Source organism: Priestia sp. SIMBA_032 (assembly GCF_046535215.1).
GTDB lineage: Bacteria > Bacillota > Bacilli > Bacillales > Bacillaceae_H > Priestia > Priestia aryabhattai.
This window is the reverse complement of record NZ_JAWRXD010000023.1, coordinates 1-56,429: the sequence shown is the minus strand read 5'-3', so window position 1 is coordinate 56,429 and position 56,429 is coordinate 1. Positions and strand designations below refer to the sequence as shown.

Annotated in this window: 49 protein-coding genes and 4 tRNA genes; 40 read left to right on the top strand and 13 right to left on the bottom strand. The window is 37.6% G+C overall.

The features are described 5' to 3' along the window. Positions 1–321 precede the first annotated feature (321 nt). From gyrA to dnaA, 6 genes are all read right to left on the bottom strand, one after another. The gene (gene gyrA / locus SB717_RS29275; RefSeq protein ID WP_074681909.1) at positions 322–2,832 is read right to left on the bottom strand and encodes a DNA gyrase subunit A; all 2,511 of its coding nucleotides are present in this window, start codon (positions 2,830–2,832) and stop codon (positions 322–324) included. Positions 2,833–2,958: 126 nt separating this feature from the next. Further along, the gene (gene gyrB / locus SB717_RS29270) at positions 2,959–4,875 is read right to left on the bottom strand and encodes a DNA topoisomerase (ATP-hydrolyzing) subunit B (RefSeq protein ID WP_410906083.1); all 1,917 of its coding nucleotides are present in this window, start codon (positions 4,873–4,875) and stop codon (positions 2,959–2,961) included. Between the two features lie 240 nt (positions 4,876–5,115). Then, entirely contained in the window at positions 5,116–6,234 is a 1,119-nt protein-coding gene (gene recF, locus SB717_RS29265; RefSeq protein ID WP_013054823.1) for a DNA replication/repair protein RecF, read from the bottom strand. A 14-nt stretch (positions 6,235–6,248) separates the two neighbouring features. Continuing rightward, on the bottom strand, positions 6,249–6,464 hold the full coding sequence (gene yaaA / locus SB717_RS29260; protein WP_074681907.1) for a S4 domain-containing protein YaaA: 216 nt from the start codon (positions 6,462–6,464) through the stop codon (positions 6,249–6,251). 100 nt (positions 6,465–6,564) lie between these two features. Beyond that, positions 6,565–7,701: a DNA polymerase III subunit beta gene (dnaN, locus tag SB717_RS29255; RefSeq protein WP_074681906.1), complete on the bottom strand. Its 1,137-nt coding sequence runs from the start codon at positions 7,699–7,701 to the stop codon at positions 6,565–6,567. A gap of 186 nt (positions 7,702–7,887) precedes the next feature. After that, positions 7,888–9,231: a chromosomal replication initiator protein DnaA gene (dnaA, locus tag SB717_RS29250; protein WP_028411911.1), complete on the bottom strand. Its 1,344-nt coding sequence runs from the start codon at positions 9,229–9,231 to the stop codon at positions 7,888–7,890. Between the two features lie 754 nt (positions 9,232–9,985). Between dnaA and rpmH the strand changes: the two genes are divergently transcribed. The 10 genes from rpmH to SB717_RS29200 all read left to right on the top strand — a co-directional run bounded on the left by rpmH (position 9,986) and on the right by SB717_RS29200 (position 19,197). After that, complete coding sequence (gene rpmH, locus SB717_RS29245) at positions 9,986–10,120, top strand: 50S ribosomal protein L34 (protein WP_013059930.1); 135 nt, start codon at positions 9,986–9,988, stop codon at positions 10,118–10,120. A gap of 110 nt (positions 10,121–10,230) precedes the next feature. Continuing rightward, positions 10,231–10,584, top strand: a complete 354-nt coding sequence (rnpA, locus tag SB717_RS29240; protein ID WP_013059929.1) for a ribonuclease P protein component — start codon at positions 10,231–10,233, stop codon at positions 10,582–10,584. Between the two features lie 115 nt (positions 10,585–10,699). Continuing rightward, on the top strand, positions 10,700–11,464 hold the full coding sequence (gene spoIIIJ, locus SB717_RS29235; RefSeq protein ID WP_074681905.1) for a YidC family membrane integrase SpoIIIJ: 765 nt from the start codon (positions 10,700–10,702) through the stop codon (positions 11,462–11,464). Beyond that, positions 11,461–12,090: an RNA-binding cell elongation regulator Jag/EloR gene (gene jag, locus SB717_RS29230; RefSeq protein WP_074681904.1), complete on the top strand. Its 630-nt coding sequence runs from the start codon at positions 11,461–11,463 to the stop codon at positions 12,088–12,090. The genes spoIIIJ and jag overlap by 4 nt, the downstream gene beginning before the upstream one ends. A 307-nt stretch (positions 12,091–12,397) precedes the next feature. Then, a complete protein-coding gene (mnmE, locus tag SB717_RS29225; protein WP_029319516.1) occupies positions 12,398–13,786 on the top strand; it encodes a tRNA uridine-5-carboxymethylaminomethyl(34) synthesis GTPase MnmE in 1,389 nt (462 codons plus the stop codon). A gap of 22 nt (positions 13,787–13,808) precedes the next feature. Then, complete coding sequence (mnmG, locus tag SB717_RS29220) at positions 13,809–15,698, top strand: tRNA uridine-5-carboxymethylaminomethyl(34) synthesis enzyme MnmG (protein WP_013059925.1); 1,890 nt, start codon at positions 13,809–13,811, stop codon at positions 15,696–15,698. Between the two features lie 30 nt (positions 15,699–15,728). Then, on the top strand, positions 15,729–16,445 hold the full coding sequence (gene rsmG / locus SB717_RS29215) for a 16S rRNA (guanine(527)-N(7))-methyltransferase RsmG (protein ID WP_074681902.1): 717 nt from the start codon (positions 15,729–15,731) through the stop codon (positions 16,443–16,445). A gap of 135 nt (positions 16,446–16,580) precedes the next feature. Next, positions 16,581–17,456, top strand: a complete 876-nt coding sequence (gene noc / locus SB717_RS29210; RefSeq protein ID WP_071270107.1) for a nucleoid occlusion protein — start codon at positions 16,581–16,583, stop codon at positions 17,454–17,456. Positions 17,457–17,573: 117 nt separating this feature from the next. Beyond that, positions 17,574–18,356 carry a ParA family protein gene (locus tag SB717_RS29205; protein ID WP_028409764.1) on the top strand — a complete coding sequence of 261 codons (783 nt, stop codon included), beginning with the start codon at positions 17,574–17,576 and terminating at the stop codon, positions 18,354–18,356. Further along, on the top strand, positions 18,328–19,197 hold the full coding sequence (locus tag SB717_RS29200; protein WP_013059921.1) for a ParB/RepB/Spo0J family partition protein: 870 nt from the start codon (positions 18,328–18,330) through the stop codon (positions 19,195–19,197). Before SB717_RS29205 ends, SB717_RS29200 begins: the two co-directional genes overlap by 29 nt. Positions 19,198–19,229: 32 nt before the next feature. Here the strand turns inward: SB717_RS29200 and yyaC are convergent, their stop codons facing one another. Next, entirely contained in the window at positions 19,230–19,850 is a 621-nt protein-coding gene (gene yyaC, locus SB717_RS29195; RefSeq protein WP_410906079.1) for a spore protease YyaC, read from the bottom strand. Positions 19,851–19,936: 86 nt separating this feature from the next. On the opposite strand from yyaC, the gene SB717_RS29190 reads away from it, so the two are divergent. The 24 genes from SB717_RS29190 (at position 19,937) to rlmH (ending at position 39,645) form a co-directional block, all read left to right on the top strand. Further along, the gene (locus SB717_RS29190) at positions 19,937–20,950 is read left to right on the top strand and encodes a YkvI family membrane protein (RefSeq protein WP_410906077.1); all 1,014 of its coding nucleotides are present in this window, start codon (positions 19,937–19,939) and stop codon (positions 20,948–20,950) included. A 67-nt stretch (positions 20,951–21,017) separates the two neighbouring features. Beyond that, entirely contained in the window at positions 21,018–21,911 is an 894-nt protein-coding gene (locus tag SB717_RS29185) for a mechanosensitive ion channel family protein (protein WP_074681899.1), read from the top strand. A gap of 14 nt (positions 21,912–21,925) precedes the next feature. Further along, positions 21,926–22,123, top strand: a complete 198-nt coding sequence (locus SB717_RS29180) for a DUF951 domain-containing protein (protein WP_013059917.1) — start codon at positions 21,926–21,928, stop codon at positions 22,121–22,123. Positions 22,124–22,293: 170 nt separating this feature from the next. Further along, the gene (ychF, locus tag SB717_RS29175) at positions 22,294–23,394 is read left to right on the top strand and encodes a redox-regulated ATPase YchF (RefSeq protein ID WP_013059916.1); all 1,101 of its coding nucleotides are present in this window, start codon (positions 22,294–22,296) and stop codon (positions 23,392–23,394) included. Between the two features lie 189 nt (positions 23,395–23,583). Further along, positions 23,584–23,871 carry a 30S ribosomal protein S6 gene (gene rpsF, locus SB717_RS29170; protein WP_013059915.1) on the top strand — a complete coding sequence of 96 codons (288 nt, stop codon included), beginning with the start codon at positions 23,584–23,586 and terminating at the stop codon, positions 23,869–23,871. Positions 23,872–23,919: 48 nt separating this feature from the next. Next, complete coding sequence (ssb, locus tag SB717_RS29165) at positions 23,920–24,420, top strand: single-stranded DNA-binding protein (RefSeq protein WP_074681898.1); 501 nt, start codon at positions 23,920–23,922, stop codon at positions 24,418–24,420. 66 nt (positions 24,421–24,486) lie between these two features. Then, positions 24,487–24,726: a 30S ribosomal protein S18 gene (gene rpsR / locus SB717_RS29160; protein WP_013059913.1), complete on the top strand. Its 240-nt coding sequence runs from the start codon at positions 24,487–24,489 to the stop codon at positions 24,724–24,726. A 138-nt stretch (positions 24,727–24,864) separates the two neighbouring features. After that, entirely contained in the window at positions 24,865–25,812 is a 948-nt protein-coding gene (locus SB717_RS29155) for a YybS family protein (RefSeq protein WP_410906074.1), read from the top strand. 36 nt (positions 25,813–25,848) lie between these two features. Next, positions 25,849–27,822 (top strand): DHH family phosphoesterase, encoded by a 1,974-nt coding sequence (locus tag SB717_RS29150; RefSeq protein WP_013085556.1) that lies wholly within the window; start codon positions 25,849–25,851, stop codon positions 27,820–27,822. Then, positions 27,819–28,268, top strand: a complete 450-nt coding sequence (gene rplI, locus SB717_RS29145; protein WP_013059910.1) for a 50S ribosomal protein L9 — start codon at positions 27,819–27,821, stop codon at positions 28,266–28,268. The genes SB717_RS29150 and rplI overlap by 4 nt, the downstream gene beginning before the upstream one ends. Before the next feature lie 115 nt (positions 28,269–28,383). Continuing rightward, positions 28,384–29,748, top strand: a complete 1,365-nt coding sequence (dnaB, locus tag SB717_RS29140) for a replicative DNA helicase (RefSeq protein ID WP_013059909.1) — start codon at positions 28,384–28,386, stop codon at positions 29,746–29,748. A gap of 187 nt (positions 29,749–29,935) precedes the next feature. After that, positions 29,936–31,222 (top strand): adenylosuccinate synthase, encoded by a 1,287-nt coding sequence (locus SB717_RS29135; RefSeq protein ID WP_013085553.1) that lies wholly within the window; start codon positions 29,936–29,938, stop codon positions 31,220–31,222. Between the two features lie 169 nt (positions 31,223–31,391). After that, positions 31,392–31,464 (top strand) — tRNA-Lys (locus tag SB717_RS29130). 15 nt (positions 31,465–31,479) lie between these two features. Beyond that, positions 31,480–31,551 (top strand) — tRNA-Glu (locus SB717_RS29125). Positions 31,552–31,586: 35 nt separating this feature from the next. Continuing rightward, positions 31,587–31,662, top strand: a tRNA-Asp gene (locus tag SB717_RS29120). Between the two features lie 4 nt (positions 31,663–31,666). Next, positions 31,667–31,739, top strand: a tRNA-Phe gene (locus SB717_RS29115). Positions 31,740–32,001: 262 nt separating this feature from the next. Then, on the top strand, positions 32,002–32,709 hold the full coding sequence (gene yycF / locus SB717_RS29110) for a response regulator YycF (protein WP_013085552.1): 708 nt from the start codon (positions 32,002–32,004) through the stop codon (positions 32,707–32,709). Positions 32,710–32,715: 6 nt separating this feature from the next. Then, positions 32,716–34,623 carry a cell wall metabolism sensor histidine kinase WalK gene (gene walK, locus SB717_RS29105; protein ID WP_014457685.1) on the top strand — a complete coding sequence of 636 codons (1,908 nt, stop codon included), beginning with the start codon at positions 32,716–32,718 and terminating at the stop codon, positions 34,621–34,623. Next, positions 34,614–35,981, top strand: a complete 1,368-nt coding sequence (locus tag SB717_RS29100; protein WP_028411920.1) for a YycH family regulatory protein — start codon at positions 34,614–34,616, stop codon at positions 35,979–35,981. Before walK ends, SB717_RS29100 begins: the two co-directional genes overlap by 10 nt. Beyond that, the gene (locus SB717_RS29095; RefSeq protein WP_098621163.1) at positions 35,968–36,747 is read left to right on the top strand and encodes a two-component system regulatory protein YycI; all 780 of its coding nucleotides are present in this window, start codon (positions 35,968–35,970) and stop codon (positions 36,745–36,747) included. Before SB717_RS29100 ends, SB717_RS29095 begins: the two co-directional genes overlap by 14 nt. An 18-nt stretch (positions 36,748–36,765) precedes the next feature. Continuing rightward, entirely contained in the window at positions 36,766–37,560 is a 795-nt protein-coding gene (locus SB717_RS29090; protein WP_013059903.1) for an MBL fold metallo-hydrolase, read from the top strand. Positions 37,561–37,617: 57 nt separating this feature from the next. Further along, entirely contained in the window at positions 37,618–38,850 is a 1,233-nt protein-coding gene (locus SB717_RS29085) for a S1C family serine protease (protein ID WP_410906070.1), read from the top strand. A gap of 73 nt (positions 38,851–38,923) precedes the next feature. Then, positions 38,924–39,082 carry a CxxH/CxxC protein gene (locus tag SB717_RS29080; protein ID WP_013059901.1) on the top strand — a complete coding sequence of 53 codons (159 nt, stop codon included), beginning with the start codon at positions 38,924–38,926 and terminating at the stop codon, positions 39,080–39,082. Positions 39,083–39,165: 83 nt separating this feature from the next. After that, a complete protein-coding gene (gene rlmH, locus SB717_RS29075) occupies positions 39,166–39,645 on the top strand; it encodes a 23S rRNA (pseudouridine(1915)-N(3))-methyltransferase RlmH (RefSeq protein WP_074681894.1) in 480 nt (159 codons plus the stop codon). Between the two features lie 137 nt (positions 39,646–39,782). On the opposite strand, the gene SB717_RS29070 is transcribed toward rlmH, so the two are convergent. After that, complete coding sequence (locus SB717_RS29070) at positions 39,783–40,781, bottom strand: tRNA dihydrouridine synthase (protein WP_028411924.1); 999 nt, start codon at positions 40,779–40,781, stop codon at positions 39,783–39,785. A 393-nt stretch (positions 40,782–41,174) separates the two neighbouring features. Next, positions 41,175–43,073, bottom strand: a complete 1,899-nt coding sequence (locus SB717_RS29065; RefSeq protein WP_410906068.1) for a PhoX family protein — start codon at positions 43,071–43,073, stop codon at positions 41,175–41,177. Between the two features lie 381 nt (positions 43,074–43,454). Between SB717_RS29065 and SB717_RS29060 the strand changes: the two genes are divergently transcribed. Continuing rightward, positions 43,455–44,297 (top strand): PepSY domain-containing protein, encoded by an 843-nt coding sequence (locus tag SB717_RS29060; protein ID WP_410906066.1) that lies wholly within the window; start codon positions 43,455–43,457, stop codon positions 44,295–44,297. A 40-nt stretch (positions 44,298–44,337) separates the two neighbouring features. Here SB717_RS29060 and SB717_RS29055 read toward each other — a convergent pair whose 3' ends face one another. Beyond that, complete coding sequence (locus SB717_RS29055) at positions 44,338–45,783, bottom strand: sensor histidine kinase (RefSeq protein ID WP_410906064.1); 1,446 nt, start codon at positions 45,781–45,783, stop codon at positions 44,338–44,340. Next, positions 45,780–46,463: a response regulator transcription factor gene (locus tag SB717_RS29050; protein WP_045293923.1), complete on the bottom strand. Its 684-nt coding sequence runs from the start codon at positions 46,461–46,463 to the stop codon at positions 45,780–45,782. The genes SB717_RS29055 and SB717_RS29050 overlap by 4 nt, the downstream gene beginning before the upstream one ends. A gap of 233 nt (positions 46,464–46,696) precedes the next feature. On the opposite strand from SB717_RS29050, the gene SB717_RS29045 reads away from it, so the two are divergent. The 3 genes from SB717_RS29045 to SB717_RS29035 all read left to right on the top strand — a co-directional run bounded on the left by SB717_RS29045 (position 46,697) and on the right by SB717_RS29035 (position 50,832). Then, positions 46,697–47,734 (top strand): PepSY domain-containing protein, encoded by a 1,038-nt coding sequence (locus tag SB717_RS29045; RefSeq protein WP_074681890.1) that lies wholly within the window; start codon positions 46,697–46,699, stop codon positions 47,732–47,734. Positions 47,735–47,920: 186 nt separating this feature from the next. Then, positions 47,921–49,120 (top strand): class I SAM-dependent rRNA methyltransferase, encoded by a 1,200-nt coding sequence (locus SB717_RS29040; RefSeq protein WP_410906062.1) that lies wholly within the window; start codon positions 47,921–47,923, stop codon positions 49,118–49,120. A 278-nt stretch (positions 49,121–49,398) separates the two neighbouring features. Continuing rightward, positions 49,399–50,832, top strand: a complete 1,434-nt coding sequence (locus SB717_RS29035; protein ID WP_057244750.1) for an anion permease — start codon at positions 49,399–49,401, stop codon at positions 50,830–50,832. A 27-nt stretch (positions 50,833–50,859) separates the two neighbouring features. Here the strand turns inward: SB717_RS29035 and SB717_RS29030 are convergent, their stop codons facing one another. Next, positions 50,860–52,311 carry an alpha-amylase gene (locus SB717_RS29030; RefSeq protein WP_098621171.1) on the bottom strand — a complete coding sequence of 484 codons (1,452 nt, stop codon included), beginning with the start codon at positions 52,309–52,311 and terminating at the stop codon, positions 50,860–50,862. A 250-nt stretch (positions 52,312–52,561) separates the two neighbouring features. Between SB717_RS29030 and SB717_RS29025 the strand changes: the two genes are divergently transcribed. Next, positions 52,562–53,251, top strand: coding sequence for a response regulator transcription factor (locus SB717_RS29025; protein WP_025752427.1), 690 nt, complete (start codon positions 52,562–52,564; stop codon positions 53,249–53,251). Further along, on the top strand, positions 53,229–55,478 hold the full coding sequence (locus tag SB717_RS29020; protein WP_410906060.1) for a sensor histidine kinase: 2,250 nt from the start codon (positions 53,229–53,231) through the stop codon (positions 55,476–55,478). The genes SB717_RS29025 and SB717_RS29020 overlap by 23 nt, the downstream gene beginning before the upstream one ends. A gap of 92 nt (positions 55,479–55,570) precedes the next feature. Here SB717_RS29020 and SB717_RS29015 read toward each other — a convergent pair. Next, positions 55,571–56,429: IS3 family transposase (locus SB717_RS29015; protein ID WP_410906058.1), on the bottom strand; the 859-nt coding region annotated here is incomplete at its 5' end.

Below are 56,429 nucleotides of genomic sequence, written 5' to 3'. Positions count from 1 at the left end.
CATGTATTAGGCACGCCGCCAGCGTTCATCCTGAGCCAGGATCAAACTCTCCGAAGAAATGTTTGACTTGCTCAATTAAAAAATAAAAAATTAACGTTGACGTTTACTATTTCGTTCAGTTTTCAAAGAACTCTTGTCTTAAAGCGACTCCTATATAATAACACTTTATAAGAATCGTTGTCAACACTTTTATATAACTTTTTTAAAACTACTAAAAAACTCATATGTATTTTGCTGACTTTTTATATATTATCAAAATGAAAAGCCTATGGCAAGGTTTTTTTACATAAAAAAAAGCCCCTGCTTTTTCAGGGGCTTTTTTTATTCTTCCGTTTCTTCAGCTTCAATTATTATATCTGTCTCTTCATGTTCATCTAATTCATCTAATACTTCGTCTTCATCTTCTGAAGTTTGTACTTTTGCAACCGTTGAAACAAACTCTTCGTCTCCTAAACGAATCACTTTGACACCTTGTGTGTTACGGCCCATTTGTGAAATATCTGAAACAGAAACCCGGATAAGAACGCCGCTTACTGTGATAAGCATAATATCTTCTTCTTGAGATACGCATTTCAGTGCGACAACATCACCATTTTTATCAGTGATATTACATGTTCTTAAACCTTTACCGCCTCTTGTTTGTACACGATATTCCTCAATCGGCGTACGTTTTCCGTAACCATTTTTCGTAATAATCAAGATATCTGATTGTTCTTCGAGAATCTCCATACCGATTACTTCATCTTCTGAATCGAGAGTGATCCCTTTAACTCCAGTAGCTGTACGTCCCATTGAACGAACATCATTTTCATTAAAACGAATTAACATACCCTTCTTCGTTCCAATAACCATATCGCGCTTACCATCTGTCAATTTAACAGAAATCAACTCATCTTCTTCTCTTAAATTCAAGGCGATAAGTCCGCTATTTCGAATGTTCTCAAAAGAAGATAAAGGTGTACGCTTGGAAATTCCCTGTTTTGTAGTAAAGAATAGATACCAATCGTCTACAAATTCATCGACGCGAATGATGGCATTTACCCACTCACCTTTGTCTACTTCTAACAAGTTAATAATAGGTATTCCTTTAGCCGTTCTTCCGTACTCTGGAATTTCGTATCCTTTTGTCCGATAGACTTTGCCCTTATTTGTAAAGAAGAGAATTGTATCATGAGTAGATGTTGTTAGAAGATGTTCAACGAAATCATCTTCATTTGTATTCATTCCTTGAATACCTCTTCCGCCTCTTCGCTGACTCTTATACGTAGAAACAGGCAAACGTTTAATATAGCCGTTGTGCGTTAAGCTAATAACAATATCTTGGCGAGGAATCAGATCCTCGTCTTCGATAATTTCAGCTCCTCCGCTTACGATTTCTGTTCGACGGCCGTCATTGAATCTTTCTTTTACTTCTAATAGTTCTTCTCTAATAATTTCTAATACTTTTTCTTCATCTGCTAAAATAGCTTTTAATTCAGCAATTAGCGCTAATAAAGATTGATATTCCGCTTCAATCTTCTCTCGCTCTAATCCTGTTAAACGCTGTAGGCGCATATCCAAAATAGCTTGCGCTTGTTTTTCAGATAACGAAAACTGCGTCATTAATCCTTCACGTGCAATATCTGTTGTTTGAGAACCTCTAATTAAAGCAATAACAGCATCTAAATTATCAAGAGCAATCTTTAAGCCTTCTAAAATATGCGCACGCGCTTCGGCTTTTCGAAGTTCAAATTCAGTACGACGACGAATAACCACTACCTGATGGTCTAAGTAGTACTGTAGACATTGCTTTAAGTTCAATACTTTTGGCTGTCCATCTACTAATGCAAGGGTATTAATACCAAAACTTGTTTGAAGAGATGTCTGCTTATATAAGTTGTTTAATAAAACATTTGCATTTGCATCACGTCTTACTTCAATAACAATGCGCATACCCGAACGGTCAGACTCATCTCGTAAGTCCGTAATTCCATCAATCTTCTTATCACGAGCTAGCTCGGCAATTTTTTCAATTAGCTTTGCTTTATTTACTTGGTATGGAAGTTCATGAACAATAATAGTTTGTTTACCATTACTTTGTTCTTCAATTTCTACTTTTGCGCGAACAATAATAGAACCTTTTCCAGTTTCATAAGCTTTACGAATTCCGCTGCGGCCAAGAATTTGTCCTGCAGTTGGGAAATCCGGTCCTGGAATAATCTCCATTAACTCTGCAATTGTGATATCAGGGTCTTGACTTACAGCTAAAACGCCGTCAATGACTTCCCCTAACTGATGCGGAGGAATATTTGTCGCCATACCTACCGCAATTCCGGCTGAACCGTTTACAAGTAAATTTGGAAATCTAGCAGGTAATACAATTGGTTCACGTTCAGAACCATCATAGTTATCTTGGTAATCAATTGTATCTTTATTGATGTCACGTAAAAGTTCCATCGAAACTTTTGACATTCTTGCTTCTGTATAACGCATAGCTGCTGCTGCATCTCCATCAACAGATCCAAAGTTTCCATGACCGTCAATTAGCATATAACGATAGCTAAAATCTTGTGCCATACGAACCATTGTTTCATATACAGCTGAGTCACCGTGCGGGTGATACTTACCAATTACTTCTCCTACGATACGAGCTGATTTTTTATATGGCTTATCCGATCCCATACCTAAATCATTCATTGCATATAAAATACGACGGTGCACGGGCTTAAGTCCGTCTCTTACATCTGGCAAAGCACGCGATACAATTACGCTCATTGCATAATCTAAAAAGGATGCGCGCATTTCTTGACTAATATTTACTTCTCTTATTTGAGAGTTTGGTTTATCTGACATCGATAAGAACCTCCTTCGCGAAGTTCAGTATAGTAATTCATATATATGTAAACGCAGGATAGAACCTATCTCTATCCTGACGTTTATATACCCTTTATAAAAAATATAAAAGGTATTACCGTTCATTTAAATATCGAGATTTTTTACGTACTGAGCATTTTCTTCAATGAAATTACGGCGTGGTTCTACTTTGTCGCCCATTAAAATTTCAAATGTCTCATCAGCTTCAATTGCATCTTGCAAGTTCACCTGAAGAAGAGTACGGAATTCTGGATCCATTGTTGTTTCCCATAATTGTTCAGGATTCATCTCTCCTAAACCTTTGTAACGCTGAAGGTTTGGTTTTGCGCCTTCAGGGAAAGAAGCTAATACCTCTTCTAATTGACGATCGTTGTACGCGTACTCCACTTTTTTACCTTGTGAAACTTTGTAAAGAGGCGGCTGGGCGATGTACACATATCCGTGCTCAATAATCTGTCTCATATAGCGATAGAAGAACGTTAGAAGAAGCGTCCGAATATGCGCACCATCTACGTCTGCATCTGTCATAATCACAATTTTATGGTAGCGGGCTTTCGAAATATCAAAATCGTCACCAATACCCGTTCCTAGAGCGGTAATGATTGTACGAATTTCGTTATTAGATAAAATTTTATCTAAACGCGCTTTCTCTACGTTGATAATTTTACCTCGCAAAGGCAAAATAGCTTGGAAATGACGGCTTCTTCCCTGCTTAGCTGAACCTCCGGCAGAGTCACCCTCTACTACATAGAGTTCGCTAATAGAAGGATCTTTTGATGAACAATCTGCTAATTTACCCGGTAAGTTTGAAATTTCAAGCGCGCTTTTACGTCTTGTAAGCTCACGAGCTTTTTTAGCTGCCATTCTTGCTCTTGCAGCCATTAAACCTTTTTCAATTACCTTTTTCGCCACAATAGGGTTCTCTAGCAAGTAAGTTTCTAAGTGTTCTGCAAACACAGAGTCAGTAATTGTTCTTGCTTCACTATTTCCCAGCTTTGTTTTGGTTTGTCCTTCGAACTGCGGATCTGGGTGCTTAATAGAGATGATAGCTGTAATTCCTTCACGAACATCTTCACCCGTTAAATTGGCGTCACTGTCTTTAAATACGCTGTTTTTACGTGCATAGTCGTTAATTACACGCGTTAACGCTGTTTTAAATCCTGCTTCGTGCGTTCCACCTTCATATGTGTGAATGTTGTTTGCAAAAGAATATAAATTACTTGTATAGCTATCGTTATATTGAATAGCAATTTCTACAGAAATGTTATCTCGATTACCTTCAATATAGATCGGCTCTTCGTGAATCACTTCTTTCGAACGGTTTAAGTGTTCAACGTAAGACTTAATTCCGCCTTCATAGTGATATTCACGTCTTTTATCTTCTTCACGTCTGTCTTCAATCGTAATTTTAATGCCGCGATTTAAAAAAGCTAACTCACGCAGACGATTAGCTAACGTATCAAAATCGTATTCAAGCGTTTCTGTAAAAATTTCACCGTCTGGATGGAATTGAATAACAGTACCTGTTTTATCTGTTTCCCCGACTACTTTCAAGTCAGCAGCTGGTACACCTCGTTCATATTTTTGATAATGAACTTTACCATCACGATGTACGTGTACTTCCAAAGATGTAGAAAGTGCGTTAACAACTGAGGCACCTACACCGTGTAATCCACCAGATACTTTATAGCCGCCGCCGCCAAATTTACCTCCGGCATGAAGAACCGTTAAGATAACTTCAACGGCAGGTCTGCCCATTTTTTCTTGAATACCAACCGGAATTCCACGACCGTTATCTTTGACTGTAATACTATTATCCTTTTCGATAATAACATTAATTTCATCGCAATAGCCGGCCAGCGCTTCATCAATACTATTATCTACAATTTCCCATACAAGATGATGTAAACCCTTTGCGCTCGTCGATCCAATATACATCCCCGGACGTTTACGAACAGCTTCTAATCCTTCTAATACTTGTATCTGATCAGCTTCATATGCTTGTACTTCTTTTTGTTCCATCGTCAAATGTATCACCTACACTTTTTTTTAACAGCAAACTGCTGTATTTATCATTTTGTATTATGTTTTTCGAATATTATGTGGAAATAATACGGAGCCTTTAATGTATTTGCCATTTGTTTACTTATGCACAAAATTTTCATAATCGAGGGTACGAGTTGAAATATATAGACTTAAAACTATAATGATATCATATTTCAGTTAGATTGCCTTGCGAAAAGTTTTTAGACAGATCAATTGCTATTTGACCTTTTGAATTTGCCCAGCTTCTACATGATATGTAGCGGCTTTTTCTAAGGTCTCGTGATGAATTCCTTCAATGCTCGTTGTCGTTACAAACGTCTGAACTTTTCCTTGAATGGTATTTAGCAAGTGTGATTGACGAAAATCATCTAATTCAGACAATACGTCGTCTAAAAGCAAGATTGGATATTCACCTACTTCTTGATGAATTAACTCAATTTCAGCAAGCTTTAACGATAAAGCAGTCGTCCGCTGTTGCCCTTGTGAACCAAATGTTTGAACGTCTTTTTCATTAACGTAGAAAAGAAGATCATCACGGTGTGGACCTGCTAAGGTGACACCTCTATCAATTTCTCTACTTTTTATTTTATCAAACTTTTGATGATATGCTTCTAACATTTTCGACAAATCTGCATCTTCTGATACATCAATTGAATTCTTATACTCAATTTTTAATGTTTCTAAGTCTCGACTGATCCCTTTATGAATAGGCTCTGCCCACTGTTGGAGTAACTGTAAAAACTCAAAACGTTTTTTTAAGATTTTCGCCGCCATTTCACTTAACTGTAACGTAAGTACGTCTAAAAGTGAAAGATCCGTTTGTTTTTTTGTCTGCAGCTGCTTCAAATATTGATTTCTTTGCTGCAAAATCTTTTGATACCTGCTTAAATCATGCATGTAAACAGGCGAAACTTGACCAATTTCCATATCGATAAATTTGCGCCTTACTTGCGGACTCCCTTTAACTAGGTTCAAATCCTCCGGAGCAAACATGACAGTGTTAATTGATCCTATATATTGACTGAGTTTTTTCTGCTCAATGTGATTATATTTTGCTTTTTTCCCTTTTGTTGAGATGACTAAATCCAGTGTAACAGGCCCTCTATGCTTTTCTACAATGCCCGATAGCTTTGCATACTCACAGTCCCATTTAATTAATTCTTTATCGTTGGATGTACGATGAGATTTAGCCATAGATAATACGAAGATCGATTCCATCACGTTTGTTTTACCCTGCGCGTTTTCACCCAAAATGACGTTTACTTTATTTTCAAAGGGAATCGTTGTCTTCGTATAGTTTCGGTAATTTGTTAAAGTAATTTCTTTAATATACAAACGTTTCACCAACTTTAAGTAATAACAACAAATGATCCTGCAGCCGGTATATCCACTTCGTCATTTGCATATAATTTACGTCCGCGGCGCTCTTCTAGCTCCCCGTTCACATATACTTCGTGCTCACTTAAAAACCATTTTACCATTCCACCTGTTTGAATGACGTCTGCTAGTTTTAAAAACTGGCCAAGCGTAATGTATTCAGTTGAAATTTTAATTTCTGTTTTCATGCGACTCTCTCACTTTCTAATGATGTATCTCTATTTTACTAAATAATTCTTCTTGAGAAAAGAAAGCTACTAGTACGGCATGCTAGTAGCTTTCTGAGATTTAATATGTTCGTACTGGTAAAATCAGCTGCAGCATTGAATCATCCTCTAATGTTCGAATGACAAATGGACGCATCGCACCAGTGAAGTTAATTTTGATATCTGTTCCTTCGAGCGCTTTTAATGCGTCTAACATGTATTTTGCGCTAAAAGAAATTTTTAATTCTTCTCCTGAGATAGACTGACTTTGTACCTCTTCAATTACTTTTCCAATTTCAGGAGAGTTAGAAGAAATTTCAACAATCCCTTCATCCAGCGTAGATAGTTTTACTACGTTGTTTCTTCCTTCGCGAGCTAATAAAGAAGCGCGGTCAATCGATTGTAAGAATTCTTTTACGTTCAATATAACATCCGTTTTACTATCAGCTGGGATCAATCTTGATGTGTCAGGATAATTTCCGTCCAATAATCTTGAGAAAAATAGTAAGTGTTTTGTTTTGAACAATACTTGATTTTCCGTGATAACGATGTCTACTAATTCATGAGAATCATCAAGGATCTTACTGAATTCACTTAAACTTTTACCTGGAATAACCACATTATACGTTGCTTCATTTCCAGTTTCAATGGTCGCTTTTCGCAAAGCTAGACGATGACTGTCAGTGGCAATACACGTTAATTCTTTGCCATCGACTTTCCAGTTTACACCTGTCAAGATAGGTCGTGTTTCTGAGGTGGACACTGCAAAGACAGTTTGTCGAATCATGTTTTTTAATAAGTCTGTCGGTAATCTAAACATGTTGTTTTCTTCGATCTGTGGCAAATGAGGGTACTCTTCTGCATCTAAACCATTTAAGTTAAATTCAGCTTTTCCTGAACGAATGATTGTTAAAAAGTGACTTTGGACGTCTAACTCTACAATGTCTTTAGGAAGCTTTTTGACGATTTCACTAAAGAAACGAGCTGGGAGAACAACGCTTCCTGGTTTTTGAATATCAACAATCTCTTTTCCTTCTTCTTCGCTTGGAATAAACGATTCAATAGAGATATCGGAATCACTTCCGGTTAAGGTAACACCTTCTTCAGTCGCTACAATTTTAATCCCAGTTAAAATTGGAATTGTTGTTCTAGAAGATACAGCTTTCATAACGTCTTGGACGCTTTGAACTAGATAGTCTTTCTGTATGATAAATTTCATAATAATTAATCCTCCTTAAAAGTAGGTTTAAAAGCTTATAATTTATTATATTTTAAGATAGTAGTAGTAATAGGGGCTGTGGAAATGTGGATAACCCCTTAAAACGTGAGAACACAGCCTATCCACATGTGGACAGACTGTGTACAATCCTAACTCACTTATACACAAAATACAAGTAAAAAAAGCCTATATTTTTAGTGATTCACTTATTTCTTTAATTTGTTTTTGCAGGTCAGTATCTGTTTGAACAAGTTTTGAGATTTTTTCATGGGCATGAATGACAGTAGTATGGTCTCGCCCGCCAAACTCTTCTCCAATTTTAGGTAGCGAAAAATCCGTTAGTTCGCGAGAAAGGTACATGGCAATTTGTCTAGGAAACGCTACTGACTTTGTACGTTTCTTCGCTTTGAAATCATCTAATTTTATATTGAATTCTTGTCCAACAATCTGTTGGATGTCTTGAATCGTAATAACCCTAGGTTTTGAACTAGGAATGATATCTTTTAATGCTTCTGCTGCTAAATCAGCGTTTATATCTTTATTAATTAGTGAAGAATAAGCTACTACACGAATAAGTGCTCCTTCTAATTCTCTAATATTTGAATCAATTTGATTGGCAATATAAAGCATAACTTCATTTGGAATAACTAAGCCGTCCGCTTTTGCTTTTTTACGCAAAATAGCAATTCGTGTTTCCAAATCTGGTGGTGTGATGTCTGTAATAAGGCCCCATTCAAAGCGAGAGCGAAGTCGATCTTCAAGTGTAGGAATTTCTTTCGGCGGTCGATCACTTGAGATGACAATCTGCTTGCTTTCTTCGTGAAGCGTATTAAACGTATGGAAAAATTCTTCTTGTGTCTGCTCTTTACCGGCTAAGAATTGAATATCATCAATCAGTAAAACATCTACATTGCGGTATTTGTTGCGGAATTCTACTGCTTTATTGTCACGAATAGAGTTAATAAACTCATTTGTGAATTTTTCAGATGATAAGTACACGACTTTAGCGGCAGGATTATGATCTAACACATAGTGGCCTATTGCGTGCATTAAGTGTGTTTTACCTAATCCTACTCCCCCGTAAATAAAAAGCGGATTATACGCTTTAGCCGGCGCCTCTGCTACCGCTAAAGAAGCTGCATGCGCAAACCGATTTCCAGATCCGATTACAAATGTATCAAAGGTATACTTCGAATTTAGCATACTTTGAGGGAATTCTGCTCCTTCGTCTTTATTGACTTTCTTTTTAGGAGTTTGAATATCGAATTCTTCTTCGGCCTGGTTAGGAGGAATAATAAATTTCACATCTAACTCTTCCCCCGTAAGATCGTAAAGTGTTTCAGCAATTAAATTAGAATACCTAGATTCTAACCAGTCCCGTGCAAAATCATTAGGCGCAGTAATAATGAGCGTGTCTCCTTGTAAAGCATGAGCTTTTGTCGATTTGAGCCAGGTTTCAAAACTGGGTTTGCTTAATTTTTTTTCAATTTGATCTAAAGCTCTGTTCCATAAATCATGAATGTTTTCCAACGAGCAACCCCTCCTTTTTCTAGTTTTTGTGCGCTTTGTACAACACTTGTACAACTTGTACAAACCCTTATGCATAAAAAAATTATATTTATACAATTGCTATTATGTGGGTAAATATATATTATAGAAGAAAGTCGACTATTCGACAGATTCCACATGGTGTGGATAACTTTATACAGTGATAGTGGAAATGATGTCCACAAGTTGTCCACAGTTTGTGGATAAAAACCAACTGTGGAAAAGTAATTAAGAGTGAAAACAAAAATATAATATCAAAGAATCCGGCATGATGCAATGAATTTTCGAAACTTATCCACAATCACTACACCTTGTGGAGAAAAGTTTTCCACAACACAAGATAGTGTGCATGAGTTGTCGATAAGAAATGGAAAAGTAGAAAAATGTCGAAAAAACTTATCCACAAAGGTTTAAGAGAAGAATTTGAATAAAAAAGAGGCTTTTTATAACATTTATTGTTGTAGTTTTGTTTAGTAACGATGCGATCGGAGCTCGTAGAGAAAGAGAAAGAGATGAAAAGGAAAATTTTTTTCTTTAATAAATCAATGAATTTTATTGATTAGGTATAGACAATTGGGTTATAAAGATATTAGAATGAAGAAGATTGAGTAAAACAGATAATGAAACCAAGAGATTGAAAATTTTATTTTTTAAATAACATTGACATCTTCTTAGTCTTTTCATTATAATTGCAAGGACTGTCTTTTTCAGTTATTCCTCGAGGAGGTGTTTATAGATGAAAAGAACTTACCAACCAAACAAACGTAAGCACAGTAAAGTACACGGTTTCCGCGCTCGTATGAGCTCAGCGAATGGACGTAAAGTTTTAGCTCGTCGTCGTCGTAAAGGAAGAAAAGTATTATCAGCATAATAGACCACTGACGCCAGTGGTCTTTTTTCGCTTTATAAGGCTAAAATCACCTCTGTTCCTGTAGGGACTACATAAGAGCATGACCTGAAAAAGGGCAGGAGTTGTTAAAAATGAAAAAAAGATATCGTATAAAAAAGAATGATGAATTTCAAACAGTTTTTAAGAAGGGCAAGTCCGTAGCGAATCGCCAATTTGTCTTGTATGTTCTAGACAAACCGGATCAAGAACATTTCCGCGTAGGATTCTCTGTGGGCAAAAAGATTGGAAATGCCGTGACTCGTAATCGAGTTAAGCGCCTTGCTAAACAAATTATGTTTGAATTCACACCGTATTTAAAGCAAGACAAAGATTATATTGTAATTGCAAGGCAGCCTGCTGCAACAATGAGCTATGAAGAAATTAAAAGCAGTTTGCAGCATGTCTTTAAGCGTGGCAAATTACTTACACATAGACAAAACGATTAATAAACAATAGAAGAAAAGCCTTTAATAGCTGTTGTTTTTCTACCGCATCCTTATATAATGGATTTTGACGCACTTTCAGAATTGAAAGGTGAACATGTAGAAGGAGGAAAAACAGGTGAAGAAGAAGTTGTTTTTAGGGATAACGCTTATCTTTTTATTAACTGTTTTAGCGGGTTGTACGGAAATGAACCAACCTATTACAGATGATAGTAAAGGTTTTTGGAATGAGTATGTTGTGTATCCGCTATCATTAGTCATTACGTATCTAGCGGAGTTATTTAAAAGCTATGGAGTTGCGATCATTGTTGTCACAATCCTGATTCGCTTACTTATTCTACCGCTTATGATTAAACAGATGAGAAACACGAAAGCGATGCAGATGCTTCAGCCCGAAATGCAGAAGTTAAAGGAGAAGTACAGTTCAAAAGATGCCCAGACGCAGCAGCAATTGCAGAAAGAAACGATGGCATTATTCCAAACTTACGGAGTAAATCCTTTAGCTGGTTGCTTCCCAATTCTAATTCAAATGCCCATTCTTATTGGGATTTTCCACGCGATTACACGAACGTCGGAAATCGCAAACAACAGCTTTTTATGGTTTGATTTAGGTGCGCGTGATCCGCTATTTATCTTACCAATTGTCGCAGGAATCACAACGTTTATTCAGCAAAAGATGATGATGGCCGGAAATGCAAATCAAAATCCTCAAATGGCTATGATGCTTTGGATTATGCCGATCATGATTGTGGTTTTTGCAATCAATTTTCCAGCTGCCTTATCTCTTTATTGGGTAGTGGGAAACCTATTTATGATTATTCAAACCTACTTCATTAAAGGGCCAGACTTAAAACAAGCGAATATTGAAGGGGTTAAAAAATGAACGAAATCACAATTACGGCCCAGACGATTGAAGCTGCTGTTCAAGAAGCATTAGATGCTTTAGAAGTAGAGCGAAATCAAACAAATGTAGAAATAATTGAACCAGGCAAAAAAGGATTTTTAGGAATCTTTAAGGGAAAACCCGCAGTTGTAAAAGTTACAAAAATAGTTGACCCTGTAGAGGAAGCGGTTCATTTTATTACAAATGTTAGCCGTGAAATGGGGATTTCGATTCATACGAACGTCAAAAAAACCTCGAGAAACTGCATAATTGAGATTAGTAGCGATTCAGCGGGAATGTTGATTGGAAAACATGGACAAACCCTCAATGCGCTCCAGCTTCTCACACAATTGGTAGCTAATCGATACAGTCAGCAATTTTTAAATGTTGTATTAAATCCAGAAGGCTACCGAGAAAAACGAAAAGAAATGGTTGAAAAATTGGCATTAAAAATAGCTAATCAGGCGATCAAAACGAATCGATCTGTTCAACTAGAACCAATGCCTTCCCATGAAAGAAAAATGATTCACCAAGCGTTAGCTAAAAATTCTTTAGTTGAGACACAATCCGTTGGCAAAGAACCCAAAAGAAGTATTTTGGTTCAGCCAGTTGCCAAAAAGCACTAGCAAAATAAGCTAGTGCTTTTTTATGTGCTTATTTTTATCGATCCAGCGTTCAAAAAATCAGGATGCATACGTTGTTATTCACATGTGGATAAGTTAAAATAGTACATACTGCCTGTTTTTCTTGCTGTGCATAACAGAAGAACGTTAGAGATGTTCCAAATCGGTGAATTGTGGTATTCTATTTATTTGGTTCATACAAATCATGGGCCTTAAAATAGATGTTTTTGTTCGTGTAAAATTGTTAACGATGATAGTATATAACATCGTTTAAAATAAAAGGTTTATAAAATGAAATGAGGTGAAGTTGGTGTTAGATTTTGATACAATTGCGGCCATTTCTACACCAATGGGAGAAGGAGCTATTGCCATCGTCCGCCTGAGTGGTGAAGAAGCAATTACGATTGCAGATCGTATCTTTAAAAGCGTTTCGAATAAACGATTAACAGACGTAGCTTCTCATACCATTCACTACGGTCATATCGTAGATCCCAAAACAGAGCAAGTCGTTGAAGAAGTGATGCTTTCCATTATGAAAGGTCCCAAGACATTTACTAGAGAAGACATTATTGAAATTAACTGTCACGGAGGAATTGTATCCGTTAATCGTGTGCTGCAGTTAGTTATTGCAAATGGTGCCCGTTTAGCTGAGCCGGGTGAGTTTACAAAACGAGCATTTTTAAATGGTCGCGTAGACTTATCACAAGCAGAAGCTGTCATGGATTTAATTCGTGCCAAAACAGATAAAGCGATGAATATGGCGATTGGCCAAATGGAAGGGCGTTTGTCCAAGCTAGTACGTCATTTACGGCAGGAAATTCTCGAAACACTTGCCCACGTAGAAGTAAACATTGACTACCCAGAATATGACGATGTAGAGGAAATGACTCACCAAGTATTGATCGAAAAAGCTTCAAATGTACGCCAAGAAATTGATAAGCTTCTTCAAACCTCTCATCAAGGGAAAATTTTAAGAGAAGGATTGGCTACTGTTATTATTGGACGTCCTAATGTAGGGAAATCTTCTCTTCTAAATAGTTTAGTGCAAGATGCAAAGGCCATTGTCACAGATATTCCTGGAACGACGCGAGATGTAATCGAAGAGTACGTCAATGTGCGAGGAGTTCCTCTACGATTAGTTGATACAGCTGGAATTCGTGAAACAGAAGACATTGTAGAACGAATTGGTGTGGAACGCTCTCGTCAGTATTTGAAAGAAGCAGATTTAATTTTGCTTGTGTTGAATTTTAATGAAGAACTAACGGACGAAGATAAAAAGCTATTTGAAGCTGTAAAAGGCATGGACGTTATCGTGATTGTGAATAAAACAGATCTTGAGCAAAAAATTAATCTAGAGGAAGTGCAGCAATTTGCTGGTGATCATCCAGTAGTGACGACTTCGCTTCTTCAAGAACAAGGAGTAGATCAGCTTGAAGAAGCAATCGCAGCTCTTTTCTTTGGAGGAACAATTGAATCTCAAGATTTAACATATTTATCTAATACGAGACATATTGCGCTTTTAACGCAAGCAAGAGGAGCTATCGATGAGGCCATCACAGGCATTGAAAGTGGTGTTCCAATCGATATTGTCCAAATTGATTTAACAAGAACGTGGGAACTATTAGGTGAAATTATTGGTGATGCTGTTCACGAAAGCTTAATTGATCAGTTGTTCTCTCAATTCTGCTTAGGAAAATAGATTATTAAAGGAGGCTACTATTATGCAATATGAAGGTGGACAATATGATGTTATTGTCATTGGAGCAGGTCATGCAGGTTGTGAAGCGGCCCTTGCTTCTGCGCGTATGGGTGCTAAAACGTTAACGTTGACCATTAACTTAGACATGGTGGCGTTTATGCCCTGCAACCCTTCTGTAGGCGGTCCTGCAAAAGGTATTGTCGTACGTGAAATTGATGCTCTTGGCGGAGAAATGGGTAGAAATATCGATAAAACTCATATTCAAATGAGAATGTTAAACACAGGAAAAGGTCCAGCCGTTCGAGCACTTAGAGCTCAAGCAGATAAATTTGCTTATCAGCATGAAATGAAAAAAACGTTAGAAAATGAAGAAAATCTAACGCTTATGCAAGGTATGGTAGAACAGTTAATCGTAGAAGACGGTGTATGTACGGGCGTTGTCACTCAAACGGGAGCTGTGTATAAAGCTAAAACAGTTGTTATTACGACAGGGACATTCTTACGCGGGGAAATTATTTTAGGTGAATTAAAATATTCAAGCGGTCCTAATAATCAACAACCAGCTATTAAGCTTTCTGAACACTTAGAGGAGTTAGGACTGGATATGGTCCGTTTTAAAACAGGAACTCCACCTCGTGTTAATAGCTCAACTATTGATTACAGCAAAACGGAGATTCAGCCTGGGGATGATGTACCTCGTGCTTTCTCATACGAAACAACACAGTACATTACAGATCAACTGCCTTGCTGGTTAACATATACAAGTGAACAAACGCATCAAATTATTGACGACAACCTCCACTTATCTCCTATGTATTCTGGGATGATTAAAGGTACTGGACCGCGCTACTGTCCATCTATTGAAGATAAGGTTGTGCGCTTTAATGATAAACCGCGTCACCAAATTTTCTTAGAGCCAGAAGGACGAAATACGCAAGAAGTATATGTTCAAGGACTATCAACAAGCCTTCCTGAGCACGTACAGCGTCAAATGCTTGCGACAATTCCTGGTCTTGAAAAAGTCCAAATGATGCGTGCGGGCTATGCTATTGAATATGATGCAATTGTTCCGACTCAGTTATGGCCAACGCTTGAAACGAAGAAAATTAAAAATCTTTATACGGCTGGACAAATTAACGGAACATCTGGTTATGAGGAAGCTGCAGGCCAAGGTCTTCTTGCTGGAATTAACGCGGGAAGAAGAGCGCTGGAACAAGAAGAAGTCATCTTAGGACGTTCTGATGCTTACATCGGTGTATTGGTGGATGATTTAGTAACAAAAGGAACAAATGAACCGTATCGTCTGCTAACATCTCGTGCAGAATATCGTTTATTACTTCGTCACGATAACGCTGATTTACGTCTTACTGAAATTGGTCGTGAACTAGGATTAATCAGCGATGAGCGCTATGCTAAATTTGAACAAAAGAAAGCGGAAATCGAGCAAGAGAAAAAACGTCTTTTCTCCTTTATTATTAAGCCGAATGAAGCTGTTCAACAACTGATTAAAGAAGCTGGCGGCAGCGAATTAAAAGATGGCATTCGTGCGACAGATTTACTTCGCCGCCCTGAAATGACGTATACTCATATTCATCAATTAGCACCAGCTGATGAGACGGTAGATCCTGAAGTAGCTGAACAAGTAGAAATTCAGGTGAAATATGAAGGATATATTCAGAAATCACTTCAACAAGTTGAACGCTTGAAGAAGTTAGAAAACAAAAAGATTCCTGATTATATCGATTATGATGCAATTAACGGTCTAGCTACAGAAGCACGTCAAAAATTAAACCAAGTGCGTCCACTAACGGTAGCGCAAGCTTCACGTATTTCTGGAGTCAACCCAGCTGATATTTCAATCTTGCTTGTTTACATTGAACAAGGGCGCATCGCTAAAGTATCAAATGATTAAAACTCTTAGGCGCGAAGAAAGGGAAACTCAATGAATATTCAACAGTTTCAACAGCTATTAGAAGAAAAGGGAATTTCTCTTTCGTCTAAACAGCTGAATCAATTTGAAAAGTATTATCAAGTTTTAGTAGAATGGAACGAAAAAATGAATTTAACTGCTATCACTGATCACGGTGAAGTGTATGAAAAGCATTTTTACGATTCTATTTCAGCTGCTTTTTTTCAAGACTTTACAGAAATTGAATCCATGTGTGATGTAGGTGCAGGAGCAGGTTTTCCAAGTATTCCGATCAAAATTTGCTTCCCGCATTTGCATGTAACAATCGTTGATTCGTTACAAAAGCGTATTACGTTTTTAACGCATCTTGTAAATGAGCTTGGACTAGATAATGTCACACTATGTCATGATCGAGCTGAAACATTTGGTAAAAAAGAAACGATTCGCGAGTCATTCGATCTTGTAACAGCAAGAGCTGTGGCACGTATCTCGGTTCTTAATGAATTTTGCTTACCGCTTGTTAAAGAACAAGGACGCTTTTTAGCAATGAAAGGTGCTTCTGCCCCCGAGGAATTAAAAAATGGGGAAAAATCATTTCAAGTATTAGGTGGAAAAGTGAAGTCGATTGAACATTTCCAATTGCCTTTGGAGCAAAGTGAACGTTACATTATTTTAATAGATAAAATAAAGAAAACGCCTAAAAAATATCCTAGAAAACCTGGTACCCCAGTTAAGCTTCCATTAGAGTAGGCGGTAAATATATAGAGAAGAAAATGTTTCATATGAAACATTTTCTTCTCTATATTTTCTGTTTAGAAAGCAGGATATGATTAAAAAACATCGAATTAGTTTAAGGCGGGATTTTCCTGAAGGTGGTGTGGGACTATGAAATCTGCTTTTTCACGTTTTTTTAATTTAAAAGAAAAAGATGAGGATATTCATGTAGAGATTGAAACTGTCCAAGATGAAAATGTCGAAAAAGTTTTAAGAGATGAAGTAAAACAAATTAAAGTTTCAAGTATTATTCCAAATCGTTATCAGCCGCGTACGGTGTTTAATGAAGCAAAAATTGAAGAGCTAGCTCTTACTATTCATACACACGGTATTATTCAACCTATTGTGGTTCGACCGACTGAGGGCGAAGAATACGAATTAATTGCTGGAGAACGCCGGTGGAGAGCTGTACAAAGCTTAGGTTGGGATACGGTTCCTGCAATTGTGAAACATTTTAACGATACAGAAACGGCCTCTGTGGCTTTAATAGAAAACTTACAACGTGAAGAGCTAACGGCTGTCGAAGAAGCACTAGCCTACGCAAAGTTAATTGAGTTACATAATCTTACCCAAGAGGCATTAGCTCAACGTTTAGGAAAAGGCCAATCCACAATTGCAAACAAACTTCGTTTGTTAAAGCTTCCTGTTGAAATACAAGAAGCAATCAAACAAAAATTGATTACAGAGCGACATGCAAGAGCGCTCATTCCCCTCAAAAATCAAGAAAAACAACTTCAAGTATTAGCTGAGATTATTGAAAAACAATTAAATGTAAAACAAACGGAAGATCGAGTAGTTAAATTGTTAGAAACGCAGGTTAAAAAGCCAAAAGCAAAAAGAAAAGCGTTTAGTAAAGATACGCGTATCGCAATGAATACAATTCGTCAATCGTTGACAATGGTTAGTGACAGCGGTATTTCATTAAACACGGAGGAAGAAGAGTTTGATGAATATTTTCAGTTTACTATTAAGATTCCGAAAAAATAAAGAAATAGCCCTCATCTTTTTTTGATGAGGCTTTTTTATCAAAGTTTTTCGTCAGAAAATTCAATGAACAATTAAACTGTCTGGACAAATGGGATGGAAATGAAAGTAGGTGACAACATGGGGAAAATTGTGGCAGTTGCGAATCAAAAAGGCGGAGTTGGAAAAACAACAACCGCTGTTAATTTAGGAGCTTGTTTAGCTGAACAAGGAAAAAAGGTTCTACTTGTAGACGGAGATCCCCAGGGTAACGCTACGAGTGGAGTTGGCATAGATAAAGCAGATGTAGATGAATGTATCTATAATGTAATCGTGGAAGATATGGAAGCCAAAAACGTTGTTCGTTCAACGGCCGTCGAAAATTTATCAATTATTCCCGCGACCATTCAATTAGCTGGTGCAGAAATTGAATTAGTGTCGACTATTTCACGTGAAGTTCGACTTAAGAGAGCTTTGGAAACGGTGAAAGATCACTTTGATTATGTTATTATTGATTGTCCCCCTTCTCTTGGTTTACTGACATTAAATGCGTTAACGGCAGCTGATTCTGTTTTAATACCTGTACAGTGTGAATATTATGCGCTGGAAGGGTTAAGTCAATTGCTAAATACCGTTAGATTAGTCCAAAAACATTTGAATAATCAACTGCGTATCGAAGGTGTATTGCTGACTATGCTTGACGCACGAACAAACTTAGGACTGCAGGTAACAGCAGAAGTGAAGAAGTATTTTCAGGATCGCGTTTATCAAACGATTATTCCTCGAAATGTTCGTTTAAGCGAAGCACCTAGTCATGGTGAACCAATTATCTTATATGATGCAAGATCTAGAGGGGCCGCAGTTTATACGGAACTTGCAAAGGAAGTGATTTATAATGGCGAAAGGATTAGGGAAAGGAATTAATGCCTTATTTTCAGGCTTAGATGCACAGGCTGATGATTCAATTCAGGAAGTTGCTATTCACGAACTCAGACCCAACCCCTATCAACCACGTAAAACGTTTAATAAAGAAGCAATTAATGAGTTAAAGCAATCCATTTTACATCACGGCATCTTACAGCCTATTGTAGCTCGCAAAAGCATTAAAGGCTATGAAATCTTAGCGGGTGAAAGACGATTTAGAGCTGCTAAAGAAGCCGACCTTGCTACTGTTCCTGTCATTATAAAAGACTTTTCAGAAAAGCAAATGATGGAACTAGCTTTGTTAGAGAATTTACAGCGTGAAGATTTGACGCCAATTGAAGAAGCAACCGCTTATCAATTGCTTATGGATAAGCTCGATATGACACAGGAGCAACTTGCTACACGACTAGGAAAAAGCCGACCTCATATTGCTAACTATGTTCGTCTCTTGCAACTGCCTGAGGAAATTCAAACCCTCATTTCTACTAATGAATTGTCTATGGGCCATGGGCGTACGCTAGTCGGTTTGAAAAATAAAGCGCTTCTGCCTAAAGTTGTTGAAAAAATACGCAAGGAACAATTAAATGTCAGACAGTTAGAGGCTTATATTGCCCACTTAAATAAAGCCGTTCCACGTGAAACATCAAAAACTAAAAAAGATAAAGATTTATTTATAAAACAAAGTGAAACACAGCTTCGTGAACGTTTTGGTACCTCCGTTCACATTACACAAAGTAAGAAAAAAGGAAAAATTGAAATCGAATTTTTCTCTAAAGAAGATTTAAACCGTCTTCTTGAATTATTTAACGATCTTTCTCAGACTAACAAATCTTCTGTATAAAAAAGGTTGTCCTAGTTTTAGGACAACCTTTTTTATTGTTTATATTGTCTTACCGTTTGGTAAACCGAAGAATTATTAAACTCTTTTTTTCGTTCGTTGTGCGCAGTCTCAATACTTTTCGCAATTAAATCGGCAATGCACATAACGAGGTGAAGCCTCGTATTTTGCAAGACGAAAAACTCCATAAATCCGCTCACGTTGACAACCCCTGTTATATGAATATCTCCGACTGGCGGCAATTCTTTATTAACACCTGCTCCAGGCTTGACGGGGCCTATTCCAAGTGATGCAGATCCTACACTTTTCATACGGCCTAAGCAAGCATCAATTCCAATAATAAAAGGATTCGGGAAAAGCTTTTGAATATGCTTTAACGTTTCTTTCAAATTAACCGCATGAACAGGCTCTTCTAACGTTCCGAAAATATGAAAAGATGAAACCTTTTTTTCATTTAGTTTTGTTCCGACTAATGGACCCAGTGAGTCCCCAGTTGAACGGTCCGTTCCAATACATACAAAAACAATTGGTCTGTCTTTCTGTGCTGGAAGTAAAGATAGTAACTGTGTACTCAGCTTCTTTGTAGCAGATTCTTCATCATGAAATACGCGGGTTGAATGTTGTGTCTTCTCAAAGAAGGGAGATTTTAAATTCATAGGGTCCACTCCTTATACATAATAGTAACAGTATACGAAGATTTTGAAGATTCTATACATATATTTCGTGGATTGGGGGAAAATCGATGTGGAGAGCCGGGTGTAAATGGATATTCTTAATTATGGGAACGATGATAGGTGCTGGATATGCTTCTGGAAGAGAACTATGGCAGTTTTTTGGTGAAGAAAGCGGACTTGCTATTTTTCTATTTTCTATTATTTTTGCGATTTCTTGCAATGTGATTATGCAAATCAGCTATCGCTACCAAACCAATCAATTTTACCCAGTACTAATTGAATTAATAGGAAAGAAATGGGCTGCAGCCTATGATGTTTTAATCGTTTTTTATTTGTTTACGACAACAGTAATTATGATTGCGGGCGGTGGAGCGACATTGGAAATGTGGCATGTTCCTTACTGGTGGGGAATTGGCGCTCTTAGTGCGTTTATCGTCTTTGTTTTTTCGAGAGGATTAAATGGGCTTCTTTCTATCAATTCTTTCGTTATGCCAATCTTAATGATTGGACTAGCTGGCGTACTTCTTACATTTGTTTTACGTCATCCTGGGGTAACTGATTGGCATCTTCAGCATAATTGGCCTGCTGCTTTTACCTTTACGGCTTTAAATATTCTCCCTCTTGTCGCGGTATTATCTACAATTGGAAAGGAAATTAAAAGTAAAAAAGAGATTTATATTGCAAGTGTTGGCAGTGGTTTTTTATTAGGAGGGCTCTCCTTTATTTATAATGAATCGCTTATTCAAGTTTCAGGCCTTCTTTCTTCTTATGAAATTCCATTATTCGCTATTCTTAAAGACTTTCCTTATACGATGCTGTTTTTAATGAGCATTGTTTTGCTCATTGCAATTTATACAACAGCCGTATCGGGAATCTTAGGACTGACCGCTCGTTTTCATACGAAAAGGGTGCAATCTCTTTGGAAACTGGCAGCCTGCTGGCTACTTTTAATGATTCCTTTTACAAAGTTAGGTTTTTCTACTTTGATTGCCGTTTTATATCCAATGTATGGAATCGTCAATTTATTTTTAGTAACAGCCGTTCTATTGTATCCATTTCGAAATCGCTACAAAAGTTCGTAGAAAATTGCTACAATAGATTAAAACTTTCTCGTATGCAGATTATGTTACGATAGGAGCTACATGTAGTATGAATTCGTTGAAGTCAGTTTTTAAGAACGTGTTTGAGCCATTTTTTCAAGAAGAAACGTGGGCACATATTGGAGAGGGATTTATAAAAATTCTGTTGATTCTGCTTATTTCCATGTTTTTAATTCGGGTTGGAAAGAAAGCGTTAAATAAATTTGTAGAGGTTCGCACAAACAGCCCTCTGCGTATTTCTGAGCGACGAGAAGCTACGATGGTCCGTTTGCTTCAGAATATTTTTTCTTATGCTATTTATTTCGTTGCGGGAGTTATGATTTTAGAAACATTATCGGTAGATGTCCGTGGATTGCTAGCGGGTGCTGGAATCGTAGGGCTCGCGGTAGGGTTTGGTGCTCAAAACTTAGTGAAAGACATCATCACGGGGTTTTTTATTATCTTTGAAGATCAGTTCTCCGTTGGCGATTATGTTCGAGTAGGCACATTTGAGGGGACTGTGGAAGAAATTGGGTTACGCACAACGAAGATTAAGAGTTGGACAGGCGAAATTAATATTTTGCCCAATGGCAGTATTGTGGAGGTCACTAATTTTTCTTTACATAACAGCGTAGCTTTCGTTGATGTAAGCATTTCTTATGAAGAAAACATACAAAAAGCAGAACAAGTAATTTTAGACCTGTTAGAAGAATTGCCAAATCGCTATGAAGATATGGTTAAAACGCCTGAATTGCTGGGTGTTCAAAATATCCATGCAACTGAAGTCACAATGAGGATTACAAGCGAAGTAAAACCAATGAGACATTTCCATATTTCTCGTATGATTCGTAAAGAAGTGCGTACAAGGCTAAATGAACATGGCATTGAAGTTCCATTTCCTCGTATGGTTATGTATAATCGTACAGAAGAAGCACAGCATTCGTCGACGTTGAAAGGGACATAAGGAGGAGAGAACTGATGACGGAAAAAGAATTTGGTTTAAATGACGTTGTGGAAATGAAAAAACCTCATCCTTGCGGTACAAATGAATGGAAAATCATTCGAATGGGAATGGATATCCGTATTAAGTGTGAAGGCTGCGGCCATAGCGTAATGATTCCAAGACGTGATTTTGCACGTAAAATGAAAAAAATTCTTGTAAAGCATGAGGAATAACCTCATGCATTTTCTATGTTTATGCCTTATACTGTAAGGTGGGACAAAATGAAGCACCCTAACGCCATGCGGCTAAAGGTTCTTTATCAAACTTGTATTTCAAAAGTTGACTCACTATAATTGTGACAGGTTAACTTGTTTCGGATATATAAAGAGGAGTGAATAAATATATGGCTTTAACAGCTGGAATTGTTGGTCTTCCTAACGTTGGAAAATCAACATTATTTAATGCAATTACACAAGCGGGCGCAGAATCTGCGAACTACCCTTTCTGTACGATTGATCCTAACGTAGGTATTGTAGAAGTACCTGATCATCGTCTTCAAAAACTTACAGAGCTTGTAAAACCTAAAAAAACAATTCCAACAGCATTTGAGTTCACAGATATCGCTGGAATCGTAAAGGGTGCTAGCAAAGGTGAAGGACTGGGAAATAAATTCTTATCTCATATTCGAGAAGTAGATGCAATTTGTCACGTTGTGCGTTGTTTTGAAGATGAAAATATCACGCACGTTTCAGGAAAAGTAGATCCTATTTCCGATATTGAAACAATTAATTTAGAGTTGATTTTAGCAGATTTAGAAACGGTAGAGAAGCGTATTGGCCGTGTTCAAAAAATGGCTAAACAAAAAGATAAAGAAGCAATGTATGAATACGAAATTCTAGAGAAACTAAAGAATGCATTTGAAAGTGATCAGCCAGCTCGTGCTGTATCATTTACAGAAGAGCAAATGAAATTAGTAAAACAATTTCATTTGCTAACGATCAAACCTATTCTTTATGTAGCAAACGTTTCTGAAGATGAAGTAGCCGATGCATCTGCTAACGAATATGTAGCAAAAGTGCGCGAGTATGCGGCAAGTGAAGGTGCAGAAGTGATTGTTGTTTGCGCACGCATTGAATCTGAAATCGCTGAGCTTGAAGGAGAAGAAAAAGCAATGTTCCTTGAAGAACTAGGCATTGAACAGTCGGGTCTAGATCAGCTTGTACGTGCAGCGTATGATTTACTTGGATTAGCTACGTACTTTACAGCTGGTGAGCAAGAAGTACGCGCATGGACGTTTACACAAGGTATGAAAGCTCCTGAGTGTGCAGGTATTATTCATACAGATTTTGAACGTGGATTTATTCGTGCAGAAACGGTGTCATACGAGGATTTATTAGCTGCCAAAACAATGGGAGCAGCTCGTGAAGCTGGAAAAGTACGTTTAGAAGGAAAAGAATACATCGTAAAAGACGGAGACGTTATGCATTTCCGCTTTAACGTATAAGATTAAAAGCCGAAAGAAGATACCTTCTTTCGGCTTTTGTCGTTGGCGAAAATATTAGCATATATTTACGAAACAGCCCGCAATGCGTATTGCTTTGCCTATGGTAGTGTGCTATAATTTTAATTCGTGAGTAATATTTTATTGCTCCTTGCCCGTTTCGGGCCGTTAGACCAAAAGGAGGTGACAGTGATGAGAAAGTATGAAGTAATGTACATCATCCGTCCAAGCATTGATGACGAAGCAAAGAAAGCATTAGTTGAGCGCTTTAACGGCGTATTAACTGATAATGGTGCTGAAATCGCAAATGTTAAAGAATGGGGTAAACGTCGTTTAGCATACGAAATCAATGATTTCCGTGACGGTTACTACATGATTCTTGACGTGGCGGCTACTTCAGAAGCAGTTTCTGAATTTGATCGTCTTGCGAAAATCAACGAAGACATTATCCGTCATATCGTTGTTAAACAAGAAGCATAATTAAACGTTTAAATAAATTGGGTTTTATTTCCTTAAGGAGTGGTTCTGATGATGAATCGCGTAATTCTCGTAGGACGCTTAACCAAAGATCCTGAATTACGTTATACCCCGAGTGGAGCAGCGGTTGCAACATTCACTTTAGCGGTAAACCGCACATTTACAAATCAGCAAGGTGAACGTGAAGCTGACTTCATCAACTGTGTTGTATGGCGTCGTCAGGCTGAAAATGCAGCCAATTTCCTTAAAAAAGGAAGTTTAGCTGGTGTTGATGGTCGACTACAATCTCGCAGTTACGAAGGACAAGACGGTCGTCGCGTATACGTAACGGAAGTTGTAGCGGAAAGTGTGCAATTTTTAGAGCCGAAAAGTGGCGGTGGGGATACGCAACGCAGTAACTTTGCTAACACTGGAGGATCTGGACAAGGCTCTCCATTTGGAGATAATCAGAACCGTAACTCAGGTAATCAAGGTTATACTCGCGTTGATGATGATCCATTTGCAAATAATGGCGAGGCAATTGACATTTCAGATGACGATTTACCGTTCTAATTCGCAGTAGGTTATCCGGAGTATAAAATTTTATAGAAACTTTTAAGCGGAAGGAGGCGTATCAAAATGGCAGGTGGACGTAAAGGTGGACGCAACAGACGTCGTAAAGTTTGTTTCTTCACAGCAAACGGCATCACTCACATCGATTACAAAGATGTAGATATGCTTAAAAAATTCGTTTCAGAGCGTGGTAAAATTTTACCTCGTCGTGTAACTGGAACAAGCGCTAAATACCAACGTAAATTAACGATCGCTATCAAACGCGCTCGTCAAATGGCATTATTACCATATGTTTCTGGTGAATAATGAACGGTACAAAAAGAGGCAGTAAGGATTCCCTTACTGCCTCTTTTTACATTACATAGGTGCTCTTTTGTCAAATAGTTGCTTCTTATGAACTGAATCGATAAAATAAATAATAGTCTATATCAACGAGGTGAAGTTGTGAAAGGAATTCGATATATTACAGAAGGAGCAGCTCTTTTAGCGCTGTTTGTTGCGCTGATGTTAGCGTCCCTCTATGTACCTCTTTTGGGAGTGGTTTTGGCTTTCGTATTAGGTGTACCCTTTATCGTTTTTACTATGAGACATGGATTCGGAAAATCTGTCCTCTTTTTTATCGTAGCGGTCTTATTGACTGTTTTGTTTGGAACGTTAAAAGCATTACCTATTACCTTTATATTTGGAATAGGGGGAACAATGATAGGTGTGCTTTATGCTAAAAAGCAGTCAAGGTATATTACTTTATTAGGAGGTACCATTGCCTTCGCATTTGGATTTTTATTATGGTTTGTCTTAACAATCTCGTTATTACATATAAATCTATCGGCTGATCAATGGGCTACTACAGTGAATGAGTCTATCGATCGAAGTATAAAGTTATCGGAAAGCTTAGGTCAGAGTGTAAGTCAGCAGCAAATTGAAAAAACAAAAGACTCTATTTCCATGTTAAAATATATAATTCCAACATTTTTAGTAGTCGTAGGTGCAGTATTTTCACTAATTACTCAGGCTATAGCTGCACCTATATTAAAGCGGTTAGGTCATGAAGTGGAAAAATTCCCTCCTATTCGTACATTAAAATTACCTAAAAGTATTCTTTGGTATTATTTAATCGCATTGATACTGACTTTTCCGATGTTTAATTTTGAACAAGGATCTTTCATGTATATTGTAATTTTAAATATGCTTGCACTGTTGCAAATGCTAGTCGTGTTACAAGGGATCTCTTTTATTTTCTATTTCTCACATCAAAAAGGGTATGCGAAAGCAATTCCAATTGTTGTAACAATTTTAGCATTAATTATTCCAATTATCCTTCAAATTGTGCGCATCTTAGGTATAATTGATTTAGGATTTAATTTAAGAAAACAATTAGACACAAAAAAGTAGATGTTGTGGAACTTAAAAAAGTAGGAGCTGAAATGGATGCCTGTCTTTACAAAAAAGAATGTCATTCGCTATCCATTTTACTCATTGTATAGTATAGCCCTGATTTTAGTAGGTATCGTGACCTATCATAATTGGATCATAGGAATGATAGGCTTTATATTACTATTAGCCTGTCTTTTTCTATACATGAGAATGGAGCGAATGCTGTCCGATGAGTTTGAAACCTATATTTCAATGCTGTCTCATCGGCTGAAAAAAGTAGGCGAAGAGGCATTAATGGAAATGCCGATTGGGATTATGCTGTTTAATGATGAATATCAAATTGAATGGACCAATCCTTTTCTAGCATCTTGTCTCGGTGAAGACACACTAGTGGGAAGATCATTATACGATGTAGCAGAGAGTATTATTCCACTGATCAAACAAGAAGTGGAAACAGAAGTTGTCACGTTGCATGATCGGAAATTCAAAGTGGTGATTAAACGAGACGAGCGCTTACTGTACTTCTTTGATATTACAGAGCAAATAGAAATCGAAAAGTTGTATGAAGAAGAACGAACAAGTTTAGGCATTATCTTTTTAGATAATTATGATGAACTAACACAAGGAATGGATGATCAAGTTAAAAGTAACTTGAATAGCCAAGTAACTTCTATGTTAAATAGCTGGGCTCAAGAATACGGTATTTTTATTAAACGTACGTCTTCTGAGAAATTTATTGCGATTATGAATGAACAAATCTTAATTCATCTAGAGCGAAGTAAATTTTCTATCTTAGACCAAGTTCGAGAAGAGACGTCTAAACAAAATATACCGCTTACATTAAGCATTGGTATCGGAGCTGGTGCTGCTGATTTACCTGAGCTGGGTGCTTTAGCTCAATCTAGCTTGGATTTAGCCTTAGGTCGAGGCGGAGATCAAGTAGCCATTAAACAGCCGAATGGAAAAGTGAAATTCTTTGGGGGCAAGACAAACCCAATGGAAAAACGGACGCGCGTGCGTGCAAGAGTTATTTCTCACGCGCTAAAAGAGCTCATTACAGAGAGTGGAAAAGTGATTATCATGGGTCATAAATATCCGGATATGGATGCTGTAGGAGCTGCTATTGGGATATTAAAAGTAGCGCAAGTAAACCAGAAAGACGGTTTTATCGTATTAGATCCTGATCATATCGATACAGGTGTTCAGCGAATGCTAGAAGAGATTAAAAAGAAAGAAGGCCTGTGGGAGCGATTTATTACGCCTGAAGAAGCCTTGAATCTTGTGAGTGATGATACTCTTTTAGTAGTAGTAGATACGCATAAGCCATCGCTCGTTATTGAAGAAAGGTTATTAAATCGTATTGAAAATGTCGTGGTCATTGATCATCATAGACGAGGAGAAGACTTTATCGAAGATCCTCTTCTTGTCTATATGGAGCCATATGCTTCCTCCACAGCTGAACTCGTTACTGAGCTTCTTGAATACCAGCCAAAACGATTTAAAATTGATATGCTAGAAGCAACGGCACTTTTAGCCGGTATTATTGTCGATACAAAAAGCTTTACATTACGGACGGGATCTCGTACGTTTGATGCAGCGTCCTTTTTACGTTCTCAAGGCGCAGATACGGTTCTTGTTCAAAAGTTTTTAAAAGAAGATATCACGCAATATGTACAGCGAGCACGCTTTATTGAACATGCAGAGATTTATACAGCAGGTATTGCCATTTCACGAGCTGAACCAAACAAAATGTATGATCAAGTGTTAATTGCGCAGGCTGCAGATACGCTGCTTTCAATCAGCGGAGTGGTTGCTTCATTTGTTATTTCTAAGCGGCGGGATAATCTAATTGGTATTAGTGCTAGATCGCTTGGAGATATCAATGTACAAGTTATTATGGAAAGTCTCCAAGGCGGAGGCCACTTAACAAATGCTGCTACTCAGCTCCAAGACATTAGTTTGGATGAAGCTGAAGAACGGCTTAAACAAGCAATTGATGAGTACTTAGATGGAGGTAGAAGATCATGAAAGTAATTTTCTTAAAAGATGTAAAAGGAAAAGGCAAAAAAGGTGAAGTGAAAAATGTTTCAGACGGTTATGCACATAACTTCTTATTAAAAAATGGTTATGCTGTTGAAGCTACAGGCGGTAATGTGAAAGTATTAGAAGCACAAAAAAATAGAGAGCAAAAAGATGCAGCTGCAGAACTTCAAGCAAACAAAGAGTTAAAAGCAACTCTTGAAGAACTAACAGTTGAATTAACAGCAAAATCTGGTGAAGGTGGCCGTTTATTTGGTTCTATCACAAGCAAACAAATTGCTGAAGAATTAAAGAAAAAACACAAAATTAAAGTAGATAAGCGTAAAATTGAATTAAATGATGCCATTCGCGCATTAGGCTACACAAATGTACCGGTTAAATTACATCCAGAAGTAACGGCTACTGTAAAGGTACACGTGACTGAACAAAAATAAACGTACGACTGAAAAATAGGTAAATAATATAAAGGGTTGGCGCGGACTTGTATTTGTTCGCGCCAACATTTATGATGAAAGAAAATACGAAAGAATATAAGAGGGGCATAGAAATATGAGTGATCTTTTTGCTGATCGTCTTCCGCCTCAGAATATTGAAGCAGAGCAAGCGCTATTAGGGGCCATTTTCTTAGAGCCTTCTTCTTTAACCTTAGCATCTGAACTGCTGATACCTGAAGATTTTTACCGGGCATCGCACCAGAAAATCTTTACATGTATGCTGAAACTTTCTGACCAAGGTGAACCGGTTGATTTGGTAACGGTAACGTCTGAATTAGCTGACCAAAAAATCTTAGAAGAAGTTGGCGGCGTATCGTATTTAAGTGATTTAGCTAACTCTGTTCCAACGGCTGCAAACGTAGAGTATTACGGTAAAATCGTAGAAGAAAAGTCGATTTTACGCCGTCTAATTCGTACTGCAACGCATATTGCTTCAGAAGGATATGCAAGGGAAGACGAAGTAGAAGTTTTATTAAATGAAGCGGAAAAAAACATTTTAGAAGTAGCACAGCGTAAAAACAGCGGTGTGTTTCAAAATATCAAAGATGTACTTGTACAAACGTACGATGATATCGAAGTTCTTCACAATCGAAAAGGTGACATTACAGGTATCCCAACCGGGTTTAGTGATTTAGATAGAATGACAGCAGGGTTCCAGCGAAATGATTTAATCATTGTAGCGGCCCGTCCATCGGTAGGTAAAACGGCTTTTGCCTTAAATATTGCGCAAAACGTTGCAACGAAAACGGATGAGAACGTAGCAATCTTCAGTTTAGAGATGGGGGCTCAGCAGCTTGTTATGAGGATGCTGTGTGCCGAAGGAAATATTGATGCACAAAGGCTGCGTACAGGCTCGCTTACAGCCGATGACTGGGGAAAGCTCACGATGGCAATGGGATCTTTGTCCAATGCAGGGATTTATATTGATGATACACCGGGTATTCGAGTAGGTGAAATTCGTTCTAAGTGTCGTCGCTTGAAGCAAGAAGGCGGGCTTGGGATGATTTTAATTGACTACTTACAGCTCATTCAAGGAAATGGACGAAGCGGAGAAAACAGACAGCAGGAAGTATCTGAAATTTCGCGTGCGTTAAAAGCTTTAGCCCGTGAATTAGAAGTTCCTGTTATCGCCTTATCACAGCTTTCTCGTGGAGTAGAGCAGAGACAAGATAAGCGACCGATGATGTCTGATATCCGTGAATCCGGAAGTATTGAGCAGGATGCCGATATCGTAGCTTTCTTATATCGTGAAGACTATTATGAAAAAGATACAGAAAATCAAAATATTATCGAGATTATTATAGCCAAGCAGCGTAACGGTCCAGTTGGAACCGTACAGCTTGCCTTCGTAAAAGAGTACAATAAATTCGTTAATCTCGAGCGGCGCTTTGATGACGCAGGAGTGCCGCCTGGTGCATAAAACCTCTCAATATGAGAGGTTTTATTTTATTGTTATCGCATTCGTTCTGCAAAATACGATATATTTGTAATAACTTTTGTTAAATCGTTCGGATTTAATTGACTTTAGCGTGATAAATTGATACACTTATCCATGGTTAAATTATGTCGTAGTGAGCTGTTGCTTACTAAGCGGAGGTGCTTAAGATATGTCTTCAGTCGTTGTAGTAGGAACACAATGGGGAGATGAAGGAAAAGGGAAGATTACAGACTTCCTATCAGAAAATGCAGAAGTGATTGCACGTTACCAAGGTGGGAACAATGCAGGTCACACAATTAAGTTTAATGGTGAAACTTATAAGTTACATTTAATTCCTTCAGGTATTTTTTATAATGACAAAACATGTGTAATTGGAAACGGTATGGTTGTCGATCCAAAAGCGCTTGTTCAAGAATTAAAATACTTACATGATCGCGGTGTAACAACAGAAAACTTACGTATTAGTAACCGAGCTCATGTGATTCTTCCATATCATTTAAAATTAGATGAAGTTGAAGAAGAACGTAAAGGTGAAAATAAGATTGGTACAACGAAAAAAGGTATTGGACCAGCTTATATGGATAAAGCAGCACGTGTTGGTATTCGAATTGCCGATTTACTAGACCGTGAAGTATTTGAAGCAAAATTAACACAAAACTTAGCTGAAAAGAATCGCCTTCTTGAAAAAATGTATGAAGTAGAAGGCTTTACATTAGAAGAAATTTTAGATGAGTACTATGAGTATGGTCAACAAGTTGCAAAATATGTTGTTGATACATCAGTAGTATTAAATGATGCGTTAGACGAAGGTCGTCGTGTACTATTTGAAGGCGCTCAAGGTGTTATGTTAGATATCGATCAAGGAACATATCCATTTGTTACATCTTCAAACCCAGTAGCGGGTGGAGTAACAATTGGTTCTGGTGTAGGTCCATCTAAAATCAAACACGTTGTAGGCGTATCAAAAGCGTATACAACTCGTGTTGGTGACGGTCCTTTCCCAACGGAATTAACAAACGAAATCGGTGATCAAATTCGTGAAGTAGGACGTGAATATGGTACAACAACTGGTCGTCCTCGCCGTGTAGGTTGGTTCGACAGTGTAGTTGTACGTCATGCTCGTCGCGTTAGCGGAATCACAGATTTATCTTTAAACTCAATTGATGTATTAACGGGAATTGAGACATTAAAGATTTGTGTAGCTTACCGTTACAAAGGGGAAGTTATGGAAGAATTCCCTGCTAGCTTAAAAACACTTGCAGAATGCGAACCTGTATATGAAGAGCTTCCAGGTTGGACAGAAGATATTACGGGTGTGAAAACATTAGATGAGTTACCTGACAACGCTCGCCACTACTTAGAGCGCGTGTCTCAATTAACAGGTATTCCTTTATCTATTTTCTCTGTAGGTCCAGATCGTACACAAACAAATGTATTACGTGGTGTATATAGCTAAATAAAAAAGGTTAGCTCCTCGTGAGCTAACCTTTTTTATTGATAATTGGTGCTTTGTTAACAAGGTTTTAAAAAAAAAGCTCAATAATCAAAAGAAAGTTTTAAAAAAACTATTGCATTCATATGAAATATCATGTTATTATAATAAACGTCGCTAAGAGATATAACATGAGCCATTAGCTCAGTTGGTAGAGCATCTGACTTTTAATCAGAGGGTCGAAGGTTCGAGTCCTTCATGGCTCACTTTTGTTACAACGTGGCCCGTTGGTCAAGCGGTTAAGACACCGCCCTTTCACGGCGGTAACACGGGTTCGAATCCCGTACGGGTCATTTTTAATATTTTTAATACATAGCATATAGACTGAGGTCCCGTGGTGTAGCGGTTAACATGCCTGCCTGTCACGCAGGAGATCGCGGGTTCGATTCCCGTCGGGACCGCCATTTTGGCTCGGTAGCTCAGTTGGTAGAGCAAAGGACTGAAAATCCTTGTGTCGGCGGTTCGATTCCGTCCCGAGCCATCAAAAAGCATGACTTTATTTAAAGTCATGCTTTTTTCTTTTATTTACATTTAAAAGAAAACGTTATTTGCTTTGTATCTCTTTTGTGGTAATATATTACTTTTGTATTTAGAGATGGTTGAAAATCATATATCTTCATGTATAGTAGAGGATGAACTTGTGACGTTTCAAGGGTTATCAAGTATAATAAAACTACGGTATTCAAACAGTATGAATACTATCTTTTATATTTTGCTTCAACTAATAAAGGAGAACGATGATCATGGATAAACGTATTTTAGTCGTAGATGACGAAAAGCCGATTGCAGATATTTTAAAGTTTAATTTGCAAAAAGAAGGTTACGAAGTATTTTGTGCTTATGATGGCGTGGAAGCACTTGAAAAAGTGGAAGAAGTCCAGCCTGAAATGATTTTATTAGATATTATGCTTCCTCAGAAAGATGGAATGGAAGTTTGCCGAGAAGTGCGTAAAAAATATGATATGCCAATTATCATGTTAACAGCAAAAGACTCTGAAATTGACAAAGTTTTAGGTCTAGAATTAGGTGCAGATGATTATGTAACTAAGCCGTTCAGTACGCGTGAATTATTAGCACGTGTAAAAGCTAATTTACGTAGACATCAGCAGGTAGCTGTTCCAACAGAAGAAAGTGAAACGAATGAAATTACAATTGGAGCACTTGTTATTCACCCAGATGCTTATATCGTGTCTAAGCGCGGAGAAACGATTGAACTGACTCATCGTGAATTTGAGCTACTGCATTATTTAGCGAAGCACATTGGGCAAGTCATGACGCGTGAACACTTGCTTCAAACCGTATGGGGCTATGACTATTTTGGTGATGTGCGTACGGTAGATGTAACAGTTCGAAGATTACGTGAAAAAATTGAAGATAATCCAAGCCATCCAATGTGGATTGTAACAAGACGTGGAGTAGGCTATTATTTACGCAGCCCAGAGCAGGAGTAATTTTAGATGAAGAAAGTAAGGCTCCTGCAATCTATTCATTTAAAGTTTGTATTGATTTATGTGCTGCTCATTTTAATTGCGATGCAAATTATTGGGGTCTATTTTGCACGACAATTAGAAAAAGAATTAGTTAACAACTTTCGAACGTCTCTTCAAGAGCGGACAGACTTGCTGACGTATAATATTGGACAAGAAATGGTGAAAAATCGTGATGATGATTCACCCACTCTTGAAGAAGACTTAAAGACTATTTTACGAGATTTTGCTTCAAGACCCAACTTAGCTTCAAATGATATGAATGACATCTCAGAAGTAAGAGTCATTGACCAAAATAGAAGAATTATTGCTACATCGAACTCAAATCCTCAACAGATCATAGGCAAAAAGACTAATGATTTAGCGATTACAAATGCGTTGTTAGCAGGAACGAACTCTGATAATGTATTTGTTGATCAAAGCGGACAGCGAATCAGAGTTATGATACAGCCTATTCGTTTACAGGATAAAGTAGGTGCCAGTCAATCAAATTCAACTAATAAAAATGGAAAAGTTCAGTCTAGCGAAGAAATCTTAGGTGCTATTTACTTAACAGCTTCCATGGAGCCTGTTTACGATCAAATGAGTAATATCAATCAGATCTTTAAAGCAGGTACGGTGATTGCTCTTTTTATTACAGCTATTTTAGGCGTGTTTTTAGCTCAGACGATTACTCGTCCAATGTCTGAAATGAGAAAACAAGCACTTGAGATGGCCAAAGGGAATTTTACGAGAAAAGCTAAGGTATACGGGTATGATGAAATTGGTCAGCTAGCTCTCACATTCAACAACTTAACAAGAAAGCTTCAAGAAGCACAGGCAACAACAGAAGGGGAGCGCCGTAAGCTTAGTTCAGTATTAGCTCATATGACGGACGGAGTTATTGCGACGGATCGAAAGGGAAGAGTAATTTTAATTAATGATCCAGCCGCAGCTATGCTAAATGTTTCACGTGAAACGGTTTTGTCTGACCCAGTTGTTTCCCTATTAGATCTTGAAGAAACGCATACGTTTGAAAGCTTGCTCGCTAATCAAGAGTCATTAATTTTGGACTTTAGTACAAAATCGGATCCTTTTATTTTAAGAGCTACCATTTCCGCTATTCAAAAAGAGACCGGTTTTATTAACGGGATTATCATTGTCTTGCATGACATTACAGAGCAGGAGAAAATTGATCAAGATCGCCGAGAATTTGTAGCGAATGTTTCACATGAATTGCGTACGCCGTTAACAACGATGCGCAGTTATTTAGATGCGCTTGCAGACGGAGCTTGGCAAGATAAGGATTTAGCTCCAACATTTTTAAATGTAACGCAAACGGAAACAGAGCGAATGATTCGTCTCGTTAACGACTTGCTTCAATTATCTAAGCTAGATAGCCAAGACTACCGATTTAGTCGTGACCCAATCAATTTTGTGAAGTTCTATCATTACATTATTGATCGCTTTGAAATGACAATTGAACAAGGTATTTCATTCGTGCGCGACTTGCCGAATGAAGCAATCTATGTCGCTATCGATCAAGATAAAATTACACAAGTATTAGATAACATTATTTCCAATGCAATAAAATATTCACCTGAAGGCGGAACCATTACATTTTCAATTGCTCAGCATACGCATGAAATCGTTGTGAGCATTAAAGACCAAGGTATGGGAATTCCAAAATCAAATTTAGCTAAAATTTTCGAACGCTTCTATCGTGTAGACAAAGCACGAACGCGTAAATTAGGCGGAACAGGATTAGGGCTTGCTATTGCCAAGGAAATTATTGAAGCACATGATGGACGCATTTGGGCAGATAGTCAGGAAGGAAAAGGAACAACGATTTACTTTACTCTTCCGATTGAAAGTGAGAATGATGACGAATGGGAATGAGATATGAACATATCAAAACGGCCATCTTAGTTGTTCTCGTCGCTTCCAGTTTAATTATGACGTATCATATATGGACGTATCAGCCTTCTTATAAGGTCATTTCAAAAAATCAACATTTGCAGGAAGTTGAAGTGAGTTCAAAAAGTAAAATAGAAGATCATATTCTTCCAACAGAAGTTCTCTATCATCGAAACGATAATCACTACATGTCTCACGACGAAGATGATGTAAACAAATGGGTAAATGAAATGAAAAAGTGGAAATTTTCGAATGTGACGGACGTTTCGGATGCTATTTCTCCTGATGGATTTTTAAATTATGTCCATGGAAGTAATTCTATTGAAGTGCTGTATCCAGACGCGCTGCCGTTAAAAACATTCCAACAGCTTTTTTCATTTTCTCAAACGTCTTTGCCTAATCAAACATTTGACCGTGTACTCATTAAAATTAAGCGTACACCTTCCTTTTTCGTGAGCGTGTATCTTGTGAATTATGAGCAAAAAAAGATTTATTCGGTTACAGTCAAGAATTTGGCCAAAGATGATATCAAAGAATTAGAAGATAAAATGAAACGTACGTATGCCCCGAGCCTTGTATATAAAGAAAACAAAAATCGGTATATCTTCCTTCCGGAAAACAATATCACGATGAATAGTGAAGTCTACTATACGAGCATGAGGCATTTAGATATTGAGAAATATAAGGAAGCGCTTTTTAACAACCCAGACTATGCACGGAAAGAAACGTCTACAAACCGAGATGTCTACACCGAAGGTACAAAAGTGATTAATGTCAATACGAAGACAGATGTGATGGAATATGTGAATCTTGTAAATTCCACGACCGAGGTAATGGAAGATTATAATTTAATAAATCGCAGCTTTAGCTTTGTTAATGACCACGGCGGCTGGACGGAATCTAATTACAGGTTCAACAGCTGGAATCGTATTACAAAAGAAATTAGCTATCGTTATTATAAAGATAACTATCCCGTGTACAGCAATCAGGGAATGACTGAAATATATCAGAGATGGGGAAATGCGGAGATTTTAAATTACCGTCGCCCTCTTTATCGTTTTGTAAGAGTACAGGACTCGAGTGTAGAAAAGCTGCAGTCATCTCAAAAGGTGATTCAATTAATTGAAAAACACCAAAACTTTGACCCGAACCTGTTAAAAGATATTTCAATAGGCTATCAGCTAGAAGAAGTGTCACAGCAGCCAAAAACCGGTGAAAAGACGGTTGAGTTTAATTCTAACTCTGTCAAACTCGTTCCTTCTTGGTTTTATTATTATAATAGCAAATGGTATCGAATTGCACCGCCGACCGAAGGAGGCGATAACGATGGATTGGAATAGAACAAAAACCATCTTTATTTTCACTTTCTTGATTCTTAATATTTACTTAGGCTATCAGATTTTTAAAACTCATCAAGAAGATCAGTACTCTCTATTTGTAGAGTCGAGCGTTGAAGAACAATTAACGAGTGAAGGCATTGAATACAAACATTTACCTACAGATGTGAAGGAAGCTTCGTCGTTAAATGCTAAAAGCAAACTGTTCAAAGATGAAGATTTAAAAAAGCTTAAAGAACAAAAAGCAGCGCTGCTTGAGGAAAAAACAATTCGAAGCGTATTAGATAAACCTTTTTCAGTGCCTGAAAAAAATACAAAAGCAAAGCTAAATCAATTTCTAAAACGATATGTGCTCTCGGGTGAGGATTATGAGCTATGGAACGTTAATAAAGAGAAAAAAACAGTTACATTCTTTCAACAATATAAGAAGCACAAAATCTATGACAATGAAAACGGCATGATCATTGCTCATTTAAATGATAAAGGTGAAATTGTTTCATATGAACAAACGATGCTAGGTTCTGTGAAAACGTTAGATGATGAGCAGGATGTTTTGTCCCCTTTAAAAGCATTGGAAAATTTGTTTTTGAAGGATGAATTGAAAAAGAAAGACAAAGTGACAGACGTAGAGTTTGGATACTATACGTTTGATCTGCCGTTATTAAATTCTCAAGTTTTAGCACCAACTTGGCACATTGTTGTAAATGGAGATACAAGTTATTTTGTAAATGCCTTTGAAGGACAGATTATTAAAAAAGGAAATAAATAAGTATTTGGAGTGAGATAAATGAGCCTTCATTTCAGCGTGCTAGCGAGTGGGAGCACAGGAAATGCGATTTTAGTAAGTGATGGAGAACATTCCTTACTAGTTGATGCAGGGCTGAGCGGAAAGCAAATGGAAGCTCTCTTTCAACAAGTAAATCGCAATATCCCGGATTTATCAGGAATTTTAGTGACTCACGAACATAGTGACCATATTAAAGGATTAGGTGTTCTGGCACGTAAATATAAGCTCCCTATTTTCGCAAATGAAAAAACGTGGAACGCAATGGATGGCTTGATCGGCAACATTAATACGGAACAGAAGTTTCACTTTGAAATTGGCCAAACGAAATCGTTTGGTCAATTGGAAGTGGAGTCTTTTGGCGTTTCGCATGATGCCGCAGAGCCTATGTTTTATGTCTTTCATCAAGGGTCTAAAAAATTAACCCTTATTACGGATACCGGCTATGTAAGCGACCGCATGAAAGGTACGATTAAAAATAGCGATATGTACGTATTTGAAAGCAATCATGATGTCGAAATGCTGAGAATGGGGCGCTACCCTTGGAGCATTAAAAGACGAATTCTGAGCGACGTGGGACACGTATCAAATGAAGATGCGGCGCTTGCAATGGCAGATGTGATTGGAGATCAAACCAAACGCATTTACTTGGCGCATTTGAGTCAAGACAATAACATGAAGGAAATTGCCCGCATGTCGGTTGCACAAGTATTACAACAAAAAGACATCAATGTAGAGGACAATATTCTCCTATGTGATACTGATCCAAAAAGACCAACTGATATTGTTTATGTATAGTCTCTAGAAAGGAAGCGAAAAATAACTTCATTTAGTACGTGAATGCAGACATTCACGATGATAAATGAAGGGTTCGGTGATAGTGTGGAACATTATGATGAAGGCCAAGAGCCGAATAGTCGGCCGCCTGAACGCCGCAGAGGATATTTCGCTTCTGCTCTAATTGGAGCTATTATAGGTGCACTTATTGTACTGCTTCTTATGCCAGCCTTGGTGAGGAACGGGATTTTGCCATACGGATGGATGAATGCTGAAAATGGAGATGAACAAACAGGATCTACCATTCAAAAGTCAGTATCTCTTGACGTCACTACGGCCGTCACAAAAGCCGTTTCCGAAGCCAATGCAGCAGTTGTAGGAGTTGTAAACATCCAGAACTCTGAAAGCTTTTGGAATGATGAACGAACTGATGCCGGGACGGGCTCAGGCGTTATTTACAAAAAGCAAGGCAATAAAGCTTATATTGTGACAAACTATCATGTCATTAAAGGCGCTAACGAAATTGAAGTAAGCTTCAGTAACGGTACAAGAGTATCAGCTAAAATTCTTGGCAGCGATGATTTAATGGACTTAGCAGTTCTTGAAATTGATGCAGGTCACGTGACAAAAGTGGCTACCTTCGGAAATTCTGATAAGCTTAAAGCAGGTGAACCAGTGATTGCTATCGGAAACCCGCTAGGCCTTCAATTTTCTGGATCCGTTACACAAGGGGTTGTCTCAGGGGTTAACCGTGTCATTCCTCAAGATTTGAATGGCGATGGAAATCCTGATTGGCAATCAGAAGTCATTCAAACAGATGCAGCAATTAACCCTGGTAATAGCGGGGGTGCTCTTGTTAATATTGATGGTGAATTAATAGGCATTAATTCCATGAAAATTGCTCAAGAAGCAGTAGAAGGCATTGGTCTTGCGATCCCAATTAACATGGCTAGGCCCATTATTAATGACTTAGAACGATATGGCGAAGTCAGACGTCCGTATCTTGGAGTTAGTACACTATCATTAAGTGAGGTATCAGGGTATCATTTAAAAGAAACTCTTAAGTTACCGCATGATGTAGTGAACGGAGTCGCTGTTCTAAAAGTCGAGCCAGGTTCACCAGCTGCTAAAGCTGGGTTGAAAGAATATGATGTGATTGTTGAGCTAGATCACAGCAAAGTAAGGGATATTGCGACACTTCGCAAACACCTCTACATTGAAAAAGAAATTGGCGATAAAATGAATGTAACGTTCTATCGTGATGGCAAAAAGAAATCCACAGAAGTAAAATTAACGCGTCAAATGAAGTAAAAGAAAAGTTATCCACAGGGGATAAACTCCTGTGGTTTTTTAATGAAAAGAATAGAGAAAGGAAGATAAATACATGAAGATATATTGCTGTTTAGAACACACAGAACTAGCGCTGGATGTAATGGTAGATGAGATTGAGCTAGCACCAGTTTTTGAAAAAATAGAAAACTCAACTGACAAAAAAAGCTGCGAATATTGTGACAATGAAGCTGTATATGTAGTAGGGAACTAATATTCTTATACAAAATGTGGATATAACATGTGGATATGTGGATAATATCTGTGGATAAGAGATAAAGGAGAGGAGAACAGCCTGTGAATATCTCTATTATAACCATTGGGAAGTTAAAAGAAAAATACTTAAAACAAGGCATTGAAGAATATTTAAAGCGTTTATCAAGCTATGCAAAAGTAGAAATTATTGAGCTTGCAGATGAAAAAGCGCCCGAAAACTTAAGTGAATCTGAAATGGAACAGGTGAAACAAAAAGAAGGAGAGCGCATCTTAGCGAAAATCTCAGATGATACTTATGTGATCGCATTAGCTATCAACGGAAAACAGAAATCTTCCGAGGAACTCGCAAAAGAAATTGATTCATTAGCTACTTACGGAAAAAGTAAAGTAGCGTTTGTCATTGGTGGATCGCTTGGCTTAAGCAGCGAAGTAATGAAACGTTCAAACGCAGCTCTTTCTTTTTCAAAGATGACGTTTCCTCATCAGCTTATGCGCCTAGTATTAGTAGAACAGATTTACCGAGCTTTTCGTATTATTCGAAATGAACCTTATCATAAATAGAACGTGTGGATATTTTTTCATTAAAAGCAGAGGCAGAAGGAAATGTAAAACCTTCTGCCTCTGCTTTTATCATATGTGGATAAATAGCACACGTCTATAAAAAAGAACAATTGAGTTTGAGCAAACGAGATCTTACTTTAAGAAACAGAAAAACCTTCGTCTTCCTTCACTCCAGCTCTGTCTTTAAACTCATCAAGCAACGCACGCACTTCGTCAGTTGTTTCCGTGCTCATGAGTAGATTTCTTAATTCACTTGCACCGCGGAACCCACGAACGTAAATTTTGAAAAAGCGTCGAAGCGGTTTGAAAGGGCGTGGCTCTAGTTCTTCAGAATATTTGTCATGAAGGTCTAGCTGCAGGCGAAGAAGTTCTAATAGCTCTTCGCTTGTGTGCTCTTTCTTTTCTTTTTCAAACGCAAACGGATTATGGAAAATTCCGCGTCCAATCATGATTCCATCAACGCCGTACTTCTCCGCAAGCTCAAGACCTTTTTGGCGGTCAGGAATATCACCGTTAATTGTTAGTAGTGTATGAGGCGCAATTTCGTCACGAAGCTTCTTGATCTCCGGAATTAACTCCCAGTGCGCGTCAACATCGCTCATTTCTTTTTTCGTACGAAGGTGAATAGAAAGGTTCACGATATCCTGTTCTAGAATGTGCTTCAGCCATTCGTACCACTCGTCAACTTGCGTATAGCCAAGACGAGTCTTTACGCTTACTGGAAGCCCTCCAGCTTTGGCTGCCTGGATAATCTCAGCCGCAGTATCTGGACGACGGATCAGACCAGAACCTTTTCCGTTTCCTGCAACGTTCTGTACAGGGCAGCCCATATTAATATCAATGCCGCGAAAGCCCATTTCGGCCATGCCGATACTCATTTGACGGAAGTATTCAGGTTTATCTCCCCAAATATGCGCAACGATTGGCTGTTCATCATCTGTAAACGTCAAACGTCCTTTTACGCTATCTTTTCCTTTCGGATGGCAGTAGCTTTCCGTGTTCGTAAACTCTGTAAAAAATACGTCAGGTCGTGCTGCTTCAGTCACAACATGGCGAAAAACGACATCCGTCACAGCTTCCATCGGTGCCAAAATAAAAAACGGACGCGGCAACTCATGCCAAAAATTATCTTTCATCTTATATCTAAACCCTTTCTTTTAGGGAAAACATATTCCCAAAATTAAAAAGTGTAATTTCTTTTATAAGGTTGAATGCTAGTATAAACTTCAACCAATATATACTTTAATGGTATGGAACGAAAAGTGCAAGGGAACGAGACATTTTGTTTGGCTGGAAATACTTATTGAAACGAATTCTATATCTAGTATTAGTGGGGTATAAGCGAGCCTGAAGGGATATACCGGATACTTACCAATAAATATGCTAACGCGTTTGGGGCTAGGCACTTTCTTTAAGGATATTATAAAGTATTCACCATAATTATGGCCATGATAAACGGTTTTATCAATAACTTCTACTATATAAAAACCACGTCTGTCACTGCACAACAGACGTGGCTTCATTACGTATTAATGCTTTTTGTAAGGAGCGCCGTCCTTAGAAGGCAGTCCAGAAATGTATCCGACACCACCAGTTTCTTGAATGCCGATGCTTTCTTTCATTGCATTAGCTAACTCTTCTTTATCAACGGCGGTAATATTTTTGTCGCTGATGTTCTCGCCCGGGTGCTGATAGTTGCTTAGTACGTAGCGAGAGTTTTTAATGTTTTCTACTGCACGAAGTCCTGTTGCTTCTGCTCCCACTGGAACTGAAAGGATGCGTGATAGTTTTTTTGTTTTTACATTATAAGCCCATACAAAGTTGTTTGTGTGCAGTGAGCTGTCTTCTCCGATAAACAGTGTATTTAAGTCATTTGAATACGTAAGGTTATCAGGGTTGGCAATTTTATTTGGATCCGCTGTATTACCGTATGCATCTGCTTTTTCTAGGTCTTGTCCAATCAGTAGCCCTTCCATGCTTGCAGGAACGTAGCGGCTGTTAATCTTGCCTTTTGCTTGGTCTTTTTGATGCGATCCTAAATTCAGCTGATAGGTCACACCAGACTCTAATTTTGGAAGCTGGATATCATCTTGTACAGCGCCAGATTCTTTTAGCATGGCACTATTTTGATAAGAAATAGCCATATACGCTTTTTTGTCTTTTTTGTTAACCGTTAGTCCTTCCATCTTGTTGAATTCAGACGTGGCACCTAGAATCGCACCGTATCTGCGTGATTCTAAAAAGGCAGCTGCTTTTTCCATGCCAGGCTTTACTTTTAAATATTCAACTTTTTTACTTGCGGCGGTTTTGACTGCTTTAAATCCTTTTGTAGGCTGATCAGCTGTTTCAAAAATATCACTAAATTTTATGCCTTTTTCGATTATTGTTTTCACTTCATTGTCTGTTGCATGGCCAAGCTTAATCCACTGAAGGTCGCCTTTACCTCCATTTTTTGTGCTCGTTTGTTTAAACTTTGCAGCATATAGCGTTCCTGCTGAGAAGTCTTTTTCCTTATCTGCTACATACATAAACATTATAGTATTAAATCCATCGTCTCCAAAAAGAGCGGTTTTATTATCTGGAAGTACCTGCATCATTTCATGTGAAAAACGACCTGTGCTGTAATGTTTTACGACGGACGCATTGCCGCTTTCGTCTACTGAAATTTCTGGAATCCAGCCATAGTAGTAAGGATTTGCTTTTGACGTGTCACCGAAATAAAGTTTGGCGAAGTTCGTGACGTCTTTATAAGAGCTGGATGAAGGGTCTTCAAAAGCACGTGCATCGGGCTCGTATTCTTCTGAACCAAGGTGAGTACCCCAATCCGTTGTAGAGCCATTACACGGCGTCCACAAACCATTTACATTAGAAAAATCAATTTTTTTAGCATGGTTGACGGTTAGTTTTCCTGTTTTATCATCTTGATCAACTTGTGTAAGCGTCATGGAAGCAGGAAGACCGGAAATTTCTTTTCCAGCATTATTAACAGATTCATATTCATAATGTGAAATAATATAAGACTTACCGTTAATGGTGATAAAGCTGTTTGAATCTGGTGCATCTGATACGTATGGTGATGGCTGATCAGGGACGCTTTGGTCGATAATTGGATCGCCGTTTGCATCGATTGGTGTACCTGCTGCGATTAATTCCCCTTTATTATCGACAATTTTATCTTTTGAAAGAAAGAGCTGGTTATAGTTAAGCGGCGTTTCTTCCACACTTCCATCTTTATACGTTACTTTTACAGATGCCTCTGTATACGTTTTAACCATATTTTCAATTGTAGTAGGTGCTTTCATTGGCTGAAACTCGACGCTTTTGATTTGTTTTGGGTGTTGAACTGGATGATGCTCTGCTGCAAAAGCAGAAGCAGCGTTAGAAGCTAAGAGAGTGAGAGATAGTCCAAGAGATACTCGTTTTTTCATGGTTGATAACCTCCAAATCGTATTCATACACTTATTAAATCATTTGATTGTTGAGGAAATATAAAGAGAAGTATTGTATTTGTTGAGCTGTTGTTAAGAACGTTGAACATTTATATGACAAGTTTAACTAGAAGTTATTCAGCTATCTTTCAGAATTTGTTCAGGTAGCATTCAGCTGGGCTTCATAGTGAATTCATGTTCCGCTCTTACAATAAACACATAGCTAAAGAGGACAAGAAGCGCTTTGGCTCGTACAGCAACAGTGAAAGGTATTTTAGCAGAAAAAAACGTTACTCCAATGGCGCTATTTTGATAAATGACCGCTGCTAAAACCTTTAGCTTGAGCTGTAAATACATTGAAAATTACGCGGAGGTATAATCATGATTGGAAAAGTATTAGCAGGAAAAGCAGTAGTAGCAAAAGCCGTGGGAGGTGCCACAATTGGAACAGCTATCGCTCTTGGATCAATGACAAGTGCATTTGCTTCAGACGGCCAGCACATTACTTCAACAAAAGCGTCGGCTCATACCGAAGCGGCAACATATACACAAGCTCAAGCAAAAACAATTGCCTTAAAGAACTGCGGAGGAACGGTTCAATCGGTTTCTTTTGAAAATAATGCCTATACGTTTTTAATTCACGGACAAGATAATCAAGATCACCACGTAAAAGTAAATGCACACAGCGGAAAAGTGGTAAAGGTTGAAAAACTATCTTTTTCTCGAAGTGAGGCACAAGCAGTAGCGTTGAAAAACTGTGGAGGAACAGTTAAGTCAGTAGGCTTCAATGATGGAGTGTATACGTTCTTAATTCATGGGAAAGATAGCCGCGATCATCACGTGAAAGTGAACGCACAAAGTGGAAAAGTGATTCAAATTCAAAGCGCTGCATTTACAAAAGCACAGGTTCAAACGATCGCATTAAAAAATTGCAGCGGAACGATTCAGTCTAGTTCATATGCAAAAGGTGTATACACATTTTTAATTCACGGAATAGATAACAAAGATCACCATGTGAAAATAAACGCTGAAACAGGAAAAGTAATCAAAGTCGAAGCGGTAAAGTTTACGCAAGAACAAGCTAAACAAGCTGCTCTTCAACAGCACAAAGGAACAGTTCAATCTGTTTCATTCAGTGAACAAGCGTACACGTTTGTAATCAAAGGAACAGACAATATAAAACATACTGTGAAAATCAGCCCTCAAACAGGAAAAGTATGCTGATTTGATAAAAAAGACGATTGCTTCACGGCAATCGTCTTTTTTACGTCAAGGGCAATACGATTTCAAAAGCAGTTCCTGCATTCAATTTGCTTTCTACACGTATTTTTCCCCCGTGCAGCTCTATAATAGATGCGCTGATGGCCAAGCCTAAGCCCGCTCCTCCATATGCTCGAGAGCGTGAAGCATCAGCTTTGTAAAATCGTTCAAATAAATGAGGAAGGTGCTCTTGAGGAATGCCGTGACCGTTATCTTGTATTGTTAATGAAAGCTCTTTCTCATTTGTTTTCCCTATCACTTGAATAACTCCTGTATTTGGGTTTGTATGCTGTACCGCATTGGAAAATAAGTTTAAAATAACTTGTTTAAATTGATCTTTGTTAATTTCTGATGGTAAACGGCTTGGGAAGTTGAATAAAACGTTTCTGTTCCCAGCCAATAGCATTAATTGAGGTTTCATATCTAAAATCAATTCATCTACAAAACAGCACTCTTTTTGAAACCGGGGAAGTTGATCAAGCTGAGCAAGAAGCAGAAGATCCTGAATCAGTTTGCGCAGCCTTTTAGACTCCTCATACATACTTTTTAATGCGTCGTTTAACTGTTCAGGATTACTGCTAGCCCCTCTTAGTAAAACTTCTAAAAAGCCATGAATGGATGTAAGGGGCGTTCGCAGTTCATGAGAAGCGTCCGCAACAAAACGTCGCATTTGTTCTTTGGCCTCTGTTTCAGCTTTAAATGCTTTTTCAAGACGCTCAAGCATTTCGTTAATAGAAAGAGAAAGACGGTCCATTTCAATTTGTCCTTGATTAACGGGTAAGCGGTCATGTAAGCTTCCGGCATTTATATGCTCCACTTTTTTAGTAGTAGTAAATAAAGGGATTAACGTCCGTTTTAAAAAAGAAGAAAAAACAAAAAAAGCAATGGTCATTGCAGTAAGTGAAAGCATTAAAAAGATCATCATTTGTCTGATTAACAAATCTCTCAGTGATTCTGTTGGAGTATTGATTTGGATAACGCCCTGTATTTCTCCATCAAAGACAATGGGTTTTAAAACAATGACTTGCTCTTGATGATCATCGATTTTTTTGACGGTGCTCATCGTGTTTTCCGGCTGGTTGATGTTTTTCATTACTTGTTTGTATGTAGATGCGGAAAGCCTAGGAAAGTATGAGTGATGTGGATCCTTAGCCAACCTTAAAAAGGTAATCTTTTGATTAATAAAGGTAATATTAACACCTGGGAAATAAACCATTGGTCTTGATTTTTTTACATTCTGGCTTGTTTCAATATCATGCTTCCAGACATCATCAGGAATCAAGTGAATTTGATCCTCGATGCTTCTAATTTTGTTTGTGTAGATAAATTGCTTCATGAACACGTATTGAAACAAGCCTATCAGTATCAGTAAGCTCAAAATAACAAGCAAACTTCTGACTAAGAGCTGAAGGCGAAGAGAGTTCAGCGGAAAGAACCGTTTGTACCTCATGAAATATCAATCCGATACCCTACACCGCGAAGCGTTCGAATAACGGTTCGGCTATGGTCCTGTAATTTTTCTCTCAGTGATCGAATGTATACTTCTACAATGTTTTCTTCTCCTCCAAAATCATATCCCCACACTCGATCTAAAATGGTGGATTTACTTAGTACGAGACCGTGATTAATAACCAAGAATTTTAAGAGTGCATATTCAGTAGGGGATAAATCAAGTATGTGATTAAGGTATTTAATTTCTTTGCGGCGGTCATCAATTTTAAATGGACCGATTGATACTTCGTCTAATAAGTTGGGAAATTGATTGCGGATTCTAGCTTGAATGCGCGCAAGAAGTTCTTCAAAACTGAAAGGTTTGACCATATAATCATCTGCTCCGATGGTCAGCCCCTTTACTCGATCGTCTACTTGATCTTTTGCTGTTAGCATGATGACAGCTATATTCCCCATTTTCTTCAACAAGCGGCATACTTCAAATCCATCCATTCCCGGAAGCATAACATCTACAATAGCGATATGAGGCTTGAATTCTTTGGCTATATTAATTCCTTCAATTCCGTCTTGGGCAGCTTTGATATCAAATCCTTCATTCGTTAAACCTAAAGATAAAAACTGTAAAATAGTTGGTTCGTCATCTATAAGCAAGACTTTAATTCCTTTTAGTTGATCCATCATGGTGAAAACTCCTTTGCTCCTCTACTTTCTATTATGCTTTTTTATCTGAAACAGCACTGAATAATAGCTGAAAGCAAGCTGAAAAATAGTAGCTATTCTTATATCTTCAGCTAACTTTAAGCTTCTATTCGTCTTATTCTCAGAAATCTTTTGCATAATGAACGGCGTAGTAGATAAAACACCATAAATTGGACGGAAAGTCTAATGGTGAAAGAGGAGGAAATTTAAAGATGATTAAATGGGCAAAAGTATTGTCTACATCTGCTTTAGGAACTGCAATTGCATTTAGCTCTATTACAACGAGTCACGCTGCAGAAATGAAGACAGCGAAGGCAGAGACAACTGAACATGTGAGTATCTCGCAAGCTCAGGCGAAAGGTATTGCTTTGCAAGATTGCGACGGGACGGTCACATCTACGGAATTTAAGCAGGAATCAAGTGTGTATGTAATTACCATTGTAACGAATAACCTGGAGCAAAGAATCGTAGAAGTAAGTGCGAGCACTGGAAAAGTAGTAAAGAAGCAAGAAGTGAAGTTATGGACACAACCTCAAGTGAAAGAATCCATTTCTAAGCAGTATAAAGGCGTTATTCAATCCATTACATTTAACAAAGACACGCGTGAATATACGTTAACCGTAGTATATGGCAAAGTAGAATATACGCTCACCGTAGATGGTCTAACGGGGAAAGTCATTCATGAAAATAAAAAAGAGCTGCAGCTAATGCTAGAGCAAAAAATAAAAGAAGCAGCTGTCAAACAGTATAGTGGTTACGTATATAGTCTAGAGTTTAAAGAATCCGCTAGTCAGTATATCGCAGTGATTCTTAAAGATGGCACTCAATATACCGTAACGTTAGATGCTTTCACCGGAAAAGTAGTTAATACTTCTCAGCAAGAAGTGAAGCTATTAACGAGACAAGATGCAAAAGATCTTGCATTGGCTACATATGCAGGTAAGGTGAAAATGGTAGAATATGATCAAAACACAGCGATTTTCACAGTGAAAATAATCAAAGATAATACGGAATACACAGTCAGAATCGATGCGGTTTCGGGTAAAATCACATATGTAAAACAAGATAAGCTTCAGCCGTTAACGGAGAACGCTGTAAAAGTTCTTGCTTTAAAACATCAAGAAGGAAAAGTGGAGCATATTGAGCTTACAACGGAAAACTCAATAACTGTATACGTAGTAACGATGGTGAGCGGAAGCAAGCAGCAGACGCTTAAGTTCGATGCTTATACGGGACAAGAGTGTTCATAACTTTTTATCTTAAAATATACATTTCATTTTTCATTCATATCAAGCAGAGGATGCTTCAAAGCACCCTCTGCTTTTCTATTTTGCAACTGGAAACATTAACGGCTATCTATGTTAAGATAAATGTAGAGTATTCTCGTAAAATGGATAAAACTAGAATGAACTAAATTAAATAGATAGGGTGTACACATGAGAAAAGAAGTACAAGTTATAGCCAAAGAAGCTTTTATTAAAAAAGTGAACAAAGGTTATCCACTCATTGAAAAAGATGCGCTTGTTGATGGTCATAAACTTCAAGAAGAAGGCGTTATTATTAACTTAGTCACTCCGAAGAATCAATTTTTGGCCAAAGGCTATTATGGGAAGCAAAACAAAGGCTACGGCTGGATTCTGACGAAGAAGAAAAGTGAACAAATTGACGCGGCGTTTTTTGCACGGAAAATTCAGCAAGCGATTGCCTCTCGTCAAGATTTTTATGCGTCTGAAGATACAACTGCTTTTCGCGTATTTAATAGTGAAGGTGACGGAATTGGCGGCTTAATTATTGATTATTATGATGGATATTACGTCATGAGCTGGTATAGTGAAGGTATTTATCAATTTAAAGAATATGTCATTGAAGCCTTAAAATCTGCGCCTAACTTTAAAGGGCTATACCAGAAAAAACGTTTTAACGTAAAAGGGCAGTATATTGAAGAAGATGATTTTGTAGCAGGGGATAAAGGTGAGTTCCCTCTTATTGTAAAAGAAAACGGTATTCGTTTTGCTGTTTACTTAAATGACGGAGCGATGGTTGGGGTCTTTTTAGATCAGCGAGACGTCCGTAAAACGATTCGAGATAAATATGCAAAAGGAAAGACCATTCTAAACATGTTTTCGTATACAGGCGCATTTTCAGTGGCGGCTGCTCTTGGAGGAGCTGCGAAAACAACAAGCGTCGACTTGGCCAATCGCAGCTTGGCAAAAACAATTGAGCAATTTAGTGTAAATGGAATTGATCACGAAGCACAGGACATTATCGTAGAAGATGTTTTCAAGTATTTTAAATATGCGGTCAAAAAGAACATGACCTTCGATCTTGTGGTGCTAGATCCGCCGAGTTTTGCCAAGTCGAAAAAGCATACGTTTAGCGCGGCAAAAGACTACAAAGATTTATTAAAAGAAGCCATTGCTCTTACAAAGCCAAACGGTGTCATTGTAGCATCTACGAACGCAAGCAATTTTGATATGAAAAAATTCCATTCGTTTATTGAAAAAGCTTTTAATGAAAAAGGGGAACAGTACAAAATGATGGAGCAGTTCGCTCTTCCAGCTGATTTTAAAACAATAAAAGAATTTAAGTCAGGTAATTATCTCAAAGTCGTGTTTATTCAAAAAGTAAATCGCTAAATGCAAGGCTGCATGATGAACTCATGCAGCTTATTTATTGTGATGAAATAACGCTTACAAGCTATTTTGAAGGGAATAAAGTGAAGGTGAAAGATAAATATTGTCAATATGTATGATAAAATAATAAAGGAATTATGCTCAACACTTCACAATTTTACAATATCATCCTTAGGAAACGTATTTTTACAATTGTTTTATTTTAAAAGGGATAAGTATTGGGTACGAAGTGGAAAGAGCATACTACTACTATTATTTAAAAACATGAAAGGAGAAAGATTATGGCTGAAACAACAAAAAAGCCTGCCGGTGAAGTGAAATTTATTCCTTTATTAATTTGTCTGGCAATCGGACTTATTTTATGGTTTATTACACCTCCGTCCGGACTTGATGTAAAGGCTTGGCACTTATTCGCTATTTTTGTGGCTACTATCGTAGGGCTTATCATTAAACCATTGCCATTAGGCAGTGTAGCTATTTTATCTTTAACCATTATTGTATTAACTAATACATTAACACTTGAACAATCGCTCAGCGGTTTTCAAAATACGACGATTTGGCTAATCGTTATTGCATTCTTTATTTCTAGAGGCTTTATTAAGACTGGTCTAGGAACAAGGGTTGCCTATATCTTTGTTCGTTTGTTCGGTAAAAAGACGTTGGGACTATCGTATTCTCTTATCGTAAGTGATTTACTTTTATCACCTGCAATGCCGTCTAATACAGCACGAGCTGGAGGAATTATTCTTCCAATCATTCGGTCTTTATCTGAAACATACGGATCGAGAACTGGAGACGGTACGGAGCGCAGAGTGGGTGCTTTCTTAACAAAAGTATCGTTTCAAGGAGATATGATTACATCCGCTATGTTCGTAACCGCAATGGCGGCCAATCCTCTTGCTGTTAAAATGACGGAACAAATTACAGGCAAGACTATTTCATGGGTTGGCTGGGCAGCGGCTGCAATTGTACCTGGAATTATTAGTTTAATTGTTATTCCGCTTGTTATTTATAAGCTGTATCCGCCAGAATTAAAAGAAACACCGGAAGCATCTGAAATTGCAGTAAAAAAATTAAATGAGATGGGTCCGCTAAAGAAAGAAGAATGGTACATGATTGGCGTATTTTTACTTCTTCTTGTGCTGTGGATTTTTGGCGCTAATTTAAATATTAATGCAACAACAACTGCTTTTATTGGTCTATGTACGCTGCTTTTAACGCAAGTATTAAGCTGGTCGGACATCAAAAAAGAACAGGGAGCATGGGATACATTAGTTTGGTTTGCTGTTTTGGTTATGATGGCAACTTTCTTAAATGATCTAGGCATGATTCCTTGGTTCAGTGACCTGATGAAAGGCACTGTTAGTCATATGTCTTGGATGACCGCGTTAATTGTACTAGCTATTGCGTATTTTTATTCTCACTACTTTTTTGCGAGTAATACGGCTCACGTCAGCGCTATGTACGCAGCATTTTTATCTGTTATCGTGGCCGCTGGTGCGCCTCCTTTACTGTCAGCATTAATTTTAGCGTTCTTTAGCAATTTATTTGGCTGTTTAACTCACTACGGCAGTGGACCGGCACCCGTGTTCTTCGGTAGTGGATATGTAACACAGCAAAAATGGTGGTCGCTCGGCTTTTTAATTTCAATTATTCATATTATCATTTGGATTGGAATTGGTGGCTTGTGGTGGAAACTGCTAGGTCTATGGTAAAAAAACAGTGGCGCAGGCCACTGTTTTTTATGCTTCAGCCCAAACGGATACAGAGCCGCCATTTACAGGGAACTGTCCGTAGCCATCTTCTTCAATCACAACTTGGTCCTCTCGGTTGTTTGTGAAGTCAATCCAGGTTTGTCCGCTTCGGTGTTCGCCGACGAACATTCTCTTTTCGCCATCTTCGCCGTTTGACATCACCACAGCGCATCCTGACTTCTCAAATTCCTCTACACCATGCCTTACCCACCCAATGGTATTCGGGTGGTCAAAATAATCGTCTTGCTGTCCGTATGCTTTGTCATAGCGTACATGCAAGAGAGCGGAAATATCTTTTTCTTTTCCCTCAATTGGGTGCTCTCCGCCTATTCCAAAATAGTCTCCGTAAAACACACAAGGATAGCCGTCTTCACGAAGTAAAATTAGAGCGTAAGCACTTTGTTTGAACCAATCTTCTACCCAAGATTCTAAAGATTCATTTGGCTGAGAGTCATGGTTATCTACAAATGTGACAACATTCAACGGGTGAGTCTTGACTAATGTATCATCAAAAATCGTGGTTAAATCAAAATCTCTTCCTTGCTGAGAGGCTTCATGTAGTTTATAGTGCAGCGATACGTCAAACAAATCGATTTGGTAATCAATCACGTCTAGGAATTCCTGACAGGCTGTTAACTCTGGATTCCAAAACTCTCCCACAAAATAAAAGGGCTTTTCTTGAGAAGAGGACAATTCGTGGGCAAACTCTTTAATAAAATCGTGGTTAATATGTTTAATGGCATCTAATCGATAACCGTCACACTGCAGAGTGTCTGCTAACCATTTTCCCCATTTGATCATTTCTTCTCGAACTTCAGGATGATCGTAATCAATATTCGCAAACATTAAATAATCGTAGTTGCCAAACTCTTGATCCACATTTTCGTTCCAGCTTTTGTTTTCTCCGGCAATACGAAAAACGCCTTCTTTTCCATTTTTATCATCGTAATCAGTGCCGTTAAAATGATTAAAGTTCCATTTGAAAGAAGAATATTGATCGCCGCGCCCTTCAAATGTAAACTTTGTCCACCCTTCAATTTCAAAAGGTTCAGAAATTTCTTCTGTTCGGTTCATGGGGTCTACTTCAATGACGTGGAACGTTTCTTTTTCATCTGCTGCAGCTTTATGGTTCATTACAATATCCACATAAACATTAATTCCATGATTATGACAGGCATCAATCGCTTCATGCAGCTCTTGCTTGGTTCCATACTTTGTACGAACGGTTCCTTTTTGATCAAATTCGCCAAGATCGTATAAGTCGTAAACGCCGTAGCCATTATCCTCTGATGAAACACCTTTTGTAACCGGGGGAATCCACACGGAATCAATTCCTTGTTCTTTTAGTTGAGGAGCGAGCTCTTTGAGGCGTTTCCAATGCTCGCCATCAGCTGGCACATGCCATTCGAAAAATTGCATAATTGTATGATTCCGTTCCAAGTTAAATCATCCTCCTTTTAAATAAAAAGATATAATCGCTCACGGATAGTTCTTTAGAATCAAATGAGGAATTGATTATATTTTTTCTTTTAACGTTCCTGTTATCCTTATTCTTTAAACCTTTTTCAACATATGAAGCTTAAGAAAATCTTAAGATTTCCCCTTCTTTTTTCTTAAGAAATGCAGTTTACAATAAAACCCATAAACGAAATGACCCATGATATACTTTTGAAAGGAGTGTGAGAAATCAATGAACGAATATGTGGTTTTAGTCGTAGACGATGAGCAAGAAATCCGTAATGGCATTGCTATTTATTTAAAAAATGAAGGTATTAAAGTCTTTACGGCCAAAGATGGAATCGAAGCCATAGAGATACTAAATAAAGAAAAAGTTCACTTAATTATTCTTGATATTATGATGCCAAGACAAGATGGCATTTCAACGACGTTTAAAATCCGAGAACAAAAAAATATCCCGATTATTATGCTGAGCGCTAAAAGCGAAGATGCAGATAAAGTGCTCGGTCTGCAGGTAGGAGCAGATGATTATGTGACAAAGCCTTTTAATCCATTAGAACTGATAGCGAGAGTTAAATCACAGTTAAGAAGATATGTGACATTAGGTACATATGAGGAAACAAAGACGATTGATATCCGAGGTCTCGTACTTGATATTGAGGCTAAGTCCGTCACTCTTGATGGGGTGTTTATTAAGCTGACTCCCATTGAGTATAAAATTGTAGAGTTATTAATGAAAAATGCAGGGAGAGTTTTTTCCATACATGATATTTATGAACGCGTATGGAATGAACCAGGCTACAATGCAGAAAACACAGTAGCGGTACACATTAGAAAAATAAGAGAAAAAATTGAGATTGAACCAAAAAATCCGAGGTATGTAAAGGTTGTGTGGGGACTTGGATACAAAATGGAAAAGTAGCGTCATTTCAGCTATAGGGATTATCTTGTTTTTATTTGGTTTAGGAGCAACTATTTCTTCAATTAGTAACGTGCATAATCTATTAAAAACAAACTATTTACAAAAAAGCAGCTATGTAAAATCAGAAGACTTCAAAAAGCAAATAAGTCGTTTTACAAATGATCTCTACCTTTTAGAATTGACAAAAAAAGATAAGAATACCGTTAATGCAAATAAGATAACAGAAGAAGAGATTGAGTCGTATCGATATAAGGAAGGAACATTAACAGAACAAATAAAAAACGTGCACGATAAATATGAAGAAAAAATAGAAGACGCTAAGCAGGCAAAGAGCAAAAACGTTGAGGCTGCCTATGTAAAGCAGCGGGATCTAGAAGTTAAAAACATTCAAAAAAAGTTTCAAGATGATCAACTTGTTCGAGAAGAAATAGCGAAAAACAAAGAACGCGAAATGAAGAAAATTTATGCTGAAGCTTTTAATCAACAAAAACCATTATCTCAATATAAAAAAGACATCATGTATTATTTAAAAGATAGAAATACAAAAAAAATATATACGAACATCCAAAACGCAAGCAAAGAAGATGTTAATCAATTAGTAAAACAGAAAAATATATTGTATAAACATACTTATTCAGCTCAATCACCGCTTGTGTTTCAACCGAATGCATATGATAATTCATCGTTAAGTAGTGAGGCAGACTCAGAGATTCCAATTCGGTATTTAAAGCAGAAGTTTACGGGTATAATTGCTGTTCCTGAAAAAGAAGCTTTCAGTAGTTCTTTATTTGATGAGTATAACTATTATCATCACCAAAATGTAGTATTTTTCGTGTATGCATTGTCAGGGATAATAGCTCTGTTAATAGTTTACTTTATTTATAAAAAAACAATAACCGGACGTTTAAAAGAAATAGCAAGACAAACTGCAGTACAAAGGATTTATAAAAAAGTACCTTTAGATATTTGTATAATGGTTTTTCTTTTGTACTCACTCTTTACATTAAGTCTCATTCTGAACGGCTATCCAACTTCTTTATTAGAATCATATAAGCATGTTGCTACGTTCTTCTTTTACATGATAGCGATATCCATAGCTATTTGCCTATGGACACTTCAAGTATTTCTACTGTTTCAGCGTATGCACACACTAGATAATATAAAAGGAGAATATAAAAGAACGTGTGTTTATCAAGTAATTGATTTTTTACAATCTATTTTTATTATCAGACATATTGGCATGCATATAATGGTTGTAGTGCTGCTTTTAGTGTTTGCCGTGTTTGCTGTTGCAGCTTTATTGACTAGTGGATCTATGTTTGCAGAACAAGTATCTATACTATACTTAGCTGTTGGAAGTGTTGTAGGAGTGGTTACTTTGATACTGCTTATACTACGAATTAATTATTTAAATAAAATTATTATTTCAATTGATCAAATCGCCGCAGCTGAGTGGACAGAGCCGTTACCTATCAAAGGAAAATCAGCTTTGACTCAAGCAGCGATAAATATAAATCATATTCAGCAGCAAGTTCAAACATCTCAGCATGTTCAAGTTAAAAGTGAACGCTTGAAAACAGAGTTAATTACCAACGTCAGTCACGATTTGAGAACACCATTGACTTCTATTATGACATATACAGCGTTGTTAAAGTCGCAGGATCTTAATTCGGACGAACAACGTGCTTACGTTGAAATTATTGACCGTAAATCAAAACGTTTACAGACACTTATTGATGATTTATTTGAAGTGTCAAAAATGGCAAGTGGAAATGTAGAATTGCATAAAGACAAAATTGATATTAACCAGCTTCTTCATCAGGCTTTAGCTGAATATAATGAAGCAATTGAAGATTCAACTCTGCAATTGCGTATTCAATCTCTCGAAAAGCCGATATTTGCTACTGTAGATGGTCAAAAATTATGGAGAGTATTTGACAATTTGATAGAGAATATATTGAAATATTCACTTGAACAAACGCGTGTCTATATTTCTGTTCAAGAAATAAACGAACAAGTGAAACTAACGTTTAAAAATGTAAGTAAATATGAATTAAATGAGCAGGCAGATGAGCTGTTTGAACGATTTAAAAGAGGGGACACTTCAAGACAAACCGATGGCTCCGGACTTGGGTTAGCTATTGCTAAGTCAATTATTGATTTGCACGGAGGAGAATTGAATATTGAAATTGACGGAGATTTATTTAAAGTAACGATTACTCTTTAATGTGAGTGAATATAAACAGCATATCTAGTAAAAAAAGAAGCAACCTCATTATGGAGTGACCCCTGTCAAATAGACAGTCTTAAGAAAACTACCTATGCAGCCTGAGTTCTATACTGATAAGGACTCAGGTTATTTAATTTTCGTTGAAATCGTTCATGATTATAAAAATTTATGTATTGGTGAACGGCATTTTTGACCTCATTGGCTGTTTGGAATTTATATAGATAGAAGCATTCCGATTTAAAATGACTAAAGAAACTCTCTATACAAGCGTTATCCCAACAGTTGCCTTTTCTAGACATACTAACTTTCATCCCATTCGCTTTTAAGAAGCGATGATAAGCACGAGATGTATATTGAATTCCCTGATCACTATGTATGAGGACTTCTTCTACATTTCTTCGTTTCTTGGCAATTTCGAGTGTATCCATTACTAATTTCAAATCATTCCTCGAACTTATCTTATAGGCAACAATTTCATTGTTGTACAAATCTTTAATCGCTGATAAATACAAAGATTGTCCATTAAAAATTAAATAGGTGATATCGGTTACCCATTTCTGGTTAGGCTGCGAAGCCTTAAACTCTCTGTTCAGATGATTAGATGACAGAACGAAAGCTTCTCTTTTTCGATAATATGGCCGTTTTTTTCTACTAATAGCTTTTAGCTTCAGCTCTTTCATTAACCGTTGAATACGTTTGTGATTTACATGTAATCCATATACGACCTTTAACCAGGTCTGTACTCTCCTATATCCATAGATACCTCTGAACTTTTGATAGCACTCTCTTATTTTTTGTTTCATTCTTCTATCTTCACATTGCTTATGAGAAGGGGAATCCTCACGGTTCCGCCATTTATAATAGCCACTTCTAGAAACCTCTGCAATTTTACATAAGAGGCAGATAGAGAAGCGTTTCTTTGACATTTCTTTAATAACTTTATATTTC

Bases quoted from the DNA above. Each gene is read 5' to 3' on its own strand.
- gyrA (WP_074681909.1), bottom strand. From the start codon at position 2,832: ATGTCAGATAAACCAAACTCTCAAATAAGAGAAGTAAATATTAGTCAA.
- gyrB (WP_410906083.1), bottom strand. From the start codon at position 4,875: ATGGAACAAAAAGAAGTACAAGCATATGAAGCTGATCAGATACAAGTA.
- yaaA (WP_074681907.1), bottom strand. From the start codon at position 6,464: ATGAAAACAGAAATTAAAATTTCAACTGAATACATTACGCTTGGCCAG.
- dnaN (WP_074681906.1), bottom strand. From the start codon at position 7,701: ATGAAATTTATCATACAGAAAGACTATCTAGTTCAAAGCGTCCAAGAC.
- rpmH (WP_013059930.1), top strand. From the start codon at position 9,986: ATGAAAAGAACTTACCAACCAAACAAACGTAAGCACAGTAAAGTACAC.
- rnpA (WP_013059929.1), top strand. From the start codon at position 10,231: ATGAAAAAAAGATATCGTATAAAAAAGAATGATGAATTTCAAACAGTT.
- jag (WP_074681904.1), top strand. From the start codon at position 11,461: ATGAACGAAATCACAATTACGGCCCAGACGATTGAAGCTGCTGTTCAA.
- mnmG (WP_013059925.1), top strand. From the start codon at position 13,809: ATGCAATATGAAGGTGGACAATATGATGTTATTGTCATTGGAGCAGGT.
- rsmG (WP_074681902.1), top strand. From the start codon at position 15,729: ATGAATATTCAACAGTTTCAACAGCTATTAGAAGAAAAGGGAATTTCT.
- noc (WP_071270107.1), top strand. From the start codon at position 16,581: ATGAAATCTGCTTTTTCACGTTTTTTTAATTTAAAAGAAAAAGATGAG.
- SB717_RS29205 (WP_028409764.1), top strand. From the start codon at position 17,574: ATGGGGAAAATTGTGGCAGTTGCGAATCAAAAAGGCGGAGTTGGAAAA.
- SB717_RS29200 (WP_013059921.1), top strand. From the start codon at position 18,328: ATGGCGAAAGGATTAGGGAAAGGAATTAATGCCTTATTTTCAGGCTTA.
- yyaC (WP_410906079.1), bottom strand. From the start codon at position 19,850: ATGAATTTAAAATCTCCCTTCTTTGAGAAGACACAACATTCAACCCGC.
- SB717_RS29190 (WP_410906077.1), top strand. From the start codon at position 19,937: ATGTGGAGAGCCGGGTGTAAATGGATATTCTTAATTATGGGAACGATG.
- SB717_RS29185 (WP_074681899.1), top strand. From the start codon at position 21,018: ATGAATTCGTTGAAGTCAGTTTTTAAGAACGTGTTTGAGCCATTTTTT.
- SB717_RS29180 (WP_013059917.1), top strand. From the start codon at position 21,926: ATGACGGAAAAAGAATTTGGTTTAAATGACGTTGTGGAAATGAAAAAA.
- ychF (WP_013059916.1), top strand. From the start codon at position 22,294: ATGGCTTTAACAGCTGGAATTGTTGGTCTTCCTAACGTTGGAAAATCA.
- rpsF (WP_013059915.1), top strand. From the start codon at position 23,584: ATGAGAAAGTATGAAGTAATGTACATCATCCGTCCAAGCATTGATGAC.
- ssb (WP_074681898.1), top strand. From the start codon at position 23,920: ATGATGAATCGCGTAATTCTCGTAGGACGCTTAACCAAAGATCCTGAA.
- rpsR (WP_013059913.1), top strand. From the start codon at position 24,487: ATGGCAGGTGGACGTAAAGGTGGACGCAACAGACGTCGTAAAGTTTGT.
- SB717_RS29150 (WP_013085556.1), top strand. From the start codon at position 25,849: ATGCCTGTCTTTACAAAAAAGAATGTCATTCGCTATCCATTTTACTCA.
- rplI (WP_013059910.1), top strand. From the start codon at position 27,819: ATGAAAGTAATTTTCTTAAAAGATGTAAAAGGAAAAGGCAAAAAAGGT.
- dnaB (WP_013059909.1), top strand. From the start codon at position 28,384: ATGAGTGATCTTTTTGCTGATCGTCTTCCGCCTCAGAATATTGAAGCA.
- SB717_RS29135 (WP_013085553.1), top strand. From the start codon at position 29,936: ATGTCTTCAGTCGTTGTAGTAGGAACACAATGGGGAGATGAAGGAAAA.
- yycF (WP_013085552.1), top strand. From the start codon at position 32,002: ATGGATAAACGTATTTTAGTCGTAGATGACGAAAAGCCGATTGCAGAT.
- walK (WP_014457685.1), top strand. From the start codon at position 32,716: ATGAAGAAAGTAAGGCTCCTGCAATCTATTCATTTAAAGTTTGTATTG.
- SB717_RS29100 (WP_028411920.1), top strand. From the start codon at position 34,614: ATGGGAATGAGATATGAACATATCAAAACGGCCATCTTAGTTGTTCTC.
- SB717_RS29095 (WP_098621163.1), top strand. From the start codon at position 35,968: ATGGATTGGAATAGAACAAAAACCATCTTTATTTTCACTTTCTTGATT.
- SB717_RS29090 (WP_013059903.1), top strand. From the start codon at position 36,766: ATGAGCCTTCATTTCAGCGTGCTAGCGAGTGGGAGCACAGGAAATGCG.
- SB717_RS29085 (WP_410906070.1), top strand. From the start codon at position 37,618: ATGATAAATGAAGGGTTCGGTGATAGTGTGGAACATTATGATGAAGGC.
- SB717_RS29080 (WP_013059901.1), top strand. From the start codon at position 38,924: ATGAAGATATATTGCTGTTTAGAACACACAGAACTAGCGCTGGATGTA.
- SB717_RS29070 (WP_028411924.1), bottom strand. From the start codon at position 40,781: ATGAAAGATAATTTTTGGCATGAGTTGCCGCGTCCGTTTTTTATTTTG.
- SB717_RS29065 (WP_410906068.1), bottom strand. From the start codon at position 43,073: ATGAAAAAACGAGTATCTCTTGGACTATCTCTCACTCTCTTAGCTTCT.
- SB717_RS29060 (WP_410906066.1), top strand. From the start codon at position 43,455: ATGATTGGAAAAGTATTAGCAGGAAAAGCAGTAGTAGCAAAAGCCGTG.
- SB717_RS29055 (WP_410906064.1), bottom strand. From the start codon at position 45,783: ATGAGGTACAAACGGTTCTTTCCGCTGAACTCTCTTCGCCTTCAGCTC.
- SB717_RS29050 (WP_045293923.1), bottom strand. From the start codon at position 46,463: ATGGATCAACTAAAAGGAATTAAAGTCTTGCTTATAGATGACGAACCA.
- SB717_RS29045 (WP_074681890.1), top strand. From the start codon at position 46,697: ATGATTAAATGGGCAAAAGTATTGTCTACATCTGCTTTAGGAACTGCA.
- SB717_RS29040 (WP_410906062.1), top strand. From the start codon at position 47,921: ATGAGAAAAGAAGTACAAGTTATAGCCAAAGAAGCTTTTATTAAAAAA.
- SB717_RS29035 (WP_057244750.1), top strand. From the start codon at position 49,399: ATGGCTGAAACAACAAAAAAGCCTGCCGGTGAAGTGAAATTTATTCCT.
- SB717_RS29025 (WP_025752427.1), top strand. From the start codon at position 52,562: ATGAACGAATATGTGGTTTTAGTCGTAGACGATGAGCAAGAAATCCGT.